Origin of the sequence: Pyxidicoccus trucidator, assembly GCF_010894435.1 — a bacterium.
Taxonomy (GTDB): domain Bacteria; phylum Myxococcota; class Myxococcia; order Myxococcales; family Myxococcaceae; genus Myxococcus; species Myxococcus trucidator.
Genome location: NZ_JAAIXZ010000013.1, coordinates 1 through 56,049 on the forward strand (window position 1 = coordinate 1; position 56,049 = coordinate 56,049).

Sequence of the window (56,049 nt, forward strand, 5' to 3'; positions counted from 1 at the left end):
ACCTCAGGCGTCCACCGGTCCATGTGCGCTCCTGCCGTGTCCTCGGACCTACCTGCGCACTCTCTGGGCCGACGTCGATCCCCTGTCCCTTGCCTGCTCCCTCGCCCTAACCTGATCGGCGCTCTAGGTGACGTAAGACCCAGGCCCCCTCCCGCGTCAGGTGTCACGCGAGGATTTCGCTGAGACGGGATGTAGCAGCCAGCCGGCAGGAATCTTCCGTCCGTTCAGAACCCGAATTGCGCAATCATTACCCATAATTCCAGTTTCGCCAGAGCGCCCCGGGGGTGGGGTGCATTCGGATGTTTGTTTTTGTTAACCTCTGTCTCAGCAAGGGGAGGGTGCACGCATGTTCGAAGTCACCAACGACATGAATCGCCGTACCGTCACGGTCCGGCTGAGCGGTTTCGTCCGGCCTACGGAGATGAAGGACTTCGTCACCGCCTACAAGACGGCGACGGATGCATACAACGGAGGACGGCACCTGGTGCTCGCGGACATGCGGGGACTGCGGACGCTGGAGCCGGAGTCGGCCAACCTCTTCGGCGAGGTGGTGGCGTACGGCCGGGCGCGGGGCTGCCTGATGTGCGCGCACGTCTCGGACTCCACCATCTCCCGCCTGCAGACGGCGCGGGTGGCGTCGGAGGCCGCGCCCAACGACCCCATCACCGTGGACTGCGTCTCGCTGGACGAGGCCCAGACGCAGCTCGCCAAGGCGCGCGCGCGCCACTTCCTGGGCGCGGAGCCCGTGGCCGCGATGGCGGCGGGACGCTGAGCCGCGAGTCCCGCTGACGGCGCGGTGACTCAGCCCCGGCGGCGGCGCGCGTCCTCCAGGTAGGCGCGCACCAGTGAGGAGATGGGCAGCCGCAGGGCCGTGTTCAGGTCGATGAACGCGGCCCACGTCACCTCGCGGCGGTCGATGGTGAGCACCGGCTCGGTCTCCACGTCCACCTCCAGGAAGTGGACGTGGTCGTCCTTGTGCTCCTCGAAGCCCACCGTTTCGAAGACGGGGCGCAGGGTGGCGGGCGCCAGTTGGACGCCCACCTCCTCGCGCAGCTCGCGGGCGCCGCATTGCGCGGGAGACTCGCCCTTGTGGAAGCCACCGCCCGGCATGCCGAGGCTGTGCTTGTACGAGTTCTGGAGCAGCAGCACGCGCCCGGCGTGCCACACGCCCACGAAGACGCCGCGCGTCCTGGGGCGGCGGACGAGCCAGTACACCCACGCCAGCGCGTAGGCGCCCCGGTACGCCGTGCGGGCGAGTGGATCCACCAGCCGATTCAACCCCTCGCCATGGGGAACGTCGGTCTCCTGCCTGGGGCGGTCATCGGGCGGCTGGGCCATGGCCGCATCATGGAGGACGGACGCGCCCGTGTCCCGCGAGGCACGGGCCTCAGCGCCGCAGCTCCGCGGGCACCCTGTCCAGCCAGCCCACCTCCAGCACGGCCCACAGGCCCAGGAGAATCGCCTCCGCGGCGTCGTGCTTCAGCGACGTGGGCTTCGCCGCGCCGGACCAGCCGATGACCTTGCGCGCGAGCACGTCCGCCGCGTCCTTGGCCAGCGAGCCGCTGCGCTGCTCGCGCGCGTACAGCAGCTTCTCCCGCCAGTCCTCCGCCGCCACCCGCAGCACGGGCAGCGCGCGACGGGACGCCTCGCGCTCCCACACGTCCGCCACCGGCCCGCCTCCCTCCAGCACCAGCCACGCGAGCGGCCCCACCCCGTTCAGCACGGACGGCACCGCGCGCTTCAGCCGCGTCTGGGAGCCGAAGTTCTGCGAGCGGTACTCCCGCAGCCGGCCGTCGCGCCCGTACAGCGCCAGCCCCGAGCGCAGCCCCAGGTCCACCGCGAGCAGCCGCGGCTCCCCCATGTCCTTCGCCTCAGTCTCCACGCCAGGTGAGCCGGTAGGTGACGTGGTCGTCAGTGAAGGCGCGCACCTCCACCTCGGGCTGCCGGGCCCCCGTGACGCGCAGGCCGGCCAGGAGCACGCCCCGGGTGAGGTAGCGGATGGTTCCCGCCTCGTTCATCCAGAGGTCCACCTCCGTGGGAGACACGTCCTCCAGCCGCGTCTCGGTGTAGTTGTTCCCCGAGCGGAACATCTGCCGTGCGCGGCTCACGCCACGCCGTGGCCCCAGCAACTGAATCACGCCAAAGGCCGCGCGCCCCAGCACCGTCTCCCGGTAGCCCTCCACCATCCGCTCGCCCAGCAGGCCGTAGCCCACCTCGTCCGGCACGTCCGGGTGCAGCTCGCGCACGGCCACCCGGACGGCGGAGCACCACGTGTCGAAGCCGTAGGCGGGCTGGAGCTTGCGGTCCAGGTCCACGCCCACCTCCTTCAAGCGCTCCCGGAGCACGGGGCTGACTCGCCCCACGAGACCTCGCAGGAAGAGGCCCTCCAAGGTGTGCTCGAAAACGAGCTTCTCCGGCATGTTCCCGAGTCTAACCCGGTCCGACAGGAGCCGCATGCGACCCAGGGAAGGAAGGCCCCGGGCCCGCGGCAGACACCGCGCGGGCCCGAGGCTTCACACCGTCACGCCGCCCGGCCGGGCCCCTGCTCCACCGCCGGCACCGAGGGCGCGGGAGGCTGCTCCGTGGCGCGGCGGCGGAAGCGGAGCCGCTCCATGCCGGCGAACACCACCGGCACCACCAGCAGCGTCAGGAACGTGGACGTAATCACGCCGCCAATCACCGTAATCGCCATGGGCGCGCGGAACTCCGAGCCCACGCCCGTCCCCACCGCCGTGGGCACCATGCCAATCGCCATGGCCGCGCTCGTCATCAGGATGGGCCGCAGCCGGCGAGGTCCCGCCTTCAGCAGCGCCTCGTCCACCGTGAGCCCCTCGCGCAGGTACTGCAGCGCACCGTCGATGAGCAGAATCGCGTTCTTCGTCACCAGGCCCATCAACAGGATGATGCCAATCACCGCGCCCATCGACAGGTGGTAGCCCGTCACCACCAGCCCCAGCAACGCCCCCACCAGCGCCAGCGGCAGCGACACCATGATGGTGAACGGGTGCTTGAAGGACTCGAACTGGCTCGCCAGCACCATGTAGATGAAGACGAACGCCAGACCGAAGGCCATGCCGAAGGCGTCGTTCTGCTCGTCCATGCTCTTCATCTCGCCGTCGTAGGTGACGGAGTACCCCGGCGGCAGCGGCTGCGCCGCCACGCGCTCCTTCAGCGCCTTCGCGATGTCACCCAGCGCCGCGCCCTTCCCCTTCTGCGCGTAGACGGCAATCTGCCGCTCGCGGTTGTCGTGCTCGATGACGCTCGGCCCGTCCCGCAGCTCCACGTCCGCCACGTCCGACACCGGCCGCAGGCCGTGCGGCGTGTACACCTCCAGCTGGCGCACGCGCTCGGGCGTGGCGCGGTCCTTCTCCGACAGGCGCACGCGGATGTCCGTCTCCGTGATTCCCTCGCGCAGCTTGGCCACCACGTCGCCGCTGATGGCCAGCCGCAACTGCGTGGCCAGCCCCGCCGCGTTCAGGTCCACGTCGCTGGCCCGCGCCCGGTCGATGCGCACCTGCATCTCCGGCTTCGGCGGGTTGGACTCCACCCGCACGTCCGCCGTTCCGGGGAGCTCGCGGAGGATGCCCGCGATGCGCTCGGCCTCCTGGTTGACGCGCCCCAGGTCCGGGCCGGTGATGCGCACCATGATGGGGAAGTAGTCGCCCAGGCCCTCCAGCATCGGCGGGTCCATCAGGTTGACCCGCGTGGCCACCAGCGCCGGGGCGAGCCGCTCACGGGCCTCCTCCTTGATGGAGGGGATGCCGCGCTCACGCTCGTGCTTGCCCACCGTGAGCACCCGCATGCGCGCCTTGTTCACGTCGCCGTTGGTGCCGACGATGGAGTAGATGTCCGTCACCTCGGGAATACCCTTGAGCAGCGCCTCCGCCTCCGCGGTGCGCGCCTCCGTCTCCGCCAGGCTGGCCGAGTCCGGCAGCGTCAGGTCCACCAGGAACTGCGAGCGGTCCTCCGCGGACATGAACTCCATGCCCAGCCCGCTGGCCCCGCCGAAGGACAGCCCCAGCACCAGCCCGGTGATTCCCACCGTGGACCACTTGTGCGCGAGCACCCAGCGCAAGATTCCCTCGTAGAAGCGCTCCGTGCCCTCCAGGAAGCGGCGCAGCACCGCGGCCACCGCGTTGTCGCGGTGCACCTCGCCCGGCTTGCGCGCCTTCGCCAGCCGCGCCGACAGCATCGGGTCCAGCGTGAAGGAGATGAACAGCGACACCAGCACCGCCACGGAGATGGTGATGCCGAACTGCTTGAAGAACTGGCCGACGATGCCGGGCATGAAGGCCACCGGGACGAACACCGCCACCAGCGACATGGTGGTGGCGAGCACCGCCAGGCCCACGTCCTTCGTGCCGTTGGACGCGGCGCTCACCGGGTCCTCGCCCTGCTCCAGCCGGTGCGTAATCGCCTCGCGCACCACCACCGCGTCGTCGATGAGCAGACCAATCGCCAGCGACAGCGCCAGCAGCGTCATCTGGTTGAGCGTGTAGTCCAGCGCGTACATGGCGAAGAACGTGCCGATGACGGACGTGGGCAGCGCCAGCGAGGAGATGAAGGTGCCGCGCCCGTCCAGCAGGAACATCAGGATGATGAGCACCGCCATGGCGCCGCCGAAGAAGAGCGCAATCCACACCTCGTTCGCGTTCTCCTGGATGAGCACCGACTGGTCGATGAGCAGCGAGGCCGCGAAGCCCTGCCCCACCGCTGGCGTCATCTCCTCCATGACCTTCTTCACCGCGGAGCTCACCGCCAGGGTGTTGGAGCCCGGCTGCTTCACCACCTCCAGGATGACCGCGTCCTTGCCGTTGAGGCGCGCCAGGGTGCGCCGCTCCGCCACGCCGTCCGTCACGGAGGCGATTTCCTCCAGGCGCACCTGCGCGCCCGTGCGGCTCCTCGCCACCGGTAGCGCGCGAAGCTCCTCCACGTTCTTGAACTGGCCCAGCGAGCGCACCGTCAGCTCGCTGGCCCCCAGTTGGAGCCGGCCCGCCGGCAGGTCCAGGTTCTCCGCGCCCACGCGCTGGGCGATGGCCAGCGGCGACACACCCGCCGCGCGAGCCTTGTCCAGGTCGATGTCGATTTGAATCTCGCGCGTGTCACCACCGGTGACGCGAACCTCCGCGGCGCCCTCCAGCTGCGCGAGCGCGGGCTTGATGCGGTCGTCGATGAGCCGGCGCAGCTCCTGCGAGGGAAGCTGCGCGGACACCGCGTAGGTGAGGATGGGCGTGGCGGCCAGGTCCACGCGGCCGATGACGGGCGCGTCGGCGTCCTGGGGCAGCTTGTTGGCCACGCCGGCCACCTTGTCGCGCACGTCCTGCACCGCCCTGTCCAACGGCGCGGTCAGCTTGAACTGCACCACCACCGTGCCCAGGTTCTCCCGGCTGAAGGAGTGAATCTTGTCCACGCCGCTGATGCCGGCGACGGCGTCTTCAATGGGCTTGACGACCTGCGTTTCAATCTCGCCAGGGCCCGCGCCCCGGTAAACGGTGTTGACCACCACGATGGGGAAGGACACGTCCGGGTACAGGTCCGTGCCCACGCGGCCCAGGCCCATGAGGCCCAGGACGATGAGACAGAGCGACAGCATGGCCGTGAAGACGGGCCGGCGGATGGAGACGTCGCTGAGAAGCATGGGGAGGCTCCAGGTGGGCCTTGCGAAGGAGAGCGGCTACTTCACGGAGACGCGGGTGCCCTGCGCGAGGCCCGGCGTCGGGTAGTCGATGACGGACTCCAGCGGGGCCGGGGCCAGCACCACCACCTCGCGCTCACGGCGCTCCAGCACCTGCACGTCCACGCGGCGCACCTCGCCGGCGGACACCACGAAGACATGGTCCCCATTGCTAGAGGACAGCGCCGAGCCCGGCACCACCTGCGCCGCCTGCGCCTCGCCCATGGGCAGCACGGCGCGCGCCAGCGTGTGCGCCACGAAGCGGCCTTCCGCGTTGGGGACGGCCAGCTCCACCGGCACGCGGCGCGTGGCCGGGTCCGCGGAGGGGAGGATGTTGCGCACCACCGCGTCCTCCGTGGAGGTGCGCGCACCGATGGAGTCCACGCGCACCTTGACGCCCGGCTTCAGCCGCGAGCGCATGGACTCGGCCACCGTCGTCTTCAGGAGCAGCGTGTCCAGGTGCTCCAGCGTGAAGAGCGGCGTGCCCGGGCCCACCGTAGCGCCCGTCTGCTCCGGCGCGTCGATGATGGTGCCGGCGAAGGGCGCCCGCAGCTCGTGGCGGCGCCGCGCGGCGCGGGCCTGGGCAAGCTGCGCCTTGGCGGCCAGCACCTGCGCCTGGGCCTGCGCGGCGGTGGCGGTGGAGGCGCGGTTCTGCAAGTCACTCACCCCGCCCTCCTGCTGGAGCTTCACGTTGCGCGCGGCCACGTCCGCGGCCATGGCGGAGGCGGCCTCGGCGGCGGCCACTGCGGCCTCGGCGCCGGCCACCTGCGCGTCGGAGATTTCGGAGTCGAGCTGAGCGAGGACGTCACCCTTCTTCACCTGCTGCCCCTTCGCCACCTTGACGGCGGCGAGCCGGCCGCCCACCTCGAAGCCCACTTGCAGCGCCTGGGCGGGGTAGAGCGTGCCCGTCACCGGCTCGCTGGGCGCGGCCTGGACGGTGCGCGCGGCGACGACCCTCACGGCCTGCGCGGCCTCGGGCGTGGCGACGGGCACCGGAGCCGAGGAGGCATCCGCCTTCTGGCAGGCGGACAGCGACAGCGCGGCGGTGGCCAGGCCGACGGCGGCGAGCGCGCGAACAGCGGACGGCTTCCAGGTGGGATTCACGGGCGTTTCCTCTGGGTGCTGCGGGTCTTCGCGCGGGCACCGGGCCGGCGCGTGGAAGGGGGTGCGGAACGCGGGGCGCGCGCGGAGGCGGCTCGCGCGGGCGGGGAAGCGGACGTGGAAGCAGACGCGGGCGGCGAGTCCTGCCGGGGCATGGTGCCCTCCTGGCACAGCCGCTGGAGCGTGCGGGCCCAGGCGGCCAGGTCGGGCTTCTCGCTCAGGCGCGCCATCCGCTTGGACAGCAACAGGTAGGCCCCGACGATGATGGAGCCGAACAGGTGCGGGTCCATGTCCCGGTCCACCGCGCCCGCCTCCTGCAGGCGCCGGAAGTCCCGGGCGACGCGCTCCACCTGCGCGTCCGTCACGCGCCACAGCAGGGACTCGAACTCCGTGCCCTGGCTGCCGCTGTCCAGCACCAGCGAGACGTCACGGTGGGCCCAGACCCACTCCATGGCCTCCAGGTCGTGCGCGGCCTCCAGCTCGATGAGCTGCTGGTAGCGCTCGCTGCGCTCCTGCCTGTCTTGCGGCCCGGGGACGCCGCGCTCCGCGAGGAAGCGCTCCACCGACTCCATGCGCCGCGCGTTCAGCGAGTCCAGCCCCGTCTGGAACGCCCCCACCACCTCACCGAAGAGCGCCTCCTTCGACGGGAAGTGCAGATAGAAGGCGCCCTTGGACAGCCCACAGGCGGCGGTGATGTCTTCAATCCGCGCGCCGCGCAGCCCCTTGCGGGCGAACTCCGCCCGGGCCGCGGTCACCAGGGCATTCCGAGCATGAGGGTCCGCGGGACGTGGCATGACGGCCGCGTTACTAACCCGCCGGTCAGAAACAACGCAAATTTGGCTGAACGGCGGGTCAGAAACCCACACCGTGCGGCTAATCAGGGATTGAAGCCGGGACGCGGCGGGGGGCCTCGAGGTCCGGAGCGGAGGTACGCGCCCGGGCCCGCACACCGACACCCACCTTCATGGGCTGTCGGGACGGGGCTTCACGGGCGCGGCGAGGGCGGTGCAGAGGGGACAGGCGCTGGGGCCGTGGGGGACGTCGCGGCGGTGGAGGTCCAGCACGGCGCGGGAGATTTCGGCCAGCTCGCGGCGCACCTCGCGGCGGGCGCCCTTCACCCGGGCGATGCGCATGTCGTCGTAGGTGGTCGTCTGGTGGCGCATCCAGGCGATGACGGCGGCCTCGGCGCGGCGCTCAATGGGAATCCGCTCGGTGCGGGCCACGGTGCCGCTGCCCACGGGGGTGGCGTGGGCGGCGACGAGGACGGCCAGCCGCTTCGCGTGCGCCAGCCACGCCGGGGAGAAGGCGAGGAAGCGCAGCACGGAGTTGGCGAAGTCCACCTCGTACTGCTCCTGCTCGCGGGCGCGGCGCTCGCGGCCGGCGGCCAGCTTCTTCTCGTAGGCGGGGGTGGCGCGCTCGGAGTCGAGGACGGCGCGGGCCCGGACGATGTGGGCCTCCGGGGCCCACACCCCACGCGAGAAGAGCTTGCGACCCACCTTCTCCTGCACCGTCCAGGAGGGGCCAGCGGCCTTCACGCGGCGGGTGAGGCCGGCGTCGCCCGGGGGCAGCAGGGCCCAGCCGTCGGGGACGGTGAGGACGCGGCCGTCCGGGGCGCGCACACGGCGGGAGTCGCTGGTGGGGCCGACAATCAGGGAGTCAGGCATGGGAGTGTCAGGGGGGCGGCCTCATAGCACGGGGGCGTCCAACCCTGCTAAATGGCCGCCTCGCGCCCGAAGCTGGCGCGGGAGGTCCTCTTCGCGTGGGAAGCGCCGGCATGTCCCTCCTCAGGCTCACCTTCCTTGGCACGTCCGCCGCTCAGCCCACGCTGCACCGCAACCTGTCCGGACTCGCGGTGAAGGCGGACGCGGACCTGCTCCTCTTCGACTGCGGCGAGGGCAGCCAGCGGCAGATGGTGCGCTTCGGCACCGGCTTCACCGTGGACGCGGTGTTCTTCACCCACTTCCACGCCGACCACTACCTGGGAATCATCGGCTTCCTGCGCACGCTGGGGATGATGGGCCGCACCGAGCCCATGCGCCTGTACGGGCCGCCTCCCGCGAAGCGCCTGCTGCACCAGGCCGTGCACCTGGGCCTGGAGTCCATGGCCTTCCCCATCGAAATCACGGAGGTGAAGGACGGGGACGTGGTGCAGCGCAACGGCTACGCCATCCACGCGGTGGGCGTGGACCACCGCATCAACGCGCTGGCATACGCGCTGGTGGAGGACGACCGGCCGGGGCGCTTCCACCTGGAGAAGGCGCGCGAGTTGGGCGTGCCGGAGGGGCCCAGCTTCGGGAAGCTCCAGAAGGGCGAGCCGGTGACGCTGCCGGACGGGCGCGAGGTGCGGCCGGAGGACGTGCTGGGCGCGGCGCGCCCCGGGCGCCGGCTGGTCATCTCCGGGGACACGCGCCCCTGCGCCTCCGTGGTGAAGGCGGCGAAGGACGCGGACCTGCTGGTCCACGAGTCCACCTTCTCCGACGACGAGCAGGAGCGGGCGCTGGAGACGCGTCACTCCACGGCGCGCGAGGCGGCGCGCGTGGCGAGGGAAGCGGGGGTGCGCCGGCTGGTGCTCACCCACCTGTCCAGCCGGCACGACACCGACCCCGGGAAGCTGCTCACGCAGGCGCGCGAGGAGTTCAAGGGGCCGGCGGAGGTGGCCTTCGACGGGCTCACCATCGAACTGCCGATGCGGGACTGAGCTACTCGATCTTCTCGGCCTGGGCCTTCAGCGCGGAGGCGGAGTCGGTGTCCACGCGCTGGATGAGCTCCCACTCCAGCTCCTCGTCGCGGTTGAAGTTGCCGGTGTCCGTGCGCGGGCCCGCCTCATTGAGCTCGGTGGCGCGGCCGGTGGTGTTGTCGGCGCCGCGCGACTCGTTGGTGATGCGCTTCCAGTACTCCAGCGAGCACTGGCCGGGCCCCTTCTGGATGCCGCGCACGAGGTAGGCCACGTAGGTGGTGCCCAGGGAGGAGGGAGCGCCCTCCATCTTGAACTCCGTCGAGGCCTCGAAGCCCTCCTTGCCGGCGCGGAAGGAGTAGCCCCGCTCCTTCAGCAGGGCGAGGGCCTGGGGCCACACCTCGGCGATGGGCTTGCGGTAGACGTGCTCGCGCGCCTTGTCATGGAGGAAGGCCTCCTTGCGGCGGCCGGCACAGCCGGAGGTGGTGAGGGAGACAGCGGCCAACAGGAGCAGCGCCGTGGCGCCGCGACGGGACAACGACAGGTTCATTCTCAAGACTCCGCGGGAGTGTGAGGTGCCCAACCATCCCCCAACCCCAGGCCCGCCGCCAAGTGCCCCCCGGAATGGTTTCCTGGCGCAAGTGTCTGGAACTCACGCTCGCCGTGTGGCCCCGGCGGTGGCTCCAGGCGTCGCGCGGGGCATGACGCTCGCCATTCCCGTGCCCGCCGGGCCCCCGTGAAGCATGATGCGGCCCAGCGATGATTCCCATCAGCGACGACAACCCGACCCTGCGCACCCCGGTGGTGACGTACCTGCTGCTCGGCGCCATCCTCTTCACCTGGCTGGTCATTCAAGGAGCGGGGTTCGATGCCCTCAAGCTCGCGGAGAGCGTGTGCACCTTCGGCATGGTGCCGCTGAAGCTGACCGGCCAGCTCGCCGCTGGCTCCATCCTGAAGATGGGGGACGGCCTCTCGTGCGGAATCGTTGACCCGACGCTGGACCGCCTCACCCCGCTCACCTCCATGTTCCTACATGGCGGGTGGATGCACCTCATCGGCAACTGCCTCTTCTTCTGGGTCTTCGGCAACAACGTCGAGGACAGCATGGGGCGCTTCCGCTTCCTCGTGTTCTACCTCGTGTGCGGGCTGGCCGCGGCGGGGGCGCACGTGCTGGTGGACCCTGCCTCGCCGTTTCCGGCGGTGGGGGCCTCGGGCGCCATCTCCGGCATCATGGGCGCCTACCTCGTGCTCTACCCGCGTGTGCGGGTGAACATGATTTTCATCCTCTTCATCTTCATCCAAATCATCCCGGTGCCCGCCTGGGCGGTGCTGCTGTGGTGGTTCGTGGTGCAGGTCATCAGCGGCCTGCCCCAGCTGACGGTGATGGAGCAGGTGTCCGAGGGCGTGGCCGTCTGGGCGCACGTCGGCGGCTTCGTGGCCGGGGTGGTGCTCATCAAGCTGTTCCGCAACCCGCGCCTCACCGAGCAGCGCACCTCGTGGCGGCACCGGCTGCACCCGGACCATCCGTGAAGTAGGGGCAGGCTCCGGGGCACGCCTCCAGAGCCCGTCTCCAGAGCCCGTCTCCAGAGCCCGTCCCAGGCGCCGCCTTCATTGCCTTGCATGCCCCGCGCCTGGAGCACCTGCTTCCAGGAGGGGGCCGTCGCAATGCCTTGCATGCCAGGGAATGGCCGAGCGGGAAGTCTTGGCCGCCACCGCCGGGTGCGCCAGAGTGCCGCCCGCGAGCCCCGGGAGCCGGGGCGGAAAACTCCCTGGCGGGTGCGAGGAAAGATGCTGCGACGACTCGGTGGACTCTTCGGTGCGGTGCTCCTTCTGGCGGCCGTGGCCGGTTGCACGAAGCGGGGCCCGGAGGCCGGTGGCGACGCTCCCCCCGCGGGCACCACGGTGTACGTGGCGAGCCGCGTGCGCACGCTGGACGCGGACCGCCCGGTGGTGGCGGCGCTCGCGGTGCGCGACGGCAAGGTGCTGGCCACGGGCTCGAAGGAGGAGGTGCTGGCCGCCGCGGGTGAGAATGCCCGCGTGGTGGACCTGGGCGACGCCACCGTGGTGCCGGGCCTCACCGACGCGCACGGCCACCTGTCGGGGCTGGGCAGCGGGCTGGTGACGGTGGACCTGGAGGGCGCGGCCACGAAGCAGGAGACGCTGGAGCGCGTCGTCTCGGCGCCCCAGACGGCGTACCAGGGCGAGTGGCTCATCGGCAGCGGGTGGGACCAGAACGACTGGCCGGAGAAGGCCTTCCCCTCGCGGGCGGACCTGGACGCGAAGCACCCGAAGACGCCCGTGGCGCTGAGCCGCGTGGACGGCCACGCGCTGTGGGTCAACAGCGAGGCCCTGCGGCGCGCGAAGATTACCCGCGACACGAAGGACCCCGCTGGCGGCCGAGTCCTCCGAGGCCCGGACGGCGAGCCCACCGGCATCCTCGTGGACAACGCCATGGACCTGGTGTCCGCGGTGCTGCCGCTGCCCACGGACGCGCAGTTCGAGGCGCGGCTCGCCGCGGCGCTCGCCCGGAGCGCCCAGGCGGGGCTCACCGGCGTGCACGACGCGGGCATGGACCTGCGCACCTTCCGCCTCCTCCAGCGGTGGGACGGCGAGGGGAAGCTGACCCTGCGCATCTACGCCATGGCGGACGGGCTGACGGCGGACCGCGAGACGTACCTGAAGGAAGGTCCCTTCCAGGGGAAGCTGCTCACGATGCGCGCGGTGAAGCTCATGATGGATGGCGCGCTGGGCAGCCGGGGCGCGGCGCTGCACCAGGACTACAGCGACGAGCCGGGCCACAAGGGCCTGCTGGTGCTGACGCCCGAGGAGTACGAGCGGCGCGTGCGGGCCTTCATGTCGAAGGGCTTCCAGGTGTGCACGCACGCCATTGGCGACCGGGCCAACACGCTGGTGCTGGACGCGCTCACCCGCGCGGCCGAGGCCACCGGCTCGAAGGACGGCCGCCACCGCGTGGAGCACGCGCAGGTGATGCGGCTGGAGGACATCGACCGGCTGGGGAAGAGCGGCTTCATCGCCAGCGTGCAGCCCACCCACGCCACCAGCGACATGCCCTGGGCGGAGGCGCGCGTGGGCCCGGAGCGCATCCGCGGCGCGTACGCGTGGCAGCGGCTGAAGGCGTCCGGCGCGGTGCTCGCGCTGGGCAGCGACTTTCCGGTGGAGCGCCCGGACGTGCTCGGCGGACTGTACGCGGCGCGCACGCGGCAGGACGCGCGGGGCCAGCCCGAGGCCGGGTGGTACGCGGACCAGCGGCTCAGCGGCCAGGAGGCGCTGGAGGGCTTCACCGTGGGCGCCGCGTACGCGTCCTTCGCCGAGGGACAGCGCGGCCAGCTGAAGCCGGGCATGGACGCGGACTTCGTCGCCCTGTCGGTGGACCCGGTGGACGCTCCCGTCGCCGAGCTTCCCGGCGCGAAGGTGCGCCTGACGGTGGTGGCCGGCGCCGAGGTCTACCGCGCGCCGTGAGCCACCGGCCTGGCAAGTGTCAGCCCGGTGACAGCCGTGCCAACAGTGGGGGTTACACCCTGGATGAAGCGTTGTGCCTTGAATGCAGGGCTCGGGGTGTGGCACACGCGCGCCATCCTTCTGGACGCACGGCGTTCCGAGACCCACACCCCAGGAAGTGAGCGATGCTTCGCGAGCGGTTCTATTCGTGGCTGATGCTGCCAGCGCTGCTGTGCGGCTGTGGCCCCACGCAGGAGAGGGACGAGACGACGCCCCTCGGTGAGAGCACGCGGCCGGTGCTGTATGCGCCCCCCGCGCCGACGAGCGGCAACGTGCTGGACAGCACGGCCTACATGGGCCGGGTGGAGCTGGGAAGCGCGGTGCAGACGCGCTTCACCACCAACCCCCAGTACCTGTCCTTCGGCTTCAGCGTGCGCGCGGGCGCACAGGTGAAGCTGGAAGTCACACACCTGGGCAGCAGCATGTACCTGGACACGGGCCTGTTCGTTTACGGGCCGCGCCAGGCGAACGGCAGCTACGGCACCGTGGCGCTGGCACAGGACGACGACGCGGGCTACGGCCAGCTCAGCAAGGTGTCCTCGCTGGCGCTGGCGCAGGGCGGCGACTACCTGGTGGTGGCGAGCACCGGCACCGGCGCGGGCAAGCAGTTCCGCCTGCAGTTGGACTGCCTCAACGGCGTGTGCGCGCCCCAGGTGGACCCGGCGCTGTACGCCACGTGCGACCTGGGCGTGGCCACCAACATCGAGGAGTGTGTCGAGGGCACCGTGGAGGAGTACGGCGTGTCCGTCGCGAACGCGTACGACACCTGCACCGGCCCGGATGACGCGCATGCCTTCTACCGGGAGGCCTGCCACGGCGGCGGCGCGGCCCCCGCGTGGTGCCAGGGCGGAGAGACGCAGTTCACCCAGCGCATGTGGCCGGTGTGCCAGGACTTCTACCAGCACTACTACGGCCTCTATTCGCTGACGCTGTCGTCCCTGCCGGTGCCCACGCGCTCGCAGGCGGACGTGGACGCGGCGAACCTCCAGTGCGGCAACTGGTGCACCAGCGCGCTGGAGACGTTCACCTTCCCGTGGACGTCCACGGCGGCGCCGAGGCTGGACAAGGTGGCCGAGGCGTACTTCGCGCTGGGGCAGCCCGCCTACCCCTTCGAGTACGTGGGCGAGCTGACCTGGGCGCAGTTCGCGGACGAGGCCTCCATGTTCTGGAACTCCCTGCCCCCGGACCTCATGGCGGAGCTGGGCAACGGCACGGAGACGGTGCGCGTCGCCCACTACCACTTCGAGTACATGCAGGCCCCGAGCGCGATGGAGTGGAACGACCTCTACGTCGTCCTCTTCCCCCAGTCCCACCGCGTGGCGGTGTTCCACAAGACGTTCTGGGAAATCTGAGCGACGCGTCCAGCGCGCCGCCGACGCCGGTGTCCTCCATGCGAGGGCACCGGCGTCGTCGTTTCAGGGGGCCGGCGCTCCGCCGTGGAGCTGGTGCGACGTCCACGTGCCGTGGGCAGGCTCGCCCCAGCACACCCGCACCTCACCCGAGTCCGTGTCCGCCACGAAGCCGGCGATGGTGCGCTCCCGGCAGATGCTGTCCGGGAACCCCTGCCGGTCCGCGAGGATGCTCCGCACACCGTCCAGGTCCAGCCCCGGACGCGCCAGGCGCTTCCCCGCCGCGTAGCGCGGCAGGGAGTCCGCCTGCGGGACACCCGCCGCCTTCGCCAGCACCGGGTCCAGGAAGTGATTGGCGTGGACCCAGGCGCCTTCGCGCGTGGCGTCGGTGATGGCCATGCGCGTGGAGGTCAGCTCCACGTTGACCACCCTGCCCCCTTGCGCGAGCACGCAGTTGCCGCTGCCCCCACGCGGCGTGGCGGCGAGGAAGTCCAGCGCGGCGTCGATGGACGGCGCGTCCAGCAGCGCCCGCGTCACGAAGTCCATGGGCAGCCCCTGCCCGGCGTCCGGGTCCGGCAGGTAGTCCATCAGCACCGCCAGCCCCCGCCCGTTCAGCGACGCGGAGCAGCCCGGGAGCGCGTACACGTAGCACAGCGACAGGAAGCGGCCGGGCCGCCTCGCATCCGTCACCGTGGCGTCGAGCAGGAACACCTCCTCCGCCACCGGCACCAGCGAGTCCTCCGTGTGGCCTACGAGGATGCCGCCTCGCGGCCCGCGCACGGCCAGGCTGGTGCAGCCGTGCGCCGCGGAGGGAGCGGGCGGCAGCCCCGCGCTGCTCAGGTACGAGAGCACCTCCAGCGGCACGTCCGCCGCCCGGGCCCACGCGCGAAGCTCCGCGAGGTACTCCGGCGTCCACCGCTCGGCGGCATCCAGCGCGGGGGCGATGCGCTCGCGCAGCACCGCCTCATCGATTCCCTCGCGGGCCAGCCCTTCCAGCGCCGTCCGGGCGCTGACCTGGATGCGCTCGCGGAAGGCACGGCCCACCGCCGCGCCCAAAGCGTCATGGCCACCGGCGACGCGGAGCACCGGCAGCGTGGCGCCTTCTGGAACACGGGCCATGGTTACACCCCTCCCGAGCAGCTCGGGGCCAGGTCATGGCCACCGACGACGCGGAGCACCGGCAACGTAGCGCCTTCCGGAACACGGGCCATGGTCTACAGCTCCGCCGTGTAGGTCAGGGCCTGGACACGGCGGTTGAGTTGCTCCTGCGCCGCCTGCCGCTCCTTCGCCACCCGCTCCAGCTCGCGGCCGATGACCTCCAGCCGGTCCTCCTGCTCGTTCAGCTTGGCCACGAAGCGCTCCGCCAGCTCACGCTGGGACGCGCCGCTCTTCAGCGACTCGATATTGGAGCGGATGCGCTCCTGGTCCGTGAAGAGCTGGGAGCGCTCCGTCGACAGGCGCTGCTCTTCCTGGGCCAGCGCCGTCACCCGCTCGCGGATTTCCACCACCTCGCGCAGCGCGTCCGCCACCTGCCGGTCGATGTAGCGCGAGGACACGAAGTACGTCACCTCGTCCAGCCCCACGTTGGAGATGAGGTACTGGCGCTGACCGCGCGTGCGCTCGACCACCACCAGCTCGTCCTGGGCGGTGGGCGCCAGCTCCCGCTTGAAGCGCCAGAAGCCTTCCGTCGTCTCCGCGGGCTCCGGCGCATCCTTCATCAGCTCCCAGCCCGTGCGCGGGTGCTCCACGTAGAGCACCTGCGGCCGCGTCGCCTTGTTGCGCACGAGGTACTTCGTCTTGCGCACGTGGAAGTACTCCACCACCAGCGTGCCCCGGCTCACCACCGTGCGGAACACCGGCCCGTCCTCCGCCCGGTCCTCCACCGACACCACGCACCCCAGCTCCACCGCGTACGGCACGAAGCGCTTGTCGCTGGGCTTCATCGTGTCCAGCATCGCCTCGCCCACGTAGCGCTCGTCCTCGGACACCGTCACCGGGCCGCCCTCCAGCGTCAGCCCCGTGGTGTTCTTCAGCTCGATGCACGCCATCGGGTTCTTCTCGCGCGTGCTCCGGTTGTAGAGGAGCACCCGCCGGCCCTCGAAGGGCTTGTGCAGGATGGGCACCAGCGCGCTCTGGTTGCGGTGCACCGTCACCGGCCGGTCCACGCCGTACTCGAAGAGGTCGCCCACCTCCTTCGTCAGCGTCGTCACCGCCACGCTCTGCTCCATGGCGTCGCGCAGCCGGGGGCCGCCGCCGCCCGCCCCTCCCACGAGCGCCCTCTCCTTCTCCGCCCGGGCCCTCCGGGGGCCTCCCGGGGCGGCCATGGCCGGCGCGGGAGCCGGCGGCCCCGCAACGGCCACCGCGCCCTCCATCATCCTGTCCGCGCCGCCGAAGCTCTCCTCCGGAATCACCGGCGCGGCGGCCGCCTCCGTCCGCACCTCCACCACCGGCCGCTTCATGTAGCGGGGGTTGTAGAGGTCGTGCACGAAGGACACCGGCAGCCCGGCGATGAGCGACAGCCGCACGTCCACCCAGTCCTCGTCACCGGTGTTGTCCACCAGCGCCCAGCCCTGCAGCAGCGGCGCCTCGCCCTCGTCCAGGAGGATGCGGTAGCTCGTCTTCCATACCGGCGACTCCAGCACGTAGCTGACGAACAGCTCGCGCTCGCCCTGGCCCGCCGTGAGGATGGCCATCCGCTTGCTGTCCTTCTTGTACGAGGACAGCACCGTGGCCAGGTAGAACTCCAGGTCCTTGCGCACCGCCTCGTCCAGGAACTCCAGCTCGGAGATTTCCAGCACGTCGAAGGTGCGCAGCGAGCCGCCCACCAGCAGCGACAGGAAGGGGCGCACCACGCTCGTGTCCCCCGCCGCCACCGCCAGCGAGTCCAGGCCGATGATGGCGCCCTCCACCTGGCCGCCGCCCACGCGAGCCCGCACCCGCGCGCCCTTTATCTGCCCCAGCAGCGCCGTGAGGCTGCCATCCGCCGGAATGCGGATGGTGGCCTCCGACAGCAATTGCTCCAGCGGCTTCGTGGAGTCGTAGCTCACCGCCGACACCGAGCCGCCCGACAAGTCGAGCACCGTCAGGGACTTCAGCACGTCGTTCATGTCGCGCGCCTTGAAGTCCAGGTTCAGCGTTTCGTTGCCACTGACCTTTCCGCGGCGCTCGAAGTAGCCGACTCCATGCTTGTAGAGGACGACGCGGCGGATGGGCAGGTTCGTGGGCATGAGGCGCGAAACTCCAGGAAAGTTGGGAACGGCCAGCCCCCCCGGTGTATCAAGCCCCGCCAGGGGTCGCGCAATGCCGGCCCCCTCACGAGGTCGCCCCGAATGCGAAAGTCCGCCTCATTCCTGTCCCGCCGCGCCCTGCTGTGCGCGGCCCTGGTCCTGGGCCCCGGCTGCAAGAGCGTGGAGCCCTCCACCCGCCCCACCGATGGCACCACCCCGGGGCAGGACACAGGTCCGGTATCCGCCCCGGACGCGTCCACGCCGGGCACCACCACGCCAGAGACTGTCATGCCCGAGCAGACTGCTTCCCCCTGGCAGCGCGCCCGCGTGGGAGACCGCGTGACGTACTCCTTCTCCGCCAACCGGAGCCAGCCGGGCACCCGGCGTGGAATGAACATTCCTTCCGCCGCGGTGGCCGGCGTGGTGTCGGTGGAGGTGGTGGCGGTGCAGGCGCCCTGGGTGTGGCTGGGCGTGACCTTCTCGGGGGAAGGGGGCGCCGCGCCGCAGCAGCCGCGCCTGGCCCGCTCGCTGGTGGTGCCGGTGCGCTCGGACGTGACGCGCACCCTGGAAGCGCCGCGCGAGGGCACGGAGACCACCGAGCAGCCCACCGCCGCCGACCGCTCGTGGGAGGCGAAGCGCTACATCAATGACAGGCGCCCGGCGGACGGCCCCCTGGAGAACCGCCTCTACGCGGTGAACCCCGGGCCGCTGTACCTCACCAACGGGCTGCTCGACGCGAGCACCACGCTGTCCGGCTTCGGCATGGCCGGCGGCACGCAGCTCACCCTGATGGAGGCACGCCTGGGCAACGCGGGCGGCGCCGGCCAGCCGCCCGCCCTGACGCTGCCCATGGGCCCGGGGGCCTGGTACGACGTGGCAGTGGACTCGGGCGGTGCCGCGTCCACGCAGCGCACGTGCCTGGGCGCCGAGCGCGGCTTCGTCCTGCGCCAGCAGGCCACCGCGACGGGTGAGGGTGGCACCCAGTGCCAGGACCTGTCGCAGGCGGAAGCACAGCCTCTGGAGGAGGCGCTGCTCGGCCTCATCGACGAGACGGTGAACGCCCCGCAGTGGCCGCCCCAGGTGGTCGGGGCCGCTCCGGTGACGCGGGCGACGTTGGACCTGAAGGGCCCCCGCGTGACGGTGCTCCAGCTCGAGACGAAGGAAGACGTGGGGGGCGTGCCCGGAGGCCGCGTGCAGGCCTTCGCCGCGGACCCGTGGGATGCCGCGCTGGCCGGCCTGCCCCTGGAGGCCCGCTTCCAGACCCTCAGCGACACCACGTACCGCGCGGCGAAGGGCAGCAAGCGCGAGCCCGTGGACAGCACGAAGCTGGTGGGCTGGGGCACGTGGGTGCCCGGAACGAAGCCGTGACGCTGGCCCTCTACGTGGTGGCCATTGAAGTGGAGCCCGGCGCCGAGGCGGCGTGGAACCGCTGGCACGAGGACGTCCACGTGCCGGAGGTGCTCCGCGAGCCGGGCTTCCGCTCGTGCCACAAGTGGCGCGACACCGAGCCCGCGACGGACGGCTGGGTCCGGTATGTGTGCCACTACGAGCTGACGGAGCTGGACGCGGTGCGGCGCTACGCGAGCAGCGACGCCGCGAAGCGGCTGAAGGAGGAGTCCCTGACGCGCTTCGGCACCGTTACCCGTTACGCGCGTCAGGTCCTCACCGAGGTGAAACGTTTCTGATTCTTGGGAAGTGGGTTTCCCAAGAAGGCACCGTGACTGGGAGCGGCCCGCTCAAGCGGAGAGGGCCGCCGAGAGCCCCCGGAGGTGAGGACGGGCGCTGGGGGCCATGAGGAAGTGGCCCTTCGGTTCAGCGGGCAGGTCCAGGCGCAGACAGACGTGGCCGGCGGGCGTCGCCGCGTCGCTCGCGGTGGCGAGGGACTCCCGGGCGCGGAAGCCCATGGACTCCAGCACGCGGCGCGCGGTGTCGCCGCCTTCCCGGACGAACGCCTCCACGTGGCGGAGGCCGTCGAGGCGGACGCCCCGGCGGATGGTCTCCGAGGCCGCCCAGTGGCCCGCGCCGGCGAGCCGGTACGGGGCCGCCACCGCGCAGCTCAGCCGGGCGTAGCGTGCCTCGCGGCGGATGTTGGAGAGCGCGGCGAGGCCGATGATGCCAGAGCCCTTCTCCGCGACGGCGAACAGCCGCGTGTCCTCGGCGGCGCTCCACCTTCCGGGAGTACGGGTGCCCGTCTCCGGACGCCACCACCAGAACACCTCGCCGATGTCCGGGTCCTCCAGCAACAGACTCACCGCCCCCGAGATGGCGCTTCCCGCGACCTCGATGGGAATCAGTTGGCGCTCACGCATTGGTCCGTCCCCCTGCGCACTCAGGACTTCAAGGGACGTGCCATTATTCAAAGCCGGTGAAGCGGGCAGACAGCCTGACTGCGCACGCGCTCCACGGGGTTTCGCGTCGGAGAGTGACGCGGATGCTTGTCGACGGGACGCGAGGCCCGCGGGCCCGGCCCGGGAGCGAAGTCCCGGGCCGGAAGCCGCGGCGCTGAAGCTCCGGTGCTGAAGCTCTGGCGCTACTCCGCGACGGAGAGCTTCACGTCGATGTTGCCGCGCGTGGCCTTGGAGTACGGGCACACCTCGTGGGCGGCCTCCATCAGCTTCTGGGCCTCCTCGCGGGGCATGCCGGGGAGGATGCCCTTCAGCGCCACCGCCAGGCCGAAGCCGCCGTCCGGCGTCTTGCCGATGGTGACGTCGGCGGTGATGCCCACGCCCTCGCCCAGCGTCTTGCCCTGCATGCGAGCCACGAGGCGCAGCGCGCCCTCGAAGCAGGCGGAGTAGCCGGAGGCGAAGAGCGTCTCCGGGTTGGCCTTCGCACCGCCCGGGCCACCCATTTCCTTGGGCAGGGCAAGCGGCAGGTCGATGACGCCGTCGGCGGACTTCACGTGGCCGCTGCGGCCGCCGTGGGTGGTGGCGGTGGTGGTGTACAGGGGGCTGACGGAAACGGGGGCCATGGAGTGCTCCTATGAAATGGAATTACTTCGAGGGTTCAGATTGGGACTTCGACAGCATCGCGAACAGGCGTTGGACGTCACGGCGCAGGCGTGACAGCTCCTCCAGCGACAGGCCCATCTTGCAGACCATCGCCTCGGGAATGACCACGGCCTTGCGGCGCAGGGCGCGTCCCTGCGTCGTGAGGTGGACATGCACCGAGCGCGCGTCCTCGGTGGAACGTTCCCGCTTCACCATCCCCTGGGCCTCCAGCCGCTTCAGCAGCGGCGTGAGCGTCCCGGAGTCGAGGAACAGCCGCTCCCCGAGCTCCTTCACCGTCACCCCATCCGTCTCCCACAGGACCAACATCACCAGGTACTGCGGGTACGTCAGGCCCAGCTTCGACAGCAGGGGTGCATACGCCTGGGTCACCGCCCTCGCCGCCGCGTAGAGCGGGAAGCAGAGCTGCGCGTCCAGTTTGAGCGAGTCATCCACCGACATGGCCAATAAGTAGGGCACAATTTAATTGTGCGCAATCAATTCAGACAAAAAAAAGCGGCTCCCGGGCGCCGCGAGGGGGCGCGGCGGCCGGGAGCCTGGGGGGCGCGAACGGGGGTTCAGCGCCCGGAAACAGTCTGGGTGTTGGCCTGGGCCCTGGCGGCGGCGATGGCGGCCTCCAGGTCCAGCTTGCCGCTGGTGCTCACCTTGCCCTTGAGGTCGGAGTCCACCTCCACCGTCTTCACGAGCAAGTCCCGCACCTGGGCGGCGGTGAGGTCGGGGTTCTCCGCGAACATGCGCGCCGCGGCGCCCGCCACCGTCGGGGTTGCCATGGAGGTGCCGCTCATCTCCTCCCAGCCGCCGCCCGGCACGGTGCTCAGCACGTCCTCGCCCACCGCGGCCAATTCCACCACCTTGTCGCCGTGGGAGGAGAAGCGCGCCAGCTTGTCGTTGTTCTTGTCCATGGACGCCACGGTGAGGACGTTGGGCAGGTCCAGGTTGGCGGGCATGTCCGCCACGTCGTTCAGGTTGCTGCCGTTGCCGTTGGCGGTGGCAGCCACCAGGAGGATGTCCGCGTCGGCCAGCTTCTGCACCGCCGCCTTCCAGCGAGCCTGCGAGGCCGCGTCGGGGTACTCGTTCCCGAAGCTGGCGTTGACGGCGCGGATGTTGACGCCCTGCTCCGTCTTGAGGTTCACCACGTAGTCCACGCCGCGCTCGAAGTTGGTGAGCAGGTCGGCCCCGTCGTACAGGCCGCCGACGCTGAGCACCTTCGCCTTGCCCGCGGCCACGCCGGTGTTGCCCTCGCCGTTGTCCTCGGCGGCGATGATGCCCGCCACGTGCGTGCCGTGGTCCGTGCCCTGGCCGCGCATCACGTCGCCGCTGTTGAACCCGACGTTGAAGCCGTGGATGTCGTCCGCCACGCCGTTGCCGTCGTTGTCCTTCCCGTCACCGGCCACCTCGCCCGGGTTGGTCCACATGGCGTCGTCCAGGTCCGAGTGCTTGAAGTCCACGCCGCCGTCGAACACCGCTATCACCGGGTCTCCGGACGGGCGGGGCTTCGACGTCTCGCCATCCACCAGGGGGCGCACCGAGACGTGGCCGGAGCCGAAGGAGAAGGCCGAGGCCGGAAGCGCGCCGGGGGCCTGCTCCGGACGCAGGCCCGTGGGCCGGTCCACGAAGTTGGAGGCCCTGCGCGAGCCCCCCGCGTCGAAGCCGTCCGAGCCGCCCTGGCCCGCGGGCAGGGCCGCCGCACGGGGCGCGGCCGGGGTGGCAGGGGCCGCCGGACGGGACACTTCCGAGGCGCGGGCGGGCTGGGAGACGGGCGAGAGGGGCTTGCGGGTGACGTCCATGGTGAGTCTCCGGGGGGCGCGGAAGTGGCTCAGACACCCTCATTATCGCACCTCGCATTACAAAGTTTCCTCCCCGCACACATTGTCGGTCTTTATCCGCTCCGGGACGGGTCCTCCCGTCGTGGTACAGGGCGGCGCGCGGCCCCATCCAGGAGGGACGGGCCGGGCGAGGACGGGAGAACGGATGCTGAGGACAGTCACGGCCACGCGTTACGTGACGCCCCTGCGGGAGGGGGGCTCGCTGCCCGCCATCCTCGAGGCGGACGACGCGGGGCTGTATGTCGTGAAGTTCCGGGGCGCGGGCCAGGGCGCCAAGGCGCTCATCGCGGAGCTCATCTCCGGCGAATTGGCGCGGGCGTCGGGCCTGCGCGTGCCGGAGGTGGTGCTGGTGGAATTGGACCCCGCGCTGGGCCGCAACGAGCCGGACTCCGAGATTCGCGAGCTGCTCAAGGCGAGCGCGGGCCTCAACCTGGGCCTGGACTACCTGCCGGGCTCGGTGACGTTCGACCCGCTGGCGGGCCCCTTTCCGGATGCCGCGCAGGCGTCCGCCATCGTCGGCTTCGACGCGTTCGTCACCAACGTGGACCGCACGCCGAAGAACCCCAACATGCTGAGCTGGCACCGGGACTTGTGGCTCATCGACCACGGGGCGTCGCTCTACTTCCACCACTCGTGGGAGGACTGGGAGGAACGCAGCCAGAGCCGCTTCGGCCCCATCAAGGACCACGTGCTGCTGCCGTGGGCCAGCGCGCTGCCCGGCGTGGAGGCGGCCCTGCGCGCGGCCCTCACGCGCGAGGTGGTGGAGCGCACCATCGCCGCCATCCCCGAGGCGTGGCTGACGGGCACCGAGTCCCCCTTCCCCACCGCCGACGCCCACCGCGCGGCGTACGTCACCTGGCTGCTGCGGCGCGTGGACGCGCTGCCGGCCTTCCTCGAGGAGGCGGCCCGTGCCCGCGCCCAGCTCGTTTGACTACGCCATCATCCGCGTCGTCCCCCGCGTGGAGCGCGAGGAGTTCATCAACGTGGGCGTCGTCCTCTTCTGCACCACCCAGCGCTTCCTGGGCGCGCGCGTGGAATTGGACGAGGCGCGGCTGACGGCGCTCGCTCCGGACGTGGACCTGGACGCCGTGCGAAGCCACCTGGAGAGCTTCCGCCGCGTCTGCGAGGGCGGGAAGGACTCCGGGCCCATTGGCCGGCTGCCCCAGAAGGAGCGGTGGCACTGGCTGGTGGCGCCGCGCAGCACCGTCATCCAGACGGGGCCGGTCCACTCGGGGCTGTGCCACAACAACGTGGAGCCGCGGCAGGCGCTGGAGCACCTGCTGGACACCGTGGTCCGGGTGAAGCGGTCCGCATGACGCGCCGCCCGGGCTCGAGCCCGGCAGGTGGGCAGGTGGGCAGGCGGGCAGGCGGGCCCTGGGTGTCCTCCCGGGCAGGAGCGCCCGGGGACGCGAAGCGACGGAAGCGGGGCTGTCCGGAGCGGCCCCCGGGGACGGGACGCACCGGGGAGCAGGCGGCCAGATGTCCGGAATGTCCACCGGGCCACGAGAGAGCCCGGCACCCTGGCGGCGCGGTTGGTAGTTTCACCGTACGGCCCCGGCCTGCACTCCGTATGAACGACTCCGCATTGCGAATCGCCACGTACAACGTCCGCTACTTCGGCCACATGCTGCGTGGGCTCGCGAGCACCGTGGGCCCCAAGCGAAGGGTGGCCGCCGCGCTGTCCTCGTTGGATCCGCTGCCGGACGTCGTCTGCCTGCAGGAGGTGGAGACCTCCTCGCTGCGCAGCACCATCGCCCACCGCCCCAAGCAGCCAGGGGAGACCCAGCTGGCGGCCTTCATGGAGCGCATGGTGGAGACCTTCGGCGCCCAGGCGCGGGACATGCCCTACGAGGCGTTCTACTTCCGCGCCCACAACTACAAGTTGGGCGAGGTGTCGCTCTACACCACCGGGCTGGCGGTGCTCGTCAACACGCGCACCCTCCAGGTGGACACGCACAACGTGGACGCGCCCCAGCACATCACCCACCACCACGTGCGGCGGCTGAAGGACCGAAAGCAGAGCCGCATCTGCGCGCACATGCGCCTGGTGCGGCGCTCGGACGGGCGCGGCTTCCACATCTTCAACACCCACCTGAGCCTGCCCACCCCGTTCTCGAAGGAGTTCTGGGCGACGAAGGACAAGATGGGCTGCGGCGTCAACCAACTGCACGAGGCGCGCTCGCTGGCGGAGTTCATGCGCACCCTCTCGGGGAATGAGCCCTACATCGTCTGCGGGGACTTCAACTCGCCGCCGGCCTCACCGGTGTTCCGCTACCTCACCGGCGACGCGTGCCTCACCTGCGCCCAGGCCGCCGTGGGGCAGATAGACCCGAGCGCCACTCGCGGCTTCCCCACCGCCGGCTTCATGCACATGCGCATGCACCTGGACCACATGTTCTCCGGCGGGGGCGTGCGCTGGCTGGACACGCAGGAGACCTGCCCGTTCGGGGATACCGCCAGTCGCTTCCACGGGCTGTCCGACCACATGCCCATCATCGCCCGCTTCACGCTCGACAGCGCGCCCGGCGCGGCCGTGCCCTCGACGGGGTGACGCCAGGCGCGAGGGCGGGCCTCACTGGAGCGCCGCGCCCTCGCCTTCCTTCTTCATCAGGAAGGTCACCTTGCCGTCCGGCTCCAGGTAGGCGAGGCGCACCTTGCGGAGGGACTCGGTGCCTTGCTCGCGCAGGCGGCTCAGCAGCTCGTCGCGGGACATGAGGCTCTTGCGCAGGTTGACCTCGTTGACCTTCCCCTCGCGCACCAGCTCCACCGGCTTGCCGTTCAGCACCACCGCCGCCTTCTTGCTGCGCATCGCGAGCCACGAGAAGAAGCGGTCCCATGCCCCCAGCGTGCCCAGCGCGAGGAAGGCGGTGGTCAGCGAGGTATCGTCGGCCACGATGCTCTTGCGCAGGCACACGGAGATGATGAGCAGCACGACGATGTCGAAGGTGGAGGAGCGCCCGAACTCCTTGCGTCCGGTCAGCCGCAGCACCAGCTGCGCGAAGAAGTAGACCGCGCTGGCACGGAACATCACCTCGAAGGGGTTCAGGTCCGGCGTCCAGAGTCCCTGCCAGTCAAAAGGCGCCATGTCCCCAAGATGGACACAGCCCCCCGGGCCATGGCGCGCCCGGCAGTGAAGCAGGCGGGCGGCAGCTTCCTCCCGGGCGGGGGCGCTCAGCCCTCGCCAGTGAGCGCCCGCTCGACGGTCTCCCAGGCGTCCAGGATTTCGCGGGTGCGGAGCTCGGCCAGCGCGTGGAACTCGGGCGCCAGGTGGGCCACCTTGTCCGGGTGGTACTGCGAGATGAGCGTCCGGAAGGCCCGGCGCGCCTCGTCCAGCGGCGTGTCCCGGGAGATGCCCAGCACCGTCCACGCGTCGCGCACCGCGGGCCGGGGGGGAGGAGGAGGCACGCGCGTGCCCCGGGGCGGAGTGGCTTCGTCGTCCGAGGAGGCCCACGGGCCGGTGTCGCGGGCGCCAGTGCTGCGCGTGCCAGAGTCTCGCGCTCCGGGGCGCCGGGCCCCTCCCTCCCAGGCGAACTCTTCCTCTTGTTGCGGGCCCATGCTGGCGGGCCGTCGAGGTGAGCGAGGCGCGGGCTCCGGGCGACGGCGGCCGGGGCGCCGCTCGGGGTCCGGAGGGGGCACACGCGGGGTGAGGCGGCTGAGCGCCTCCTGGAGGAACCAGAGGTCCTCGACCGGGGTGCCGTGCTTGCGCACCACCGCGCGCGGGCGGCCGTCCTCCAGCAGCAGGTAGCCCGTGGAGGCGGCGTAGGCGTCGTCCCGACTGGCCGGGTAGAGCCGGTCGCCCAGGTCTCCCAGGGGGTCCCTCCACATGCCTTCCGTGGTGCCCTCGTCGGCCACCAGGACCTGGGACAGTACGTCCCCGTGGAGGCGCTCCAGCGTGGCGAAGGGCTCGCGCGCCCCGGGCAGGCGCATGCCCGGCCCGTGCCGCACCCCCGTCACGAGCAGCAGCCCGCGCGTCCCGTCCACCCGGGCGAAGAGCGCCTCACGCACCTGCTTGTCGGAGAAGAAGAGGACGGACTGCACGGTGGCACACAGCCTACCTTCTGGGCGTGGGGTCGCGACCGATACCCGACGCTGGAGTCCCCTTTCGTTGACTCCCGCTCGACGGTGGCGCGGCCTTGCGGAAGAGTCGATACCGCTTATGCGCTGCTGCCACCGTCACGCGTCCGAGTCTGCTCCGTCCGACCTCCACCCCTTCTCCCTCCCCGGCGCCACCGAGCACTACGCCGCAGAGCGGCCCGTCCGAGCCGAGCACGTCCGCATCGAGCTGGACCTGGACTTCGACCAGCGGCGCATCTCCGGCGTCTGCACCACCCGCGTCTCCGCCGTCCGCGCCATCTCCACCGTCACCTTCGACGCGGTGGACCTCGACGTCTCGCGCGTCCTCGTCGACGGGCACACCGCGCGCTTCTCCAACTCCGGCGCCCATGTCCGCGTCGAGCTGCCCGCGTCACTCGACGCCGGCCACGCGTGCGAGGTGGCCATCCACTACGCGGGCCGCCCCCGCCGGGGCCTCCACTTCTGGGGGCCCGACGCCGGCTACCCGGACCGCCCCCGCCAGGCGTGGACACAGGGACAGGACATCGACGCGCGCGCGTGGTTCCCCAGCCTGGACACCCCCGCCCAGAAGGCCACCTCCGAGGTCATCGCCTCCTTCCCCGCGGAGATGACCGCCCTCTCCAACGGCGTCCTCGTGAGCGACCACACCGACGGCGCCCGCCGCACCCAGCACTACCGCATGGAGCAGCCCGTCTCGCCCTACCTCGTCACCCTCGCCGTGGGCGAGTTCGAGGAGGCCACCGACTCCGCCGGCAACGTGCCCCTGCGCTACCTCTTCCCCAAGGGCCGCCGCGAGGACGCCCTGCGCTGCGTGCGCCGCACCCCGAGCATGGTGCAGGCCTTCCAGCACCTCACCGGCGAGCCCTTCCCGTGGAGCGGCTACGCCCAGGTCTTCCTCACCGAGTTCATCCTCGGCGGCATGGAGAACACCACCGCCACCAGCCTCACCGACTCCGTCCTCCACGACGCCCGCGCCCGGCCCGACTACAACGCCGAGCCCCTCATCTCCCACGAGCTGGCGCACCAGTGGTTCGGCGACCTGCTCACCTGCCGCGACTGGCCCCACGGCTGGCTCAACGAGGGCTTCGCCACCTGGTGCGAGGTCTTCTGGAAGGAGCACGCCGACGGGCAGGACGAGGCGGACCAGCACCGCGGCACGCAGCTCGAGGGCTACCTGGGCGAGGTGCGCGAGCGCTACGCCCGCCCCATCGTCGCGCGCCGCTTCCATGCGCCCATGGACGTGTTCGACCGGCACCTTTATGAAAAAGGAGGCCTCGTCCTCCACGAGCTGCGCCGCCGCCTGGGGGACGCGCTCTTCCTGCGTGCCCTGCGCCACTACGTCGCCCGCCACCGCCACGGCGCCGTGGAGACGGTGGACCTGGTCCGCGCCTTCGAGGAGGCCACCGGCCACAACCTGGACGGCTTCTTCGACCAGTACGTCTTCGCCCCCGGCCACCCGGAGCTGAAGGTGGAGGTCCGCTACGAGGCCGAGGACGCCCGCCTGCGCCTCAAGGTCCGCCAGACGCAGCGCACCGACGCCGGCACGCCCGTCTTCCGCCTGCCCCTGGACGTGTGCGTCACCGCCGACGGCCGCGACACGCTCCACCGGCTGGAGGTGACGGACGCGGAGCACTCGTTCCTGCTGCCCTGCGCCGCCGCGCCGTCGCAGGTGCGTGTGGACCCGCGCCGCGACGTGCTCGGCACGCTGGACGTGGACAAGGCCGCCGGCCTCTGGCTGGAGGAGCTGCGCGCCGCGCCGGAGTCCCGCGCCCGCACCGAGGCCGCCGTCGCCCTGGGAAGGCACGGGGGCTACCGCTCCGTGCAAGCCCTGGGCACCGCGCTGGAGGACACGCGCCTCTTCTGGGGCACCCGCGCCGCGTGCGCGAAGTCGCTGGGCCGACTGCGCACTCCCGAGTCCCGCGCGCGGCTGCTGGCCGCGCTGTCCACCGAGCACCCCCGCGTGCGCCGCGCCGTGGTGGCCGCGCTGGGCGAGTTCCGCAGGGACTCGGAGGTGACGGCCCGCCTGCGCGCCCTGGTGGAAGGGGGCGACGACAGCTACTTCGTGGAGGCCGAGGCCGCGCGCAGCTACGGCAAGGTGCGTGCTCCGGACGCGGTGGCCGTGCTGGAGGCCGTCTCCACCCGGCCCTCCTTCCAGGACGTCATCGCCGTGGGCGCGGTGGACGGGCTCGCCGAGTCGCAGGACCCGGCCGCCTTCCCACTCGTCGCGGCGCGCACCGCGTACGGGCAGCCCCGCTTCCTCCGCCGCGCCGCCACCACCGCCGTGGCGAAGCTGGCCGAGGTCGCCGGCCGCAAGCGCGAGGCGGTGGACCTGCTGTCGGAGCTGCTGAGAGATCCGCTGTTCCGGGTGCAGATGAGCGTCTTCGAGGCGGGGCGCGCGCTGGGCGACCGGCGGCTCATCCCCGCGCTGGAGGGGACGCCGCTCGAGGACCCGCGCGCACGCCGCGCCGCCCGCGAGACGGTGCGGGCCCTGCGCGAGGGCGAGCCGCAGGCCCGCGAGGTGGCCGCGCTGCGCGAGGAGCTGGACCGGCTCAAGGAGGAGACGCGCGCGATGCGGGAGCGGCTGGAGGGGCTCTCGCTGAAGCGCCAGGAGCCGCCGACGCCGCGAGGTGGTGGCTCGAAGCCTTCTCGCGCGAAGGGCACGGCCCGCGCGAAGCCCGCCGCGAAGAAGCAGCCGAAGCGGAGGTAACGCCTCGACAGTCCGACACGGACGCGTTGAACCCGTGAAGCCCGTACCGGGGTAGCGCCCGCTCTCCCGCCCGGCTCGCGGACGTACCGGACCCCCGCCTCCGGTGTGTGTCGGGAGGCGCGGTCCGCGCTCCGGATGGCTACCTGTATGGAAAGGGGACGCGCCCTCCGCGTTTCGCGTTGCGGGCCCCCATGTCCCAGCACGCCGGCCAGCTTGGGGCCGAGCGGGCCCAGGGGAGCACATGGCCGGAGCCACAGACGAGCTCAGTGCGTGGCTGGACGCCGCCGTGGACCCATTCGTGGCCTGCGACGCCAATGAGCAGGTGCGCGTCATCAACAGCGCCGCCGAGCGTCTGCTTGGCTGGAAGCGCGCGGAGCTGCTGGGCCAGCCCGTCTCCCGCCTCTTCCCCCAGCGCCTGCACGAGTACGCAGGCAGGAGCCTGCTGCGCTACCTGCTGTCCCGCCGCGACTCGCTCGGAGGACGCGCCACCCGCGTGCTCGCGCGGCGCAAGGACGGAGTGGAAATCCTGGTGGAGCTCACCGTGGGCGCCAGCAGACAGGGCGCCGACGAGCGCATCGTCATCAACTTCCGGCGCCTGCACGAGGTCATCGACACCGTCAGCGAGCCGGTGGAGCACCTGCTCCACCCGCGGACGGACGCCGCCCCCGAGCACAGCGGCAACGGGGACTCGCTCTACCGCGTCGTGGTGGAGAACGCGCCGCTGGGCATCTTCCACTTCGACACCACGCCCGTCATCACCGCCTGCAACGACTTGTTCGTGCGAATCATCGGCACGCCCAAGCGCATCCTCGTGGGCCTCAACCTGTTCTCCATCCGCGACGAGCACATCATGCGGTGCGTGCGCGAGACGCTCGCCGGGCAAGGCTCCGACTACGAGGGCGAGTACCGCTCCGTCACCTCCGGGAAGGCCACCCCCGTCCACGTGCGCTTCGCCGCCTGCTACGACGAGCAGGGCCGCGTGGAGGGCGGCGTGGGCATCGTCGAGGACATCACCGAGCGGCGCCGCACCGAGCACGAGCGCGACGAGAGCCTCGCCCAGCTCTCCACCCTCTTCCGCACCGCGCCCATCGGCCTGGGCTTCCTGGACACGGACCTGCGCTACGTGCGCGTCAATGACATGCTGGCCGACATCAACGGCAGCCCGCCCGAGGCCCACACCGGCCGCCACCCACGTGACGTGCTGGGCCCCCTCGGTGACTCGGTGGAGAGGCTCATGCGCCGCGTGTTGGAGACGGGCAAGTCCACGGAGAAGCGCTCGACCACCACCCAGGAGCTGGGGATGCCCGGGCCCATCCGCCACCTGGCCGGCAGCTTCTACCCGGTGCGCGCGGCGGACGACCGCGTGCTGGGGGTGGGGGTGCTGATTGAGGACATCACCGACAGCAAGCTCGCCGACGAGGAGCGAGGGCGCCTGTACCACGAGGCGCAGGAAGCCATCCGCGTGCGCGACGACTTCCTCTCCATCGCCTCGCACGAGCTGAAGACGCCCCTCACCCCGCTCAGCCTGCGGCTGGCCACGCTGGAGCGCCGGATGGAGCGCGGCGAGCACGTGGACCCGTCCACCCTGCGCCACGCCCGCCAGCACCTGCTGCGCATCACCGGCCTCATCAATGATTTGCTGGACGCGTCGCGCATCGAGGCGGGGCGGCTCGCGCTGCACCCGGAGGCCACGCGGCTGGACAGCCTCGTGGAGCACGTCCTCCAGGCCATGGACGGCCACCGCGGCGCCCATGTCGTCCACTACGACAAGCCGGAGCAGCCCGTGCTGGTGCGGGCCGACCCGTACCGGCTGGAGCAGGTCATCGCCAACCTGGTGGAGAACGCCTTCAAGTACAGCCCCGACGGCGGCACCATCCGCGTGGAGCTGCGCTCGCGCGGCGAGCTGGCGGTGCTGTCGGTGACGGACCCGGGCATCGGCATACCCCCGGACCAGCAGAAGCTGCTGTTCGACCGCTACTTCCGCGCGCGCAACGTCTCCTCCCGCTCCTATGGCGGGCTGGGGCTCGGGCTCTACATCAGCCGGGACATCGTCGAGCGACACGGCGGCCGCATCTGGGTGGAGAGCGAGGTGGGCCGGGGCTCCACCTTCCACGTCGCCCTGCCCCTGCTGACGGGCGCCACCACGCAGCCGCCTGTCGAGCAGCCGGACCGGCACGTCCACTGAAGCCTCGTCACCTCGAGGTTCGCAAAAAGTACAGACCCCGCTGTCTTCCATCCGTCCACAGGACAGGGGAAGCGCCCGGATTTGCACGCTCCCGGTGCTGGCATGGCGGCTGCTTCGTCCCGGGGTGGGAGGATGGACCCACAAGGATGGAAACCATGACGACGGACACGCCCGCATTGACCCGTGACAATGAAGGTTGGCTCGTTCGCGTGAGGATGGGCGGACGCATCCAGGAGGTGCGCTGCACCACCGAGAGTCAGGCACGCTACTTCGCCGCGGTGCTGGCGATGAACCCGCCCAAGCCCTCGAAGCTGCGCCACTAGACTGCGCGCATGGAACAGCCCCAGCTCCTTGGACGCCTGCTGCTGAAGTTCGACGATGATGCCGCCGCGGTGCCGGAGGACCTGTCCGCCGCCGCGCGCGCACCGGACGGCAGCGTGTGGGTGGCGTCCGATGAACACGGGGTGCTGCACCGGCTGAGCCCCGAGGAGCCTCGCATCTTCTCCCATCAGCAGCGCCATGACGTGGCGGGACTGCTGGGGGTGGCGGGCGGCGAGGAGATGGACATCGAGGCGCTGGACCTCCAGGGCGACCACCTGTGGCTCGTCGGCTCGCACAGCGCCGTGCGCAAGAAGCCCAAGGGCAAGGGCGCGCAGAAGGACCTGGCCCGGCTGGCCACCGTGGAGCACCAGCCCGCGCGCTTCATGCTGGCGCGCATGCCCCTGCCCGCGGTGGAGGGCAAGGACAAGGCCCCGAAGGACGAGGGCGCGAAGAAGCGCGTCGCGAAGAAGGGCGCGGCGAAACTGGAGCCCTCGGGGAAGGGCAGCCCGCTGGTGGAGTTGCTGCGGCGCGACGAGCACCTGGCGCCCTTCCTCGTGCCCGCGGGCCGGGGCGCTCCGCCCGGAGCCCTGGGCATTCCCAGCAAGGACAACGGCCTGGACATCGAGGGGCTCGCCGTCCACGGCGACCGCGTCTTCCTGGGGCTGCGCGGCCCGGTGCTGCGCGGCTGGGCGGTGATGCTGGAGCTGGAGGTGGAGGATGCCGGCAACGGCTTCCTCGAGCCGAAGCGCAGGAAGAAGGGCGGCGGGTACCGCAAGCACTTCCTCCAGTTGGACGGGCTGGGCATCCGCGAGCTGAGCCGGCACGGGAATGATTTGCTCATCCTCGCCGGGCCCACGCTGCCGCTGGACGGCACCATCCGCCTGTACCGGCTGCACAACGGACTGAGTCTCACCGAGGACTCCATCCATGAGCAGGCTCCCGGAGATTTGGAGCCGCTCTTCGACGTGCCCCGCTCGGAGAAGTCGGACCACGCCGAGGGCGTGGCCCTGTTCTCCTACTTCGAGAAGGACGACTCGGTCCTCATCGTCTACGACTCGCCCTCCAAGCAGCGCCGCTACGGGCCGTGCGGCGTGCTGGCGGACGTGTTCCGGCTGTTCTGAAGGCGCGCGCTCAAGGCACGCCGTCGGGGCACCTTTCCGTGAGACGTGTCAGACGCCGGGCCGGGGGATGAGCGGGCCGCCCACCTGGCCGCTGCTCAACGAGACGAAGTCCGTATCGGTGCCCGGGTCCTGCGCGATGACACGGAGGTCCTCGGCAATCCGCGCGTTCAGCAGGTCCAGGTCGCCGCGGCTCTTTTCGCCAGACACGTAGAACATCAGGCACTGCGAGCGCAGGTCGAAGCCGAACGCGAGGAAGGCATCCGCATCCGCCGGGTCGGTGACGACGAAGGTGTACGCGCTGAGCAGCTGGGACGTGGCCGGGTAGAGGGCGCCGCCCGGGGCCAGGCTGGCGATGGGAGTCGGCTCGGGGGACACCCCGGCCGGTGCGACGGAGAGGCCGCCAGCGCAGGGGGTGGACATCAACCAGCGGCTGCCCTCGTCGATGGGGTCGAAGGCGAAGGCGGCGGTGGGCACGGCGAAGGCCAGCAGCAAGGCATGACGGATGGGCTTCATGGCGTGAGACCTCGGTTCAAGGGTGAGGTACTGACGCGACCGGCCCCGGGAAGCTGACCATGACGGCCTGACGGAGACCGCGTGCTGGCGGACGTGTTCCGGCTGTTCTGAAGGCCCGCGCTCACCGCATGTAGAGCTGCATCTGGTAGGTGTTGTTCCACGCCACCTTCCACGCGCCCTCGTGGACACCGGGCTGCGGGAGGATGGGTCCCCCCACCTGGCCGCTCATGCCCCACGAGAAGCTGGAGTCGGTGCCGGTGTCCTGCTCCAGGTTGTCGAGGTCGGTGGCGAGCTTGATGAGCAGCAGGCGCAGCTCGCGCGCGTTCTGGCCGGATACATAGAACACCTGGCGCTGGGCCTTCACGTCGAACCCGAACGCCAGCCAGCTTCCCGACGGGCTGGCCGGGTCCGTCACGATGACGGTGTACGCGCTGCGCAGGCCGGCGCCCGTCGGATACAGCGGCGACGTGTCATAGGAGGACAAGGGCGTGGGGCGGCTGGTGGACGAGCCCGGCGCGGCGGGGATGCTGCTGGGGCAGTAGTTGGGGATGGGGGGCGGCGGCGTGGTGGTGGCCGCCTGCGACTGCGCGTCCATCTCAGCCGACTCCATCTGGGCCAGGTCCGGGTCGACGTTGCAGGCGGTGGCGGACAGGGCGAAGGCGGCAAGCAGCGAGAAACGGAGGGACTTCATGGTGTGGACCTCGGTGTGAAGGGTGACACGTGTGGCGTTGCCGGCGCTGGGGCGCCGGGTGGGTGAGGGAAACAGCGACTGGAAGTGAGGCGTGCCGCGGGCGGGCTATTCGAAGACGACCACGGTCTTCACCCAGCTGTCGGGGCGTGCCGCGAGGGCCCGCATGCGCTCGTCCCGGAGCGCGATGGCGGCGGGGGCACCGGCGCGGATGCGCTCCATGACGCGCTCGAAGAAGGGCCCGGCCTCGGCGTCCGGGATGTCGATGGGAGAGGCGAGGACGGCGCGCGCGCCCGCCTCCGCGAAGGCGATGGGGAGACTCCACGGCGCGTGGAGATAGGGCGCGGTGCGCGCGGCCCGGCAGGCGCCGAGCACCACCACCGGTGCGCCCTTGAGCTTCTGCCGCCGCACCTCGCCCGCGGTGAGGGCATAGCGGCCGTCCGTCTCCGGGGCCATCACCAGCAGCGACGCGTCCGACACGCCGAGGTTCACCAGGCCGTGCGCGTGGATTTCCACCTCGGTGGCGTCCACCAGCTCCGCCAGCAGTCGCGACGGCGTGGCCGCGGCGCCCGTCAGCTCCACCCGGCGGGCCGAGGCCGCGCCCGACAGCTCCCAGCCGCGCAGCCGGGGCAGGTTCAGCGAGGCCGGCGCCTCAACGTCGTGCACCACCAGGGGCCGCGGGGCCGTCACCGCCGGCGCCATCCGCTTCGCGCCCGTGTGGTAACTCCAGGCCAGCTCCGGCGGCAGCAGCCCCGCCTGCCCGTGGACGGCGTAGCGGGCGAAGACGCGCACGTGCTCGCAGGGCTTCAGCGCCCCCACCATCGCCTCCGGCACCAGCTTCTTCACGTCGAAGTCCGGCGAGCGGCGGCTCGCGTCGTAGTGGCCCAGCAGGTCCCCACCCGGCCCGCGCGCCACCACCAGGGTGCGCTCGTCGTGCACCTCCACGCCCAGCTCGCACCGCTCCGGCGTCCCGGCGCCGGACTCCTCCGCGAAGAGGGAGAGCGCCCCGGCCCAGTCCCGCGCCCTGCCCGCGTCGAGGATGAGCGACGAGTAGCTGTACGCGCGTGCCTTCCAGGCCACCGGGTCCTCGGAGCCCAGCCGGTTGCCCTCGGCGATGGCCTGGCGCAGCAGCGCGCGGCCCGCTTCACGCTCCCGCTCGATGACGGCGCGGCCCTCGACATGGGTGGCGAGCACGCGCTCCCCGGGGCGCAGCAGGCCGGAAGCCTCCAGCTTGCGCAGGCCGTCGCGCAGCGCCTCCACGTCGCCCGGGCGAGGGTCCAGCCGGGCCAGGTCCGCCTGCACGAAGGCGCCGTTGATGAAGAAGGGCACGTCACACGCGGGGGCGTGCTCCAGCTCTTCGCGCGCCTCCTTCGGATGCAGGGCGAAGACCTGCATCGCCGCCAGCCCCTCCTGCACCTGACGCCGGGCGGCGCACCGGCCATCCCGCGCGGCCTGCTCGCCCAGGTACGCCCGGGCCAGCGCGAAGGCGTTGCGGTAGCGCGCCACGTTGCCCAGCACCATCAGCAGGTCCGACTGCTGCATCCACTCCTGCCCCTGCCGCGCCACCTGGAGGCCCGCCACCGCGTGCTCGCGCGCCTCCACCAGCCGGTGCTCCTCCGTGTAGATGTGGGCGAGCACGTATTCCATCTGCCCGCAGCGGTAGGCCGCCTTCGCCGCGTGGCACTCCGGCAGCGCGCGCAGCAGCCGAGCCTCGGCGCCCGCCAGGTCCCCGCGCGCATACTCCGCCCGGGCCGCCTCGCGCTCCGCGTTGAGCATGAGCCATGGGTCGCCCACCGCCTTCGCGGCCTTCGTGTACTCGGGCAGCCGCGCCGGCAACTGGCCCGTCAGGGGCAACACGCCCAGCAGGATGTCCGAGTGCTCCGAGGCGGCCAGCTCGCGCGCGTACGCGTCCAGCCCCGAGGCGTCGAAGGTGCCCAGCAACACCTGGCGGAAGCGCTCCGCCAGCGGCCCCCGGCGCTTGAAGTCCAGGCTGGCCACGTGCGAGACGCGGCGCTCCAGCGCGTCACCGCCGTAGTGCGCATCCAGCAGGCGCGCCAGCGGCAGCAGCGCCTTCACGGCTTCCGCGGACGGGGCCGCCCAGAGGGCCGTGTTGAGGGCGTTGCGCGCCGAGCCCGGCACCGAGCGCGCCAGCGGCTCCGGAATGAGCGTTCCTTCCAGGGCCAGCGCCTTGCCCGCCTTCTGCGCGTCGTCCCACGTCCCCCGCTGGCCATCCAGCCGACGGCGCAGGGCCGCCGCGCGCTCCTTCGCCTCCTCCGCCCAGCCCGGCTCACGCAGCGCCGCCACCGCGTCGAACGCGTCGGCCGCCACCGCGTCCAGGCCCAGCTCCCGCAGCACCAGCGCGCGGTTCCACAGCGCCTCCGGGTGCTGGGGGTGCTTCTCCAGCACGCCGTCCAGCAGGATGAGGGCCTCTTCCAGCTCCCCCTTCGTCAGCGCCACCACCGCCCTGTCGCTGTCCACGTCCGGCGAGGCCGGCGCGCGCTGGAGGTACTCCGCGGCCTGCTCCCCCTCGCCGCGCAGCAGGTGCCCCGTGGCCAGGCCGTGGAGGTCCCCCGCCTCCTCCAGCTTCGCCAGCTCCCGCAGCGGCACCAGTTCCCTGGGGCGCTCGTCGCCGGAGCGCAGCACGCCGTAGGGCCGATGCGCGCTGGCGCCGTCCCAGCTCAGCCGCGCCTCCAGCGAGCGCGTGGGCGCCAGGGCCAGCACGTTCTGCCCCGACTCCACTCCCGGCAGGCCCGGCCCGCGGAACACCACCAGGACCAGCACGGCCGCGAGCGAGCCCGTCAGTGCAACGGCCGCCACCAGGTTGCGCCGGCGGCTCCAGGCGGGACGAAAGGCCCGCGAGGGCGCGGCGTCGCGGGAGGGCATTCCCCCCGGCTGCGAGGGCCGCGCGACTTCGGCCTCCTTCGCCTCCACCTCCGCCAGCCGCCCCCCGAGCGCCTGGAGCTGGAGGATGTCTTCCAGGTCGGACTGGCACTGCGTGCACGTGCCCAGGTGGACGCGGAAGGTGTCCGCCTCCTCCGGGGACAGCTCGCCGTCCGCGAAGGCCTGGACCTGGTCGTGGATGTCCATGGGCTCCAGCGCGCTCATGTGCCCTCCGCCTCGCCCGGGGGCTGGGGCATCAACAGTTCCTTCAGCTTGCGACGCGCGCGGATGAGGCGCGTGCCCACCGTGGCCTTGGGGATGCCCAGGCGCTCGGCGATTTCCACATACGAGCGGTTCTCCAGCGCGTGGAGCCGGTACACCGTGCGGAACTCCTCCGGAATCTTCTCCAGCGCCTCGCGCAGCTGCTCCGGGCTGATGGAGGCCCACGCCGGGGCGGCCTCCACCTCGGGCGCGGCGATGCGCTCCTCCATGTCCTCGGCGGACACGTCCGCGCGGCGCTCCCGGGTGCGCGAGCGGCACCGGTCGATGAACAGGTGGTGGAGGATGGTGAGCAGCCACGCGCGCCCGTCCGTCCCCACCTTGTACCGGGCCAGGTTGCGCAGACCGCGTTCGAAGGTGTCCTGGACGAGGTCCCGGGCGTCGGTGGCATTCCCACACAGGCGCATGGCGGTGGCATGCAGCGCCGCCTCATGCTCCCGGGCGAATGCCGCGAACCACCGGCTGTCCAGGGTCGGCGATGAAAGGGGCCTGCTTTCCACTCGGGGTGCAGGCTGACCCGTCCCGTCCTTGCCCGTCAAGCTCCGCGACAGCAGGGAGCCGGAGAAGAGAGAGGATGGTTGCAGGGCGAAAGCGTCCATGGCGGTCGCTCTCTCAACGACACCCCCCTCCCATCTTCCCGGGGAGGATTTTTCCGAGCATTTTCCGCCCTCCGTGCGGGCAGCCGGACGGGCGCTCCAGGAGCCCGCTCCCGTCGAGGGGACTGGCGGGTGTCCCGCCCGGGCCTACGCGTTGCGGCGGACGATTTCGGCGTTCAGCACGTTGGCGAAGCCCACCCAGGCCAGGTAGGGCGCCACCAGCCACGCGGCGGGGCGGTCCACGTTGCGGGTGGTGGCGACATAGGCGCCGATGCTCCCCAGCAGCGCGGCGTTGTCCGCCAGCGCCCGGCGCGGCTGCTGCTTGCCGAAAAAGAGCCAGGACCAGGCGGCGTTGAGGCCCAGCTGCACGCCCCACCAGGCCAGCGCCTTCGAGCGGGACGCCCCCGCGGGCGCCGTCCACACGCGCCAGCCGGAGATGGCGATGAGGCCGTACAGCACCGTCCACACCGGGGCGAAGACCTTGGGCGGGGGCTGGAAGGAAGGCTTGCTCAGGCGCCTGAACCAGAGCGAGTCCGCGGAGCTCTGTCGCCCGCCAAACACCGCCGCGCCCAGGGTGAGCGCGCCGAAGGTGCCCAGCGCCACCACCGACTCGGTGCGCAGCGTGGGGTTGAGGGCCGTGCGCTTCACGGGGCCCGGCACCGTCCGAGTCGTCGGCTCCAGCGTCGTCGGTTCCATTCCGCATCCTCCCGGGGGCCCGGACGCCCCACTGTCCGCTGGAAGGTGGTACCGGCCTTCCCGCGACGCCAGTGTGGTGGCCTCCGGTATACAAAGGAGGTCCCCCCTTCAAAGCCCGGAGGCGTCTCATGGTGAGCGCGGAGGAAGTCCTCGGCTTCTGGTTCGGCACCCCAGCGGACCCCGTCCGCAACCCCGCAAGTGCCCGGCCGCGAGCGCAGTGGTTCGAGCGGGACGCGGACTTCGACGCGGAGTGCCGCCGCCGCTTCCTGGACGCCCACGAGGCCGCCGCGTCCGGGAAGCTGCACGCGTGGAAGGAGGAGCCGCGGAGTGCCCTGGCGCTGCTGCTGCTGCTGGACCAGTTCCCGCGAAACCTCTTCCGGGGCACCCCCCGGGCCTTCGCCACGGACGCGCTGGCGCGCGGGGTGGCCCGCCATGCGCTGGCGCGAGGGCTGGACACGACGCTGCCGCCGGTGTGGCGGTGGTTCATGTACCTGCCCTTCGAGCACAGCGAGGAGGTCCATGACCAGCGGCTGGCCGTGGCCCTCTTCGAGATGCTCGCGCTGTACCACCCGGGCAGCCAGGAGCCGCTCGACTACGCCCGGCAGCACCGGGACGTCATCACCCGCTTCGGCCGCTTCCCCCACCGCAACGTGGCGCTGGGGCGCCCGTCGACCCCGGAGGAAGAGCGCTTCCTCCAGGAGCCGGGCTCGTCGTTCTGAGCAGGGTGGACGGACCTACACCCTGGGAGTGAGGGGGGTAGCCTCGGCCCTGGGCACCGGAGTCGCGCGCGCCTCCAGGGTGATGCCCGCGGACAGCCAGTTGCGCACCATCGTCAGGTGCTCGGCCTCCGCGTCCAGGGCGAGCTGGAAGCGGGCTGCCAGGGTGTCATGGCCCAGGCCCCGCGCCAGCTCGATGAGCAGCTCCCAGCCCGCGTTGTCCGTCAGCTCCGCCACCAGCAGCGCGTGCAGCGTGTCGCGCAGGTTCATCCTCGGGTCGGCGACCACCGCGGGCAGGCCCATGGAGGCCACCGCCGCCACGTCCGCGCAGGGCGTCACCGCCGTGGGGTCCGCCCCCAGCTTCACCAGGGCCTCGCTGACGAGGCCGAAGTGGGACAGCTCGTCGTTGAGGATGCGCTGCAGCCCCTCCGTGGTGGGGCCGCCCTCCCAGCTGCCGAGCACCTCGTGCTTGGCGAGGGCGCCCTGGTAGAGCCGGACGCCGGAGCGCTCGAAGGCGGCTCGCTCGCCCAGCTTGTCGATGAAGACGGTGGGCTTGGAGCCCTTGAGGCTGGCCGGTGGCGGCACGCTGCCGAGGCCCTTCGACTCCACCGCGTACTGCTGGCGCACCTTGAGGAGGAGCGAGTCGTCCCCCAGGTGGCTGGGCTGACGCGCCTTCGCGGCCTGGATGATGTCCGCGCTGTCCACGGGCGAGGTGGCGATGCCCGTCTTGTTCATGCCGATGTCGCTGGTCGTCTTCTTCATGTCAGTGAACCTTCTTTCCCTCGAGCACCGAGCCCATGCGCTGCGCGCGCGCGGCGAGCTCCGTCCCGGGAGTCCATTGGTAGCCGGCCGCCACCGTCTCGGAAGGCGAGCCCTCGGAGTTGAGCTGGTCGCGGTAGACGAAGGAGCGGTGGTCTCGTGGCAGCTCCGCCATGCGCACGTAGTCCGGCCCGTTGGAGGCGAGGTCCTCCTCCTGGTTCAGCGTCTTGCGGACGAACTCGCGGTGCTCCTTGAAGCCGATGGGCTCCGGCAGCGTCTTCGGGAGGATTTCCGCCGCGTCGCGGCCCTCCACCTGCTGGAAGAGCTGAACCATGTGGTGGAGCTGGCCCAGCTCATAGTCGGTGAAGCGCTGCCAGAGCGCCTTGATGAGCGGGTTCTTCTCGTACGCGAGGCACGAGTAGAAGTTGTAGACCTGCATGCACTCGTGCATCACCAGCTTCTCCAGGATGGACTCGCTCGGGTCCAGCAGCGACTCGTACATGGAGGTGTGCTGCTCCTCGATGGCGGCAATCTCCGCGTAGAGCTGGCGCGCCACCGGGTCGGAGAAGAACGGGCCCACCGTCATGTAGTAGTCGTGCGTCTGGTTCTCGGCCGCGGTGATGCTCATCGCGTGAATCTTGGTGAGCGGCGCCGCGGTGCGCTTGTCGTACGGCCGGCGCAGGTCATCCAGCGGGTAGCGGTGCTCCACCGACGTGGGGCGGCCGGGGATGATGTCCGTATAGGACTGGGTGATGTTGTTGGGGTCCTTCCCCTCCAGCCTGTCGTAGAGGGCGCCGTACCGGTACAGGTGGTCGAAGTCCTCCAGCAGGCCGAAGCGATACGTCTGGGCCAGGTACGGGTCCGGCTCGCGCAGGGCGACGCTGGCCGTCACTTCAATCGCCACCTGCTCGAAGCCGAGCGTGGTCTCCAGCGGCGTCTGGTCCGCGGGGTTGAGCCAGTTGATGGTCGTCTGCTCGAACTGTTCCACGCGGCGGACCAGGGCGAGCTGCTCGCGGAGGTCCCGGTTCATGCGGGCGATGGCGTGCTTGGTGCGCAGCGCGTCCGCCATGATGCCGTTCATGTAGATGACGCACACGCGGGTGAAGGCGTCATCGTCCAGCTTGCTGTAGGGCCGCTGGACGAGGTCCTTCCACGTGAAGACCTGTCGGTCGAGTGGGACGCCTTTTTCCTTGAGGATGTCCAAGGCCACGTCGGCCTCCTTTGCGCGGGGCGGTGGAAGGCCTCGTGCCTTCCGCATCGGCGCTTAAGGTCCGAACGGTGTGGGAGGGCGGCAAACCCTGTACGGGACGCCGCCCGTGCGCCGCCAGGGGCTGCGGTGGCTTGCCCCCATGGCCGCCTTGGACGAAGGGCCAATGTGCCTGGCCGCTCGCTGGGACGGCATGTCACGACTCCAGGAGGTTTTCCGGGAACACGGGGATGCAGGGCGGCGCGGACAGGTGACGGCTGCCGGCCCGGGCGGGGACTGGGGTAGTGTGAAACACAGCACGCATCGCAAGAGGGGGCCGTGGCAGGCGAGCGCTGGAAATTGATGCGGTTGCGGTGGCGCAACCACTGGCGGCTGATGCTGGGCGTGGCGGTGCTGGCCACCACGCTCGCGGCCGTCTGCGAGTGGCTGGGCGACACGCTGGGCGGCTGGCTGGAAGAGGCCGAGCGCGGCGCCTACGACAAGACTGTCACCAGCTTCACCGCGGGCCGCGAGAAGTCGCCGCGGGTGGTGGTGCTGGCCATCGACCAGCCGAGCCTGGACGGCATCCGCGCCAACCCGCAGTACGCGCGCAACTTCGGCAACTGGCCCTACAGCCGGAACCTGTGGGCGCGCATCGTGGAGCAGCTCGAGGCCGAGGGCGCCCGCGCCATCGTCTTCGACGCTGTGATGGACGAGCGCTCCACGGACCCCGCCATGGACCTGGCCTTCGCGCAGGTGCTGCGCGACACACGGGTGCCCTTCTTCCTGGGCGTGTCCACCCATGCGGAGGCAAAGCCCCTGCCCCGCGCGGACTTCAGCACCCCGCTGTCCGAGCCGGGCGCGCCGCCTTCACCTGGCGCCGCGCCCGTGGCCTCGGCCGAGGACGGGCTGCCCGCCGAGGCCCTGCCCTCCACGGACGACACCGGCGAGTTCCCCGAGGAGGGCGCGACGGACGAGTTCCAGGACACGGAGGACGCGGACGCCTTTCCGCCCGTCTCGCCCGAGCTGATGGCGCGCGCCCTGGCCTTCCCGGTGCGCGCGGAGGGCCACGCGGTGGTGCTGCTGGCCCACGAGTCCGTGGACGGAGTGAAGGAGCCGCTCTACCCGGTGCCTCCCATCCCCGCGCTGGTGGGGGCCATGGACGGCTTCGGGCTGGTGGACCATGAGACGGACCCGGACGGGTTCATGCGGCGCACGCGCTTCGTGTACACGGACGGCGTCAACACGTACCCGACGCTGCCGGTGCGGGTGGCGGCGGGCGTGCTGGGCGCGAGCGAGGTGGTGCTGTCCGGGCGCACGCTGCGGCTGGGCACGCGCACGTACGCGGTGGACGCGGAGGGCGGCACGGGCATCGACTACGGCGGCGAGTTCCACGAGCGCTTCAACCTGGTGTCGCTCATCAAGGTCCTGGACGCCTGGGCGCTGCGCAACCAGGGCCAGCCCACGGGGCTGCCGCCGGGCCTCTTCCAGGACAAGGTGGTGGTCATCGGCGGCAACGCGGTGGGGCTCAACGACGTGAAGGCCACGCCCTTCTCCCCCGCCGAGCCCGGCGTGGTGAAGCAGGCGGTGGTGCTGGACTCGCTGCTGGGCGACGGCCGCTTCCTGGCCCAGGCGCCCTTGTGGATGAGCCTCGCGCTGGTCTTCCTCGTGGCGCTCACGTCCGTGGTGCTGCTGATGACGACGCGGTGGACGCCGCTGGAGATTGCCTGGCCGCTGGCGCTCTACCTCGGCATGCACTTCGTGACGGGCCCCATCCTCGCGAAGACGGGGACGTACCTGCTCACCGCCCTGCCCTCGCTGGCGGGCATGCTGGCCAGCGTGGCCGCGGTGGCCTTCAACCACCTGGTGGCCAACAAGGAGGCGGAGTTCATCCGCCAGGCCTTCAGCCGCTTCATGGAGCCGAAGCTCGTGGAGCAGATGATTTCCGAGCGCGCGCTGCCCCGGCTGGACGGGGAGAATGTCGAAATCACCGCCTTCTTCAGCGACATCCGCGGCTTCTCCACCTTCAGCGAGCGCTTCAAGGACGACCCGCGCAACCTGGTCCGCATCCTCAACACGTATCTGACGCGAGTGAGCGGAGCGCTGCTGAAGGAGGGGGCGTGCCTGGACAAGTACATCGGCGACGCGGTGGTGTGCCTCTTCGGCGCGCCCATGCGCCAGGCGGACCACGCGCTGCGCGGCTGCCGGGGGGCACTGGCGGCGAAGGCGGAGGTGGACCGGCTGCGCGCGGAGTTCAGCGCGCAGGGGATGCCGGACGTGTACACGCGCATCGGCGTCAACACCGCGGTGAACTTCGTGGGCAACTTCGGCAGCGAGCAGCTCTTCAGCTACACGGCCATCGGCGACGGGATGAACCTGGCCGCGCGGCTGGAGGGCGCGAACAAGGCGTATGGCTCGGTCATCATGATTGGCCCCCGCACGTACGAGCTGGCGAAGGAGCACATCGAGACGCGGGAGCTGGACCGGGTGCGCGTGGCGGGCAAGACGGAGGCCGTCACGGTGTACGAGCTGCTGGCGCTCAAGGGCGGCCTGGACGCGCGCAAGCGGGTGACGGTGGAGCGCTACCACGAGGCGCTGGCGCTCTACCGCGCGGCGCGCTTCGAGGAGGCCGCGGCGGTGCTGGAGGCACGACGGTTGGAGGACCCGGAGGACGGGCCCACGCAGGCGCTGCTGGAGCGCTGCCACAAGTACGCCAAGACGCCCCCGCCGGAGTTCGACGGGGTGGCGAGCCTGGACAAGTGAGCTGAAGGAAGGACGGGACTCATGGGTATGAGGACGAGAGCAACCCTCACCGCGGCCGTGCTGGCGCTGGGCCTTCCGGGCGTGGCGGCGGCCGTGAAGCCGGGCGAGTCGCTGTACGTGAAGGCGAAGAACACGCGGGTGATGGAGAGCCCGTCCCCCACCGTGAATGTGGTGGTCATCCTCCAGCCGGGGGAGCAGGTGACATGGGAGGGCGGGGACGCGAAGAACAAGCAGTGGCACCGGGTGACGGCGCCGGGCGGGAAGAAGGGCTTCGTGTTCCAGACCAACCTGTCCACCACCGCGCCCAGCATGGAGCTGGTGACGGACAAGGGCGGCAAGCAGCGGGTGGACCCGAAGAAGTTCGTCGCCAGCGGCGCCGCGGTGAAGGCGCTCAGCCCCGGAGCCGAGAAGTACGGCAATGGCAAGGAAGGGGACTACGCGAAGGCCGTCGCGGACATCAAGGCGCTGGAGGACCTGGCCAAGAAGCTGACGACCCAGGACATCTCCCGCCACGTGGCGGAGGTGGGGCTGTTCCCGGTCGTCGGCCCCAGCGACAAGGTGGCGAAGTCCACGCCGACGAAGGCTCCCGCGTCTGGGAAGAAGGGGAACAAGTAATGGGCCTGCGACTGACGGTGCTCGCGGCGCTGGGCGTGGGCGTGCTGGCGGCCCCCTGTGGCGGCTTCAACGCCAACAACCTGACCAAGGGCGCGAACGTGCTCGGGAAGGCGGGCGACACGGCGGAGAAGATGGGGGACTGCAAGAAGCTGGATGTCGACCCCAGCGTCAGCGAGGAGTACGCCCTGGGCGGCGCCCTGGCCATCCACTTCGTGCAGCGCGGCGGCGGGCTGCTGCTGGAGAAGCCCCGGGAGCCGGGCGACAAGAGCAAGGTGCGCCGGCCCGGCGAGGCGCTGCACGACTACATCAACGTCGTGGGGAAGAACCTGGCGGCGCAGTCGCAGCGGCCCACACTGGAGTGGACGTTCGGCGTGCTCGGCGACACGAAGCAGTTCAATGCCGTCTCCGCGCCCGGGGGTTACGTCTTCATCTCTCGGAAGGTGATTGAGACGGTGGAGAACGAGGGACAGCTCGCCGGCGTGCTGGCGCACGAGATTTCCCATGTGGTGCTCAAGCACGCCATCCGCCAGTACAACGAGGTGAAGGTGAAGACATGCAAGGCGGTTGCCGTGGGCGAGGCTTTCCTGTCGCCGGGCGCGGTGGCCGCCCTGTCCGCGGGCAAGCAGGGTGACGGCACGCTGGACCTGGACAAGGAGCCCAGCTTGCTGGGCAACCTCGCGGAGAAGACCGTCGACACCTTCGACAACGGCAACCCGCCGGAGCTGGAGGACGAGGCGGACCGGATGGCCGCCCGGCTGATGCTGTCCGCAGGCTATGACCCGGATGACTACCGCCGGCTCATCGCCAAGACGACGGAAGAAACCAGACTGGCGAATCACCCGAAGAAGGCGGAGCGGGTGAAGAAGCTCGTCGCCTACATCAAGACGCTGAAGGACAACGAGGGGGAGTTCCAGGAGCTCACCACCGAGGGGCTCCACTCGCCGCCGCTGAAGACCTCGGCGCTGGCCGCCCTCAGGGGCAGCACCGCCACCGGCGTGGCGAAGGACGGCGTGAAGTAGCGGTGCGGCCGGGGCGCGCTCCGGAGCAGCTTGCTCCGGAGCCTGGGCCCTACAGCGCACCGTGGCCTGGCTGGCGTCCCGCGGGCACCCAGCGCCTCGCGGGCTTCCAGCAGCCCGGCGCGCTCAGCGCACCGTGGCCTGGCTGAGCGCGCGGTGCACGGACTCCAGCGCCTTGCGGGCCTCCAGCAACTCGGCGCGCTCGGCGGTGAGCGAGGCCACCTGCTGGGCCAGCACGTCGCGCTCGCCCTGGAGCGCGTCCACCGTGCGGCGCAGCGAGGTCGACTCGTCCTTGGCGGACTCCAGCTCACTGGCGAGCCGCTCCTCCTCGGCGAGGCTGTCCACGAGGGACTGCTTGCCGCGCGCCACCTCGTCTTCCAGCGTCTGCCGCTCGCGGGCCGCGGCCTGCAGCGCCTGCCGCGTCTCCTGGAGGGACAGGAGCGCCTCGTCGCGCTCACCCTCCAGCGCGGACAGCTCGCGCTCCAGGTCGGCCAGCAGCTTCACCCGGCCTTCCATTTCCGCGGACAGCCGGCGCGCCTCGTCCATGCGCAGCCGGGCTTCCTCGGTGGCCTTCTCCGCCTGGCGGCGAGACACCTCGAGGTCCTGCGTGAGGGAGAGGTTGAGCGCCTTCACCTTCACCAGCTCGGCCTGGAGGTGGGTGATGCGCTCCACCGCGCGCTGGCCCGCCTCGGCGACGGTGGCCGGCAGCGGCTCCGGGCGGGGATTCTCGCGCACCGCCTTGAGGCGCGCCTTCAGGCGCTCGCGCCGCTCGGCGGAGTCCTGGGTGTCGTCGCGCGGCGGGGCGGGCGTCTGCACCTCCACCTCCGCGGGCGGAGCCTCCACGCGGGCCACCGGCTCGGCGATGGTGGCGGTGACGTGGGGCAGCGAAGCGTGGGCGGAGGCCTGCGTCATGGGGTGCGCCTCCGGCTGTCCGGCCGCGAAGCCGTCCAGGTGGAGCGCCGCAGGCGGCGCGGCGAAGGTGACGGGCGCGGCGGGCGCCGTGTCGAGCAGGGCCTCGGGGGCCGGCGACGCATAGGTGACGGACTCCGCGTGCCGCGCCGCTTCAGCGGCGACGTACGCGGCGCCTGACTCCTGCGCACGCAGGGCCGCGTCCATCGCCTCGGCGGCGGTGGGGCGCGGGGCGCGGGCACGCTCGATTCGGGCGCGCACCTCGGCGGACAGGTCAGGGGCCTCGGCGGTGGGGGCCGAGTCGGAGTCGACGAGGGCCTCGGGCTCGGCGGGAGCGGAGGGCTCCGCCGCCGGGTCGATGAGGCCGGTCAGCGCACCCAGACGGAGCCGGGGCTTGGCGCGGGACACGTTTTGTTCGAAGGCTTTCTTCATGGCGGTTCTCAGCCGGCCTGCTGGGTGCCCTTCTTCGGGGCTGCGGCTGCCGCGGCGACCAGGCGCGGCAGGATGTTGTCAATCATGGCCTGGATGTCGCTGGCCCCCTTGGACGTGGGGTCCGCGACGAACACCGGGCGGCCTTCACTGGAGGCCTGCGCGAACTTGGTGCACTGCCGGATGATGGTGGGCAGCAGGAACTCCGGGTAGTGCGTCTGCAGGGCCTCCAGCGCTTCCTTCGCCAGCTTGAAGGTGGCGTTGAAGGAGTTGACCACGATGAAGACGTGGTCGAGCACGTGGTTGAGGTCCTCCTCCAGGCTCTGCACCGTTTCGAACAGCAGCTTGAGGCCGTGGAAGGACAGGAAGTCCGCGAGCACGGGGACGAACAAGTCGTTCGCCGCCATCAGCGCGTTGAGGTTGAGCAGGCCGAAGGACGGAGGCGCGTCGAAGACGACGACGTCGTACTGGGCCTCCACGTCCTTGAGGGCGTTGCGCAGCTTGAACTCGCGGCCGGACATCGGCATCAGCGCGAGGTCCATGGTGGACATGGTGAGGTTGGAGGGGACGAAGTCCAGGTTGGGCAGGGTGGACTTCTGGATGACCTGGGCCAGCGGCGTCTTGCGGACGAGGACGTCCAGGAGCGTCTTCTCGAAGTCCTCGCCCTCGTAGCCGAGGCACTTGGTGGCGTGGCCCTGGCTGTCCAGGTCGATGAGGAGCACCGCGTAGCCGAGCTCCGCGAGGCGCCAGGCGTAGGAGGTGGACAGGGACGTCTTGCCGGTGCCGCCCTTGAAGTTGAGGAAGAGCTGACGGCGGTGGCCCAGGCGCGCGGGGAAGGCGTTCAGCGTGGTGCGCAGCTCCCAGATGTCATCCGGGGTGTAGATGTCCTTCCGCGACTCCGGCGGAATCTGCTTCGGGGACACGCCGAGCATCTCGGCCACCTGCTTGGAGCTGTACGTCGGCGCTTCCATGGACGACCCTTCGCAAGACGTGCGGAACGGCTACCTTGCCTCAAGCGGCGAAGTATTTGTGCCCCCTTCGGACCACGGCTCCCCGGGCGGACAGGAGGGTGAGCGCCTCCTGGGCAAGCTCCGAGGGGGCCGACAGCGCGACGGCCAGCTCGACGAGCGAGCGACCTCGCACCGCCGTGCGGACCTCCGCCAGCATCCGGGTGCAGAGCGCCTCCACGGGCGAAGACGTCGGACGGCTCGCGGCGCGCGGCTCGGCGGGAGCAGGCGGGGGAGCGGAGGCTCGCGGCGCGGCGGCGGGCTGGCCGGGCACCGCGCCCATGGCGACGAGCGCCGCCTGCACGGGTGAGAGACGGGAGGCTGGAGCCGCGGCCTGGGGAAGCGGGGCGGTGGGCGGCACGGCGCGGACAGGAGACGCGGGAGGCGGCGTCGAGGAACCGGCGCGGAGGTTCGGCGCGGGAGGCGGCGTCGTCGGAGAGCCGGCGCGGAGATTTGGCGCGGAGGCCCCGGAGGCAGCCTGCGCGTGGCCCACGGTGGCGACGGCGTAGACAGGCTGCGCGGCCGAGCCCTGCACCGCGCCGACCAGGACCTGCACGGGCACACCGTTCGAGGCGGCCACGGCCTGCACCGGCACACCACCCGCTGCCACGGTGACAGGCCTCGCGGACGCCCCACTCGACGCGGCGGCCATGGTCTGCACCGGCACACCCACTGCGGCGAGCTGCACCGGAGCCACCACCACGGGACGGGGCTGCTCCAGCCGGGCCCTCACGGGCTTCATGGGCAGCGTCGCCAGGCGGCGGATTTCGCGGCGGCGGTGCGTGTCGTCCAGGTCCACCACCGCGGACACATCGTGCCCGAGGATGCGCGACAGGCTCTGCGCGGCGGCCTTGCGCACGCGGGGCTCGCGGTCCGCCAGCGCGCCGAGCAGCAGCGTGCGCGCGTTCTCCCCGGCGCCGGCCCCGAGCGCCAGCGCCGCCAGGGCGCGCGCCTCCGGATCCGCGTCGTGGATGGCTTCCTCGCCCAGCCGGCGCGCCGTCTCGCCCTCCAGCCCCAGCGCCAGCAGCGACGCGCGGCGGCGCACCGAGCGGTCCGGATCCTTCATCGCCTGCGCCAGGTGCGGCGCCGCGTCCATCGGCGACAGCGACAGCATCGCCTTCAGCGCGGCGATGCGCACCTCGGGCACCGGCGACGCCAGCAGCGGCGACACCACCGACGCGCCCTGCTCACGGCTCAGCGAGGCGAACGCCTGGAGCAGCGCCACCTGCGCGACGGAGTCCGTCTCCGCGTGCAGCGCGGCGGCCAGCGCGGGCGCGGCGGCGGGCTGGGCCAGGGCCTTGAGCCGCTCGGCGGCGCGCACCCGGGCGGCCGCGTCCTGCGCGGACAGCTCGCGCACGGAGAAGCCGAAGAGCGTCTCGTCCGTGGTGCTGCCGAAGCCCGCGTGCGCGGACAGCTCCGCGTGCTGCGCCGCGCTCACGCCCAGCCGGCCCGCCGCAAAGAAGCGCTGCGCCTCGCGCGCCACCGGCGACAAGCCCTCGCTGCCCCTCTCCGACTCGCGCTCCGAGGCCACGGGCGGCTCGCTGTCCGAGGAGACGCGGGCCTGAGGCCGCAGCGGCACGGCCGGCCCGCGCACGGGAGGCACCACCACGCCGTGGGCCACCGGCCCCGCCTCGCCGCGCAGTATCACCTCGCTGCGAAGCTGGGAGATGAACGAGGCCAGGTCGAGCCCCAGGTCGTCGTCCTCCTCGGCGCGCTCCTGCGCGGACGAGCGGATCCGACTGGCATCCAGCAGCTTGTCCATGAGCTGGTGCCGCTCGCCGCGCAGCGCCTGGTTGAGCCGGGTGAGCTCCTCGCGGTCGGCCTGCATGCGGCTGATGCGGACTTCCAGCTCCGCCACCTCGCGCCGCAGCTCCAGCTCGCGCTGGTGCGTCTCCGCCAGCTCACGCCTCAGGTGCGCCATCTCCTCGCGCGTCGAGTCCAGCTCGCCATGGAGCTGCTCCGCGCGAGCCTCGAAGTAGACGATCTTTTCGAGTGCGCTCTTGAGCAGCGCGTCCGGACGCTCGTCGCTCACGACCTCAACATCCCTCCCCGCGAGGCGCGATGCACCCCCGGCTCCGAGTCACCGGAGGCCTGCACCGGTCTCCCGGTACCCACCGGGGCGCCCAACCTACGTCAGACCTCCCGCCTTCGTAAACCCCGGAAACACCAGGGCTTTTCCTGACGGCACCGAGCGCAGCATTGACAACGCCGCGCAGGCCGATTTTTCGGCCTTCGCGCCGCCGCCCACCCACGCGCGGGGTGTCCTCGCCGGGCGGAAAACCCGGCCGATTCCGGACGCTTCCACACGCCTTCCCGGATGCACCGGAATGTCAGACCCGACTCGTAGTCTGTGTTCCACGAGGCAGCCAACGGCAGTCACTTCTCCCCGGTGTCTCTCCGCCTGAAGGCGGGGGGTGAAGCCCTCTTTTCGACAGGTTTCCGCACGCCATGGAACAACGACTGGCAACCATCATTGGAAACGCAGTCCGCGCGGCGCGGCAGCGGCTGGAGCTGACCCAGGCCGACGTGGCCGAGCGCGTCGGCATCGCCACGGAAGTGTACGGCCGCCTCGAGCGCGGCCACATGCTGCCCAGTGTCCGCACGCTCAGGAAGCTGTGCCTCGTCCTCAACTGCTCTTCGGACGTGCTGCTCGGCATGGCCGGAGTGGAGGGCGCGCCCGCGCTGGCGGAAGACCCGCCGGAGTACCGCGAGCGCCCCGAGGTGAGGCGCCTCTTGCGCACGGTGCGCAAGCTGGACGCGCCGCGCCTGCGCCTGCTCGGGCAGGTGGCGCACGCGCTGGAGAACTGACGTCCCGAAGTCGGGACGCGGCTCGAGCCCCCTCTTCCAACCCACACGGAAGAGGGGAGCCAGAGTGGACTCGGCCCGGGGCGGGGGGGACCCCGGGACGCGTCGGCAGAGGGGGAAACGACAGGGCGTATTTCGCCTTGGTGCAAGCACTTGGCGCGTGGAGTGAAGCGGCGCCGGGCTGGCAGGCGTACCAAGAGTCTTCATGACTCGCGTCCGCCCGCCACTGCCCACCTTCGACTTGCCGCAGCTCGCGGTTCATGCGCTGTGGTGGGTGTGGTTCCCCTCCTTCATCCTGAGCTGGGACGCCCTGGGAATCGCGGGGCGCCTGGGGATGTGCGTGCTGGGCTGGGCGGTGCTGTTCTGGAACTACGCCGTCCTGCACAACCACATGCACGTGTCCACGGCCCGGCCGAAGCTGGCCAACTGGGTGGTGTCACGCTCGCTGGGCATGGCCTGCGGCTTCCCATACCGCGGCTACTACATCCACCACTTCAACCACCACCGGTACAACGACGGCCCCGGGGACTGGGGCCAGCGTCGTCCAGGTGAGGGCGCGCTGCGTTACTGCGTGCGCTCGGCGCTGACGCCCTGGTTCTGGCCCTTCGAGACGGTGGGCCAGGTCTGGCGGTGGGCGGGAAAGCGCAACCAGCGGCTGGAGCTGGTGGTGGACTTCCTGGTGGTGGACGGCACGCTGCTGGCGCTCATCCTCTGGAGGCCGGCGCTCGGGCTGGCGTGGTGGGGGGTGCTGCTGGTGGGGCAGGTCTGCATCCTCTGGCTGAACCTGGCGGCCCACTTCGAGACGGACTCCGGCCAGCGAGACGCGCTGGGCAATACTTCTACGTCCCACCTGTACAACCTCTTCTTCTTCAACGCGGGCTACCACCAGGCCCACCACCTGAAGCCCCAGACGCCCTGGTACGAGCTGCCGGAGACCACTCGGGAGCTCGCCGCCTCGTCCCTGGTGCGGCCGGCGCTCATCACTCCGCTTTCGCCCATTAATCCGTTCTGGGTGGCGCGAATCGTAAAGCGCTATTCTGCCGAGCCGTGCGATCCGCAGACGGCCTCGACGATTACCTCAGGGACCCCCTCGGCCGTTACGTAGTCGGGGAAGGCTTCCTGCATTGGTACGCCTCCGCGGACCTCTGCGGCTTCATTCTGTGGGGGCGTCCGGGTGAGTCGCAGGTGCGGCGGCTCGTCCAGGTGCTGGACGTGGAGCTGGCGCCCGCGAAGCCCCATGCCTCGCTGGTGGACGCGCGCCGGCTGGAGGCCGCGGACCCTTCCGCCTTCGCGGTGCTGGTGAAGTACATGCAGCCCAGGGAGAAGGCCTTCAGCACGTCCGTGTTGAGGCAGGCCCTGCTGCGTCCGGAGGGAGTCGTCGGCGCGGTGGTGGGGGGCTTCTACACGCTGCTGTCCGGGGCGTACCCCAGCCGCGCCTTCAGCGACCCGGCCCAGGCGCTGGAGTGGCTGGGGCACCCGGAGGCGCTGGCGGCGCCGCTGCTGGCGGAGCTCAACGGTCTGGTAGCCGAGGCCACCGGCCAGTCGCCGCTGCTGCGCGAGCTGCACCAGGTGATGAAGAGCAAGCTGCCGGACGTCAACCTGTCGGACGTGGCCCGGGAGATGGGCATGTCCGAGCGGACGCTGCAGCGGCGGTTGAAGGAGGGCGGCACGTCCTTCCAGGCGGAGCTGAACGCCGTGCAGGTGCGCATGGCGCAGTCGCTGCTGCTGGAGACGGACATGAAGCTCACCGCGGTGGCGGTGGAGGTGGGCTGCGCCTCGCTCCAGCACTTCAGCAGCCTGTTCCGCAAGGTGGTGGGCGCGTCGCCCAGCTCGTGGCGGGACATGCAGCAGGGGAAGACTTCCGCGCTGGAGGCGGTGGCGAGCGCCCGGGGCGACGAGGACGAGGCGCCGGAGCCTCCTCCGTAGCTCCGTGCCCAGGCGGCTCGGACCGGGCCGCGTGCGGATCCGAGCTTGTCGCACCGCACCGAAGCAGCCGGAGGGCGGCGGACGGACAGCCCCGGTGCGTTGGGCTGGCAGGGCCCGGGGCCGTCGCTTAGATTCACCCCATGCCCAAGCAGACCTCTCCCCCCTGAGCCTCACGCCGCTGGACGGCGGTACTGCTGGCGGTGGCCTTCATCGATGAGCTCGCCACCGGTGTCGTTCCGTCCGGTGCACCGGAGCTCCTGAGCGCCTTCGACCTGACGCCCGCACGGGCGGCGGGTTGGACACTGTTTGCCTTCCAGGTGCTCGGCGCGGTGCTCGAACCGCCGCTGCTCGCACTGGCGCATGGCCGCCGCCAACGGGGCATGCGGGCGGCGGGCCTCGCGATGATGGCGCTCACCACCCTGGCGGCGGCGCTCGCGCCTTCGTACTGGCTGCTGCTGGCGGCGCTGGCGCTCTATGGCCCGGCGAGTGGCCTCGGCGTCAACCTGGCCCAGGCGGCGCTCGTGTCCGGGAATCCCGAGCGGAGCGAGGCGGTGCTCGCGCGCTGGACGCTGCTCGGGCTCGCGGGAGACCTGCTGGCGCCGCTCGCGCTGGCCGCGTCGGTGGCGCTGGGGTTTGGCTGGCGGGGTGCGCTGTTCGCGGTGGCCGCGCTCGCGGCGCTGGAGGCGGCGGCCACGCTGCGAACGGGCGGCGCCGGAGAGGCCGAAGAGGAAGAGGAGCCCGAGGGCTCCCTGCGCGAGGCGCTGCGCACCGCCGTGAGCTGCCGGCCGATGCTGGCGTGGTCGGCAGTGGTGGTGCTGTGCGGGTTGATGGACGAGGTGCTCGTCGCGTTCGGCACGCTCTTCCTGGCCGGACGCCTGGAGGCCACTCCCACGGACCGGGCCGCCATCCTCTCCGCCTGGGTGGTGGGTGGCATCCTCGGCACGGCGCTGCTCGAGCGCTACGCGTCACGCTTCCGTCCGTCCACGCTGCTGGCCGTCACGGGGGTGGGGTGCACCGTCGCCTACGCGGCGTGGCTGGCGGCGACGACGTGGCTGTCCAGCGCGGTGGCGCTCGGAGTCGCGGGGGTCTTCGCCTCCGCCCACTACCCGCTGCTGAAGGCCCGGGCCTTCGCGGCCCTTCCCGGGCGTCCGCACCTCGTGCTCGCGATGGGCTCGCTCCTCGGCTGGCTGGACCTCGCGTTGCCGCTCATCGTCGGCGCGGTGGCAGACGGGCCGGGACTCTTCGCGGCCATGCTCGTCCTGCTCGCCCAGCCTGTCGGCGTGCTGCTGTCAGCGCTCGCGGCCCGCCGTGGCGAGCGGAGAAACCCTGACGCGCGCCATACGGTGCTTCCAGAGGACTGACGCCCGCCGCGGGGGCAGAGGTCAGGCGGAACGAGCATTCCTTCCGGGCGTACTCTCTCCGGACCGGCGTGTCCTCGGGAGACGTCGGGCCATGCAGGCTCCCTGGTCCCGAGGCCACACGAGCCAGGGGCCAGGTGGAACGAACATTCCTTCCGGCCCTACCCCCTCCGGGCTGGCGCGTCCCCGGCAGAGGTCAGGCCGCGCCCTGCCGCACCGTGCCGGGCAGGAGCAGCGTGAAGCGGGCGCCGCCCTCCTGGCGGTTCTCCGCCACCAGCGTGCCCCCGGCGCGCGCTACGTACTCGCGGCACAGCGCCAGTCCCAGGCCGGTGCCCTTGCCCGGGGGCTTGGTGGTGAAGAAGGGCTCGAACAGGCGCGACAGCGCGGTGGTGGGAATGCCCGGGCCGTTGTCCTCCACGTCCAGCCGCACGCCCGCCGGAGTCAGGGTGGCACGGAGGACGACGCGCGCCGGGCGCCGTTGCTCCGCCGCGTCCAGCGCATCCGCCGCGTTGAGCAGCAGGTTCACCAGCACCTGCACCAGGTGGCGCTGGCTGATGCGCACCCTTGGCAGCTCCGGGGCCACGTCCCGCACCACCTCGCCCAGGCTGCGCAGCCGCACCGAGGCCAGCCGCTGCGCCTCGGCCACCGCGTCGTCCACCGCGCAGTGCTCCTCCGCCTCTGACGTGTCGCGCGAGAAGCGCCGCAGGTCCGCGACAATCTGCTGGATGCGCTGCACGCCCTGCTGCGTCTCCTCCAGCACGCGCCGCAGCTCCTCCACGTCCGGCGCCTGCTCGCGCAGCTCCTCTCCCAGGAAGCCCAGGTTGGACTTCACGTAGGCCAGCGGGTTGTTCACCTCGTGGGCCACGCCCGCCGCCAGCTTGCCCAGCACCGCCAGCCGCTCCATCTCCGCGCGGTTGCGCTCGGCCTGGGCGCGCAGCCGCTCGCTCTCCGCCAGCCGCTGCAGCGCCTCCACGCGCTCCCGGTCCGCCTCGCGCTCCGCGTCGCGCAGGCGGCGGAACGTCCGCCCACCGTACGCGGATATCCATGCGACGAAGGCGAAGGAGAAGACCTGCGACAGCGTCACCTGGAACGACGCGCCGGACCACCAGCACGTCAGCAGCAGTGACACCAGCGTCAGCACACAGGCCACCAGCGTGGGCTTCCGGTGCCCCGGCGTGAAGACGGCGATGATGAGCGGCACCGCGTAGAGGCCGGGGAAGAAGGGACTGGAGATGCCCCCGGTGAAGCGGATGTCGAACATCAGCGCGATGAGGCTGATGAAGGCAGCGAGCGCGCTGGTAGACCTCGCCGCCAGCCACCGGGCACCCACCGCTATCCCCAGCGCGATGAAGACGGCGCTCCACGCGGCGTGGACGACGAGGACCTCTGGAATCACCCGGCCGAGCGTCAGCGGGTGCGAGGCACCGGAGAGCAGGAACCCCACGGCGCAGAGCAGGTAGTTGCGCCGCCGCAGCCGCACTTCGGCCTTGAGCTCCGTGGGCGGCAGGGAAGTGAGGGCGGCCTTGCGCAAGGAAGCGGTTCCTGGTGTCGGGAGGCGAAGACCGGGGCCTGGTTCAGCGCGCGCCGCGCGGCCGGACGGGCCAGGTGCCGCGGCTCGGAGGCCTTGCGGCCGGGGAAGTCCGCCAGGAGCGCGGTCGGCGCGTCTGCGGGGCGAAGTAGAGCTTCAGCATCAGCGGGTCTCCGAGGTGTGGCGCCTCAAGCGGCGAGCCTTCCCCAACCGCACGCCGCCACGCGGGCCCCGCTTTTCCGCCATCCGCACGCTGGCAGGCAAGATTGGGTCAGGGCAGACCGCGCGCAGGCGACACGTGCGGCACTCGGCGCCGCTCCACACCGCCTCGTAGAGCGCCGTCACCCGGTCGATGACGTCGAAGTCCTCGGTGACGAAGCCCAGCTCGAAGTTGCGCACCGTGTCGCCCTTGGCCCCCAGCCCCGCGCCCGTGAGGTTGGCGCTGCCCAGGTAGGCCCACGCCCCGTCCACCACCACCGCCTTGAAGTGCACGCGCGGGCACACCTTGAGGCCCAGCCCACCCGCGACGAGCCGCGCCTGCTTGTCGAAGGCGGCGCGGAAGGGCCGGCTGGGCAGCTCCGCGTGCAGCAGCCGCAG

Annotated in this window: 50 protein-coding genes (1 of these 50 only partly in view); 22 read left to right on the forward strand and 28 right to left on the reverse strand. The window is 71.5% G+C overall.

Features of this window, described 5'->3' with window-relative positions; translation table 11 throughout:
* Positions 1–346: 346 nt before the first annotated feature.
* Positions 347–772 (forward strand): hypothetical protein, encoded by a 426-nt coding sequence (locus tag G4D85_RS31270; protein ID WP_164017716.1) that lies wholly within the window; start codon positions 347–349, stop codon positions 770–772.
* A 29-nt stretch (positions 773–801) separates the two neighbouring features.
* Here the strand turns inward: G4D85_RS31270 and G4D85_RS31275 are convergent, their stop codons facing one another.
* The 7 genes from G4D85_RS31275 to G4D85_RS31305 all read right to left on the reverse strand — a co-directional run bounded on the left by G4D85_RS31275 (position 802) and on the right by G4D85_RS31305 (position 8,439).
* On the reverse strand, positions 802–1,338 hold the full coding sequence (locus G4D85_RS31275; RefSeq protein ID WP_164017717.1) for an NUDIX hydrolase: 537 nt from the start codon (positions 1,336–1,338) through the stop codon (positions 802–804).
* A 49-nt stretch (positions 1,339–1,387) separates the two neighbouring features.
* Positions 1,388–1,861 (reverse strand): hypothetical protein, encoded by a 474-nt coding sequence (locus tag G4D85_RS31280; RefSeq protein ID WP_164017718.1) that lies wholly within the window; start codon positions 1,859–1,861, stop codon positions 1,388–1,390.
* A 10-nt stretch (positions 1,862–1,871) separates the two neighbouring features.
* On the reverse strand, positions 1,872–2,420 hold the full coding sequence (locus G4D85_RS31285) for a DUF2378 family protein (RefSeq protein WP_164017719.1): 549 nt from the start codon (positions 2,418–2,420) through the stop codon (positions 1,872–1,874).
* Between the two features lie 101 nt (positions 2,421–2,521).
* On the reverse strand, positions 2,522–5,638 hold the full coding sequence (locus tag G4D85_RS31290) for an efflux RND transporter permease subunit (RefSeq protein WP_164017720.1): 3,117 nt from the start codon (positions 5,636–5,638) through the stop codon (positions 2,522–2,524).
* A 36-nt stretch (positions 5,639–5,674) separates the two neighbouring features.
* Positions 5,675–6,778 carry an efflux RND transporter periplasmic adaptor subunit gene (locus G4D85_RS31295; RefSeq protein WP_164017721.1) on the reverse strand — a complete coding sequence of 368 codons (1,104 nt, stop codon included), beginning with the start codon at positions 6,776–6,778 and terminating at the stop codon, positions 5,675–5,677.
* On the reverse strand, positions 6,775–7,530 hold the full coding sequence (locus G4D85_RS31300; RefSeq protein ID WP_240359601.1) for a TetR/AcrR family transcriptional regulator: 756 nt from the start codon (positions 7,528–7,530) through the stop codon (positions 6,775–6,777). The genes G4D85_RS31295 and G4D85_RS31300 overlap by 4 nt, the downstream gene beginning before the upstream one ends.
* 207 nt (positions 7,531–7,737) lie before the next feature.
* Entirely contained in the window at positions 7,738–8,439 is a 702-nt protein-coding gene (locus G4D85_RS31305) for a DUF2293 domain-containing protein (RefSeq protein WP_164017723.1), read from the reverse strand.
* 110 nt (positions 8,440–8,549) lie between these two features.
* Here G4D85_RS31305 and rnz point away from each other — a divergent pair, with 110 nt between their 5' ends.
* Positions 8,550–9,473 (forward strand): ribonuclease Z, encoded by a 924-nt coding sequence (gene rnz, locus G4D85_RS31310; protein ID WP_164017724.1) that lies wholly within the window; start codon positions 8,550–8,552, stop codon positions 9,471–9,473.
* Between the two features lies 1 nt (position 9,474).
* Here the strand turns inward: rnz and G4D85_RS31315 are convergent, their stop codons facing one another.
* Positions 9,475–9,999, reverse strand: coding sequence for a hypothetical protein (locus tag G4D85_RS31315; RefSeq protein WP_164017725.1), 525 nt, complete (start codon positions 9,997–9,999; stop codon positions 9,475–9,477).
* A 209-nt stretch (positions 10,000–10,208) separates the two neighbouring features.
* Here G4D85_RS31315 and G4D85_RS31320 point away from each other — a divergent pair, with 209 nt between their 5' ends.
* The 3 genes from G4D85_RS31320 to G4D85_RS31330 all read left to right on the forward strand — a co-directional run bounded on the left by G4D85_RS31320 (position 10,209) and on the right by G4D85_RS31330 (position 14,320).
* Positions 10,209–10,979: a rhomboid family intramembrane serine protease gene (locus tag G4D85_RS31320; protein ID WP_164017726.1), complete on the forward strand. Its 771-nt coding sequence runs from the start codon at positions 10,209–10,211 to the stop codon at positions 10,977–10,979.
* A gap of 258 nt (positions 10,980–11,237) precedes the next feature.
* Positions 11,238–12,929 (forward strand): amidohydrolase, encoded by a 1,692-nt coding sequence (locus G4D85_RS31325; RefSeq protein ID WP_164017727.1) that lies wholly within the window; start codon positions 11,238–11,240, stop codon positions 12,927–12,929.
* 164 nt (positions 12,930–13,093) lie between these two features.
* Positions 13,094–14,320, forward strand: a complete 1,227-nt coding sequence (locus tag G4D85_RS31330) for a hypothetical protein (protein ID WP_240359602.1) — start codon at positions 13,094–13,096, stop codon at positions 14,318–14,320.
* A gap of 63 nt (positions 14,321–14,383) precedes the next feature.
* Here the strand turns inward: G4D85_RS31330 and G4D85_RS31335 are convergent, their stop codons facing one another.
* Both G4D85_RS31335 and G4D85_RS31340 read right to left on the reverse strand, forming a co-directional pair.
* Positions 14,384–15,436: a C45 family autoproteolytic acyltransferase/hydrolase gene (locus G4D85_RS31335; RefSeq protein ID WP_164017728.1), complete on the reverse strand. Its 1,053-nt coding sequence runs from the start codon at positions 15,434–15,436 to the stop codon at positions 14,384–14,386.
* A 95-nt stretch (positions 15,437–15,531) separates the two neighbouring features.
* On the reverse strand, positions 15,532–17,544 hold the full coding sequence (locus tag G4D85_RS31340; RefSeq protein WP_164017729.1) for a hypothetical protein: 2,013 nt from the start codon (positions 17,542–17,544) through the stop codon (positions 15,532–15,534).
* Positions 17,545–17,646: 102 nt separating this feature from the next.
* On the opposite strand from G4D85_RS31340, the gene G4D85_RS31345 reads away from it, so the two are divergent.
* Entirely contained in the window at positions 17,647–18,912 is a 1,266-nt protein-coding gene (locus G4D85_RS31345; RefSeq protein WP_164017730.1) for a DUF6068 family protein, read from the forward strand.
* Positions 18,909–19,229 carry a DUF4286 family protein gene (locus G4D85_RS31350; protein ID WP_205525796.1) on the forward strand — a complete coding sequence of 107 codons (321 nt, stop codon included), beginning with the start codon at positions 18,909–18,911 and terminating at the stop codon, positions 19,227–19,229. The genes G4D85_RS31345 and G4D85_RS31350 overlap by 4 nt, the downstream gene beginning before the upstream one ends.
* 51 nt (positions 19,230–19,280) lie before the next feature.
* Here G4D85_RS31350 and G4D85_RS31355 read toward each other — a convergent pair whose 3' ends face one another.
* The 4 genes from G4D85_RS31355 to G4D85_RS31370 all read right to left on the reverse strand — a co-directional run bounded on the left by G4D85_RS31355 (position 19,281) and on the right by G4D85_RS31370 (position 22,336).
* On the reverse strand, positions 19,281–19,853 hold the full coding sequence (locus G4D85_RS31355; protein ID WP_164017732.1) for a GNAT family N-acetyltransferase: 573 nt from the start codon (positions 19,851–19,853) through the stop codon (positions 19,281–19,283).
* A 221-nt stretch (positions 19,854–20,074) separates the two neighbouring features.
* Positions 20,075–20,512 carry an organic hydroperoxide resistance protein gene (locus G4D85_RS31360; protein ID WP_164017733.1) on the reverse strand — a complete coding sequence of 146 codons (438 nt, stop codon included), beginning with the start codon at positions 20,510–20,512 and terminating at the stop codon, positions 20,075–20,077.
* 22 nt (positions 20,513–20,534) lie between these two features.
* Positions 20,535–20,990 carry a MarR family winged helix-turn-helix transcriptional regulator gene (locus G4D85_RS31365; RefSeq protein ID WP_164017734.1) on the reverse strand — a complete coding sequence of 152 codons (456 nt, stop codon included), beginning with the start codon at positions 20,988–20,990 and terminating at the stop codon, positions 20,535–20,537.
* 116 nt (positions 20,991–21,106) lie between these two features.
* Positions 21,107–22,336 (reverse strand): S8 family peptidase, encoded by a 1,230-nt coding sequence (locus tag G4D85_RS31370; RefSeq protein ID WP_164017735.1) that lies wholly within the window; start codon positions 22,334–22,336, stop codon positions 21,107–21,109.
* A gap of 184 nt (positions 22,337–22,520) precedes the next feature.
* Here G4D85_RS31370 and G4D85_RS31375 point away from each other — a divergent pair, with 184 nt between their 5' ends.
* From G4D85_RS31375 to G4D85_RS31385, 3 genes are all read left to right on the forward strand, one after another.
* A complete protein-coding gene (locus tag G4D85_RS31375; RefSeq protein ID WP_164017736.1) occupies positions 22,521–23,306 on the forward strand; it encodes a HipA family kinase in 786 nt (261 codons plus the stop codon).
* The gene (locus G4D85_RS31380) at positions 23,284–23,691 is read left to right on the forward strand and encodes a DUF3037 domain-containing protein (protein WP_164017737.1); all 408 of its coding nucleotides are present in this window, start codon (positions 23,284–23,286) and stop codon (positions 23,689–23,691) included. The genes G4D85_RS31375 and G4D85_RS31380 overlap by 23 nt, the downstream gene beginning before the upstream one ends.
* A 254-nt stretch (positions 23,692–23,945) precedes the next feature.
* Entirely contained in the window at positions 23,946–24,926 is a 981-nt protein-coding gene (locus G4D85_RS31385) for an endonuclease/exonuclease/phosphatase family protein (RefSeq protein WP_164017738.1), read from the forward strand.
* 21 nt (positions 24,927–24,947) lie between these two features.
* Here the strand turns inward: G4D85_RS31385 and G4D85_RS31390 are convergent, their stop codons facing one another.
* Both G4D85_RS31390 and G4D85_RS31395 read right to left on the reverse strand, forming a co-directional pair.
* Positions 24,948–25,460 carry a DUF421 domain-containing protein gene (locus G4D85_RS31390; protein ID WP_164017739.1) on the reverse strand — a complete coding sequence of 171 codons (513 nt, stop codon included), beginning with the start codon at positions 25,458–25,460 and terminating at the stop codon, positions 24,948–24,950.
* Between the two features lie 86 nt (positions 25,461–25,546).
* Entirely contained in the window at positions 25,547–26,413 is an 867-nt protein-coding gene (locus G4D85_RS31395) for a J domain-containing protein (RefSeq protein ID WP_164017740.1), read from the reverse strand.
* Positions 26,414–26,531: 118 nt separating this feature from the next.
* Here G4D85_RS31395 and G4D85_RS31400 point away from each other — a divergent pair, with 118 nt between their 5' ends.
* The 4 genes from G4D85_RS31400 (at position 26,532) to G4D85_RS31415 (ending at position 32,783) form a co-directional block, all read left to right on the forward strand.
* Positions 26,532–29,156, forward strand: a complete 2,625-nt coding sequence (locus tag G4D85_RS31400; protein ID WP_205525797.1) for a M1 family aminopeptidase — start codon at positions 26,532–26,534, stop codon at positions 29,154–29,156.
* A gap of 241 nt (positions 29,157–29,397) precedes the next feature.
* Positions 29,398–31,341, forward strand: coding sequence for a PAS domain-containing sensor histidine kinase (locus tag G4D85_RS31405; RefSeq protein ID WP_164017741.1), 1,944 nt, complete (start codon positions 29,398–29,400; stop codon positions 31,339–31,341).
* A gap of 155 nt (positions 31,342–31,496) precedes the next feature.
* The gene (locus G4D85_RS31410; RefSeq protein ID WP_164017714.1) at positions 31,497–31,664 is read left to right on the forward strand and encodes a hypothetical protein; all 168 of its coding nucleotides are present in this window, start codon (positions 31,497–31,499) and stop codon (positions 31,662–31,664) included.
* A 9-nt stretch (positions 31,665–31,673) separates the two neighbouring features.
* A complete protein-coding gene (locus tag G4D85_RS31415; protein ID WP_164017742.1) occupies positions 31,674–32,783 on the forward strand; it encodes a DUF3616 domain-containing protein in 1,110 nt (369 codons plus the stop codon).
* 48 nt (positions 32,784–32,831) lie between these two features.
* Here G4D85_RS31415 and G4D85_RS31420 read toward each other — a convergent pair whose 3' ends face one another.
* The 5 genes from G4D85_RS31420 to G4D85_RS31440 all read right to left on the reverse strand — a co-directional run bounded on the left by G4D85_RS31420 (position 32,832) and on the right by G4D85_RS31440 (position 38,435).
* Positions 32,832–33,296 carry a hypothetical protein gene (locus G4D85_RS31420; protein ID WP_164017743.1) on the reverse strand — a complete coding sequence of 155 codons (465 nt, stop codon included), beginning with the start codon at positions 33,294–33,296 and terminating at the stop codon, positions 32,832–32,834.
* A gap of 121 nt (positions 33,297–33,417) precedes the next feature.
* Positions 33,418–33,987 (reverse strand): hypothetical protein, encoded by a 570-nt coding sequence (locus tag G4D85_RS31425; RefSeq protein ID WP_164017744.1) that lies wholly within the window; start codon positions 33,985–33,987, stop codon positions 33,418–33,420.
* 105 nt (positions 33,988–34,092) lie between these two features.
* Complete coding sequence (locus G4D85_RS31430) at positions 34,093–37,089, reverse strand: CHAT domain-containing protein (protein ID WP_164017745.1); 2,997 nt, start codon at positions 37,087–37,089, stop codon at positions 34,093–34,095.
* Positions 37,086–37,643, reverse strand: coding sequence for an RNA polymerase sigma factor (locus G4D85_RS31435; protein WP_275900328.1), 558 nt, complete (start codon positions 37,641–37,643; stop codon positions 37,086–37,088). The genes G4D85_RS31430 and G4D85_RS31435 overlap by 4 nt, the downstream gene beginning before the upstream one ends.
* A gap of 243 nt (positions 37,644–37,886) precedes the next feature.
* The gene (locus G4D85_RS31440) at positions 37,887–38,435 is read right to left on the reverse strand and encodes a TspO/MBR family protein (protein ID WP_164017747.1); all 549 of its coding nucleotides are present in this window, start codon (positions 38,433–38,435) and stop codon (positions 37,887–37,889) included.
* A 128-nt stretch (positions 38,436–38,563) separates the two neighbouring features.
* Here G4D85_RS31440 and G4D85_RS31445 point away from each other — a divergent pair, with 128 nt between their 5' ends.
* On the forward strand, positions 38,564–39,154 hold the full coding sequence (locus G4D85_RS31445; protein ID WP_164017748.1) for a DUF924 family protein: 591 nt from the start codon (positions 38,564–38,566) through the stop codon (positions 39,152–39,154).
* Between the two features lie 15 nt (positions 39,155–39,169).
* Here the strand turns inward: G4D85_RS31445 and G4D85_RS31450 are convergent, their stop codons facing one another.
* The gene (locus G4D85_RS31450; protein WP_164017749.1) at positions 39,170–39,913 is read right to left on the reverse strand and encodes a ferritin-like domain-containing protein; all 744 of its coding nucleotides are present in this window, start codon (positions 39,911–39,913) and stop codon (positions 39,170–39,172) included.
* A gap of 1 nt (position 39,914) precedes the next feature.
* Complete coding sequence (locus G4D85_RS31455) at positions 39,915–41,120, reverse strand: hypothetical protein (RefSeq protein WP_164017750.1); 1,206 nt, start codon at positions 41,118–41,120, stop codon at positions 39,915–39,917.
* Between the two features lie 339 nt (positions 41,121–41,459).
* Here G4D85_RS31455 and G4D85_RS31460 point away from each other — a divergent pair, with 339 nt between their 5' ends.
* Genes G4D85_RS31460 through G4D85_RS31470 form a run of 3 tightly spaced genes read left to right on the forward strand, consistent with a single transcriptional unit; the run spans position 41,460 to position 45,493 of the window.
* Positions 41,460–43,859 (forward strand): CHASE2 domain-containing protein, encoded by a 2,400-nt coding sequence (locus G4D85_RS31460; RefSeq protein ID WP_240359604.1) that lies wholly within the window; start codon positions 41,460–41,462, stop codon positions 43,857–43,859.
* 21 nt (positions 43,860–43,880) lie between these two features.
* Positions 43,881–44,474 carry an SH3 domain-containing protein gene (locus G4D85_RS31465; protein WP_164017752.1) on the forward strand — a complete coding sequence of 198 codons (594 nt, stop codon included), beginning with the start codon at positions 43,881–43,883 and terminating at the stop codon, positions 44,472–44,474.
* Positions 44,474–45,493 carry a M48 family metalloprotease gene (locus tag G4D85_RS31470; RefSeq protein ID WP_164017753.1) on the forward strand — a complete coding sequence of 340 codons (1,020 nt, stop codon included), beginning with the start codon at positions 44,474–44,476 and terminating at the stop codon, positions 45,491–45,493. Before G4D85_RS31465 ends, G4D85_RS31470 begins: the two co-directional genes overlap by 1 nt.
* Before the next feature lie 123 nt (positions 45,494–45,616).
* Here the strand turns inward: G4D85_RS31470 and G4D85_RS31475 are convergent, their stop codons facing one another.
* From G4D85_RS31475 to G4D85_RS31485, 3 genes are read right to left on the reverse strand one after another with little or no spacing between them, the layout of a single operon-like run.
* Positions 45,617–46,831 carry an extensin-like protein gene (locus G4D85_RS31475; RefSeq protein WP_164017754.1) on the reverse strand — a complete coding sequence of 405 codons (1,215 nt, stop codon included), beginning with the start codon at positions 46,829–46,831 and terminating at the stop codon, positions 45,617–45,619.
* Positions 46,832–46,839: 8 nt separating this feature from the next.
* A complete protein-coding gene (locus G4D85_RS31480) occupies positions 46,840–47,799 on the reverse strand; it encodes a ParA family protein (RefSeq protein ID WP_164017755.1) in 960 nt (319 codons plus the stop codon).
* 40 nt (positions 47,800–47,839) lie between these two features.
* Entirely contained in the window at positions 47,840–49,867 is a 2,028-nt protein-coding gene (locus tag G4D85_RS31485) for a HEAT repeat domain-containing protein (RefSeq protein WP_164017756.1), read from the reverse strand.
* A 416-nt stretch (positions 49,868–50,283) separates the two neighbouring features.
* On the opposite strand from G4D85_RS31485, the gene G4D85_RS31490 reads away from it, so the two are divergent.
* From G4D85_RS31490 to G4D85_RS31505, 4 genes are all read left to right on the forward strand, one after another.
* Positions 50,284–50,643, forward strand: a complete 360-nt coding sequence (locus G4D85_RS31490) for a helix-turn-helix transcriptional regulator (RefSeq protein WP_163997800.1) — start codon at positions 50,284–50,286, stop codon at positions 50,641–50,643.
* A 202-nt stretch (positions 50,644–50,845) separates the two neighbouring features.
* Positions 50,846–51,745: a fatty acid desaturase family protein gene (locus G4D85_RS31495; protein WP_164017757.1), complete on the forward strand. Its 900-nt coding sequence runs from the start codon at positions 50,846–50,848 to the stop codon at positions 51,743–51,745.
* A gap of 80 nt (positions 51,746–51,825) precedes the next feature.
* A complete protein-coding gene (locus G4D85_RS31500; RefSeq protein WP_164017758.1) occupies positions 51,826–52,566 on the forward strand; it encodes a helix-turn-helix transcriptional regulator in 741 nt (246 codons plus the stop codon).
* Between the two features lie 200 nt (positions 52,567–52,766).
* A complete protein-coding gene (locus G4D85_RS31505) occupies positions 52,767–53,927 on the forward strand; it encodes an MFS transporter (protein ID WP_164017759.1) in 1,161 nt (386 codons plus the stop codon).
* Between the two features lie 193 nt (positions 53,928–54,120).
* Here the strand turns inward: G4D85_RS31505 and G4D85_RS31510 are convergent, their stop codons facing one another.
* Complete coding sequence (locus G4D85_RS31510) at positions 54,121–55,455, reverse strand: sensor histidine kinase (RefSeq protein WP_164017760.1); 1,335 nt, start codon at positions 55,453–55,455, stop codon at positions 54,121–54,123.
* A gap of 159 nt (positions 55,456–55,614) precedes the next feature.
* Positions 55,615–56,049, reverse strand: the 3' portion of a protein-coding gene (locus G4D85_RS31515; RefSeq protein WP_164017761.1) for a phospholipase D family protein. 192 nt of this gene lie beyond the right edge of the window; the window shows 435 of its 627 coding nt (coding positions 193–627); the start codon falls outside the window, past its right edge — the gene reads right to left on this strand; its stop codon occupies positions 55,615–55,617.

Excerpts from the sequence above, each read along its gene's own strand:
- G4D85_RS31270 (WP_164017716.1), top strand. The coding sequence starts at position 347 with ATGTTCGAAGTCACCAACGACATGAATCGCCGTACCGTCACGGTCCGG.
- G4D85_RS31275 (WP_164017717.1), bottom strand. The coding sequence starts at position 1,338 with ATGGCCCAGCCGCCCGATGACCGCCCCAGGCAGGAGACCGACGTTCCC.
- G4D85_RS31280 (WP_164017718.1), bottom strand. The coding sequence starts at position 1,861 with ATGGGGGAGCCGCGGCTGCTCGCGGTGGACCTGGGGCTGCGCTCGGGG.
- G4D85_RS31285 (WP_164017719.1), bottom strand. The coding sequence starts at position 2,420 with ATGCCGGAGAAGCTCGTTTTCGAGCACACCTTGGAGGGCCTCTTCCTG.
- G4D85_RS31290 (WP_164017720.1), bottom strand. The coding sequence starts at position 5,638 with ATGCTTCTCAGCGACGTCTCCATCCGCCGGCCCGTCTTCACGGCCATG.
- G4D85_RS31305 (WP_164017723.1), bottom strand. The coding sequence starts at position 8,439 with ATGCCTGACTCCCTGATTGTCGGCCCCACCAGCGACTCCCGCCGTGTG.
- rnz (WP_164017724.1), top strand. The coding sequence starts at position 8,550 with ATGTCCCTCCTCAGGCTCACCTTCCTTGGCACGTCCGCCGCTCAGCCC.
- G4D85_RS31315 (WP_164017725.1), bottom strand. The coding sequence starts at position 9,999 with ATGAACCTGTCGTTGTCCCGTCGCGGCGCCACGGCGCTGCTCCTGTTG.
- G4D85_RS31320 (WP_164017726.1), top strand. The coding sequence starts at position 10,209 with ATGATTCCCATCAGCGACGACAACCCGACCCTGCGCACCCCGGTGGTG.
- G4D85_RS31325 (WP_164017727.1), top strand. The coding sequence starts at position 11,238 with ATGCTGCGACGACTCGGTGGACTCTTCGGTGCGGTGCTCCTTCTGGCG.
- G4D85_RS31330 (WP_240359602.1), top strand. The coding sequence starts at position 13,094 with ATGCTTCGCGAGCGGTTCTATTCGTGGCTGATGCTGCCAGCGCTGCTG.
- G4D85_RS31335 (WP_164017728.1), bottom strand. The coding sequence starts at position 15,436 with ATGGCCCGTGTTCCAGAAGGCGCCACGCTGCCGGTGCTCCGCGTCGCC.
- G4D85_RS31340 (WP_164017729.1), bottom strand. The coding sequence starts at position 17,544 with ATGCCCACGAACCTGCCCATCCGCCGCGTCGTCCTCTACAAGCATGGA.
- G4D85_RS31345 (WP_164017730.1), top strand. The coding sequence starts at position 17,647 with ATGCGAAAGTCCGCCTCATTCCTGTCCCGCCGCGCCCTGCTGTGCGCG.
- G4D85_RS31355 (WP_164017732.1), bottom strand. The coding sequence starts at position 19,853 with ATGCGTGAGCGCCAACTGATTCCCATCGAGGTCGCGGGAAGCGCCATC.
- G4D85_RS31360 (WP_164017733.1), bottom strand. The coding sequence starts at position 20,512 with ATGGCCCCCGTTTCCGTCAGCCCCCTGTACACCACCACCGCCACCACC.
- G4D85_RS31365 (WP_164017734.1), bottom strand. The coding sequence starts at position 20,990 with ATGTCGGTGGATGACTCGCTCAAACTGGACGCGCAGCTCTGCTTCCCG.
- G4D85_RS31370 (WP_164017735.1), bottom strand. The coding sequence starts at position 22,336 with ATGGACGTCACCCGCAAGCCCCTCTCGCCCGTCTCCCAGCCCGCCCGC.
- G4D85_RS31375 (WP_164017736.1), top strand. The coding sequence starts at position 22,521 with ATGCTGAGGACAGTCACGGCCACGCGTTACGTGACGCCCCTGCGGGAG.
- G4D85_RS31385 (WP_164017738.1), top strand. The coding sequence starts at position 23,946 with ATGAACGACTCCGCATTGCGAATCGCCACGTACAACGTCCGCTACTTC.
- G4D85_RS31390 (WP_164017739.1), bottom strand. The coding sequence starts at position 25,460 with ATGGCGCCTTTTGACTGGCAGGGACTCTGGACGCCGGACCTGAACCCC.
- G4D85_RS31400 (WP_205525797.1), top strand. The coding sequence starts at position 26,532 with ATGCGCTGCTGCCACCGTCACGCGTCCGAGTCTGCTCCGTCCGACCTC.
- G4D85_RS31405 (WP_164017741.1), top strand. The coding sequence starts at position 29,398 with ATGGCCGGAGCCACAGACGAGCTCAGTGCGTGGCTGGACGCCGCCGTG.
- G4D85_RS31410 (WP_164017714.1), top strand. The coding sequence starts at position 31,497 with ATGACGACGGACACGCCCGCATTGACCCGTGACAATGAAGGTTGGCTC.
- G4D85_RS31415 (WP_164017742.1), top strand. The coding sequence starts at position 31,674 with ATGGAACAGCCCCAGCTCCTTGGACGCCTGCTGCTGAAGTTCGACGAT.
- G4D85_RS31420 (WP_164017743.1), bottom strand. The coding sequence starts at position 33,296 with ATGAAGCCCATCCGTCATGCCTTGCTGCTGGCCTTCGCCGTGCCCACC.
- G4D85_RS31425 (WP_164017744.1), bottom strand. The coding sequence starts at position 33,987 with ATGAAGTCCCTCCGTTTCTCGCTGCTTGCCGCCTTCGCCCTGTCCGCC.
- G4D85_RS31430 (WP_164017745.1), bottom strand. The coding sequence starts at position 37,089 with ATGAGCGCGCTGGAGCCCATGGACATCCACGACCAGGTCCAGGCCTTC.
- G4D85_RS31440 (WP_164017747.1), bottom strand. The coding sequence starts at position 38,435 with ATGGAACCGACGACGCTGGAGCCGACGACTCGGACGGTGCCGGGCCCC.
- G4D85_RS31445 (WP_164017748.1), top strand. The coding sequence starts at position 38,564 with ATGGTGAGCGCGGAGGAAGTCCTCGGCTTCTGGTTCGGCACCCCAGCG.
- G4D85_RS31450 (WP_164017749.1), bottom strand. The coding sequence starts at position 39,913 with ATGAAGAAGACGACCAGCGACATCGGCATGAACAAGACGGGCATCGCC.
- G4D85_RS31460 (WP_240359604.1), top strand. The coding sequence starts at position 41,460 with ATGCGGTTGCGGTGGCGCAACCACTGGCGGCTGATGCTGGGCGTGGCG.
- G4D85_RS31465 (WP_164017752.1), top strand. The coding sequence starts at position 43,881 with ATGGGTATGAGGACGAGAGCAACCCTCACCGCGGCCGTGCTGGCGCTG.
- G4D85_RS31470 (WP_164017753.1), top strand. The coding sequence starts at position 44,474 with ATGGGCCTGCGACTGACGGTGCTCGCGGCGCTGGGCGTGGGCGTGCTG.
- G4D85_RS31475 (WP_164017754.1), bottom strand. The coding sequence starts at position 46,831 with ATGAAGAAAGCCTTCGAACAAAACGTGTCCCGCGCCAAGCCCCGGCTC.
- G4D85_RS31480 (WP_164017755.1), bottom strand. The coding sequence starts at position 47,799 with ATGGAAGCGCCGACGTACAGCTCCAAGCAGGTGGCCGAGATGCTCGGC.
- G4D85_RS31490 (WP_163997800.1), top strand. The coding sequence starts at position 50,284 with ATGGAACAACGACTGGCAACCATCATTGGAAACGCAGTCCGCGCGGCG.
- G4D85_RS31495 (WP_164017757.1), top strand. The coding sequence starts at position 50,846 with ATGACTCGCGTCCGCCCGCCACTGCCCACCTTCGACTTGCCGCAGCTC.